This is a genomic window from Micromonospora sp. NPDC049101 (assembly GCF_040648675.1).
GTDB lineage: Bacteria > Actinomycetota > Actinomycetes > Mycobacteriales > Micromonosporaceae > Micromonospora.
This window is the reverse complement of sequence record NZ_JBEZED010000001.1, coordinates 398,675-456,345: the sequence shown is the minus strand read 5'-3', so window position 1 is coordinate 456,345 and position 57,671 is coordinate 398,675. Positions and strand designations below refer to the sequence as shown.

The 57,671-nt window shown below is 71.0% G+C and carries 45 protein-coding genes and 2 pseudogenes (2 of these 47 running past the window's edge); 29 read left to right on the top strand and 18 right to left on the bottom strand.

Going from position 1 to position 57,671, the window contains the following annotated elements:
• The 4 genes in view from AB0B57_RS02075 to AB0B57_RS02060 are tightly spaced (at most 53 nt apart) and all read left to right on the top strand, a layout consistent with a single transcriptional unit that may run on beyond the window.
• On the top strand, positions 1-1,190 hold the 3' portion of the coding sequence (locus AB0B57_RS02075; protein WP_357064203.1) for an extracellular solute-binding protein. 106 nt of this gene lie to the left of the window's left edge; only the last 1,190 of its 1,296 coding nucleotides appear in the window; its start codon lies beyond the left edge, outside the window; the stop codon is at positions 1,188-1,190.
• Positions 1,191-1,242: 52 nt separating this feature from the next.
• Positions 1,243-2,241 (top strand): sugar ABC transporter permease, encoded by a 999-nt coding sequence (locus tag AB0B57_RS02070; protein WP_357064200.1) that lies wholly within the window; start codon positions 1,243-1,245, stop codon positions 2,239-2,241.
• A complete protein-coding gene (locus tag AB0B57_RS02065; protein ID WP_357064198.1) occupies positions 2,238-3,074 on the top strand; it encodes a carbohydrate ABC transporter permease in 837 nt (278 codons plus the stop codon). Before AB0B57_RS02070 ends, AB0B57_RS02065 begins: the two co-directional genes overlap by 4 nt.
• A 53-nt stretch (positions 3,075-3,127) precedes the next feature.
• Positions 3,128-4,165: a LacI family DNA-binding transcriptional regulator gene (locus AB0B57_RS02060; RefSeq protein WP_357064197.1), complete on the top strand. Its 1,038-nt coding sequence runs from the start codon at positions 3,128-3,130 to the stop codon at positions 4,163-4,165.
• 202 nt (positions 4,166-4,367) lie between these two features.
• Here the strand turns inward: AB0B57_RS02060 and AB0B57_RS02055 are convergent, their stop codons facing one another.
• Positions 4,368-5,723 (bottom strand): PHB depolymerase family esterase, encoded by a 1,356-nt coding sequence (locus AB0B57_RS02055; protein WP_357064194.1) that lies wholly within the window; start codon positions 5,721-5,723, stop codon positions 4,368-4,370.
• Between the two features lie 691 nt (positions 5,724-6,414).
• On the opposite strand from AB0B57_RS02055, the gene AB0B57_RS02050 reads away from it, so the two are divergent.
• Positions 6,415-8,475 (top strand): cellulose binding domain-containing protein, encoded by a 2,061-nt coding sequence (locus tag AB0B57_RS02050; protein WP_357064191.1) that lies wholly within the window; start codon positions 6,415-6,417, stop codon positions 8,473-8,475.
• 81 nt (positions 8,476-8,556) lie between these two features.
• Here the strand turns inward: AB0B57_RS02050 and AB0B57_RS02045 are convergent, their stop codons facing one another.
• Positions 8,557-9,984: a hypothetical protein gene (locus AB0B57_RS02045; protein ID WP_357064188.1), complete on the bottom strand. Its 1,428-nt coding sequence runs from the start codon at positions 9,982-9,984 to the stop codon at positions 8,557-8,559.
• A gap of 598 nt (positions 9,985-10,582) precedes the next feature.
• On the opposite strand from AB0B57_RS02045, the pseudogene AB0B57_RS02040 reads away from it, so the two are divergent.
• Positions 10,583-10,897, top strand: a pseudogene (locus tag AB0B57_RS02040) (DNA-binding protein); the annotation flags it as partial.
• A 38-nt stretch (positions 10,898-10,935) separates the two neighbouring features.
• Positions 10,936-11,082 (top strand): DUF397 domain-containing protein, encoded by a 147-nt coding sequence (locus tag AB0B57_RS02035; protein ID WP_357064185.1) that lies wholly within the window; start codon positions 10,936-10,938, stop codon positions 11,080-11,082.
• Positions 11,083-11,151: 69 nt separating this feature from the next.
• Here the strand turns inward: AB0B57_RS02035 and AB0B57_RS02030 are convergent, their stop codons facing one another.
• On the bottom strand, positions 11,152-13,953 hold the full coding sequence (locus AB0B57_RS02030) for a M14 family zinc carboxypeptidase (protein WP_357064182.1): 2,802 nt from the start codon (positions 13,951-13,953) through the stop codon (positions 11,152-11,154).
• A 174-nt stretch (positions 13,954-14,127) separates the two neighbouring features.
• Here AB0B57_RS02030 and AB0B57_RS02025 point away from each other — a divergent pair, with 174 nt between their 5' ends.
• The gene (locus tag AB0B57_RS02025; RefSeq protein ID WP_357064497.1) at positions 14,128-14,496 is read left to right on the top strand and encodes a hypothetical protein; all 369 of its coding nucleotides are present in this window, start codon (positions 14,128-14,130) and stop codon (positions 14,494-14,496) included.
• On the opposite strand, the gene AB0B57_RS02020 is transcribed toward AB0B57_RS02025, so the two are convergent.
• Positions 14,483-15,808, bottom strand: coding sequence for a glycoside hydrolase family 18 protein (locus AB0B57_RS02020; protein ID WP_357064179.1), 1,326 nt, complete (start codon positions 15,806-15,808; stop codon positions 14,483-14,485). The genes AB0B57_RS02025 and AB0B57_RS02020 overlap by 14 nt on opposite strands.
• Positions 15,809-15,966: 158 nt before the next feature.
• The gene (locus tag AB0B57_RS02015) at positions 15,967-16,386 is read right to left on the bottom strand and encodes a PPOX class F420-dependent oxidoreductase (RefSeq protein ID WP_357064176.1); all 420 of its coding nucleotides are present in this window, start codon (positions 16,384-16,386) and stop codon (positions 15,967-15,969) included.
• A gap of 143 nt (positions 16,387-16,529) precedes the next feature.
• On the opposite strand from AB0B57_RS02015, the gene AB0B57_RS02010 reads away from it, so the two are divergent.
• From AB0B57_RS02010 to AB0B57_RS01990, 5 genes are read left to right on the top strand one after another with little or no spacing between them, the layout of a single operon-like run.
• Entirely contained in the window at positions 16,530-16,757 is a 228-nt protein-coding gene (locus tag AB0B57_RS02010) for a hypothetical protein (RefSeq protein ID WP_357064173.1), read from the top strand.
• Positions 16,754-18,283: a multicopper oxidase domain-containing protein gene (locus AB0B57_RS02005; protein ID WP_357064170.1), complete on the top strand. Its 1,530-nt coding sequence runs from the start codon at positions 16,754-16,756 to the stop codon at positions 18,281-18,283. Before AB0B57_RS02010 ends, AB0B57_RS02005 begins: the two co-directional genes overlap by 4 nt.
• 5 nt (positions 18,284-18,288) lie before the next feature.
• Positions 18,289-19,452 carry a sensor histidine kinase gene (locus tag AB0B57_RS02000; protein ID WP_357064168.1) on the top strand — a complete coding sequence of 388 codons (1,164 nt, stop codon included), beginning with the start codon at positions 18,289-18,291 and terminating at the stop codon, positions 19,450-19,452.
• Positions 19,449-20,114, top strand: a complete 666-nt coding sequence (locus AB0B57_RS01995; RefSeq protein WP_357064164.1) for a response regulator transcription factor — start codon at positions 19,449-19,451, stop codon at positions 20,112-20,114. Before AB0B57_RS02000 ends, AB0B57_RS01995 begins: the two co-directional genes overlap by 4 nt.
• A gap of 50 nt (positions 20,115-20,164) precedes the next feature.
• Positions 20,165-21,073, top strand: a complete 909-nt coding sequence (locus AB0B57_RS01990) for an NAD(P)-dependent oxidoreductase (protein ID WP_357064161.1) — start codon at positions 20,165-20,167, stop codon at positions 21,071-21,073.
• Here AB0B57_RS01990 and AB0B57_RS01985 read toward each other — a convergent pair.
• Together AB0B57_RS01985 and AB0B57_RS01980 are read right to left on the bottom strand one after the other, a co-directional pair.
• Complete coding sequence (locus AB0B57_RS01985; RefSeq protein ID WP_357064159.1) at positions 21,055-22,089, bottom strand: glycoside hydrolase family protein; 1,035 nt, start codon at positions 22,087-22,089, stop codon at positions 21,055-21,057. The genes AB0B57_RS01990 and AB0B57_RS01985 overlap by 19 nt on opposite strands.
• A 234-nt stretch (positions 22,090-22,323) precedes the next feature.
• The gene (locus tag AB0B57_RS01980) at positions 22,324-23,286 is read right to left on the bottom strand and encodes an AraC family transcriptional regulator (protein WP_357064156.1); all 963 of its coding nucleotides are present in this window, start codon (positions 23,284-23,286) and stop codon (positions 22,324-22,326) included.
• Between the two features lie 206 nt (positions 23,287-23,492).
• Between AB0B57_RS01980 and AB0B57_RS01975 the strand changes: the two genes are divergently transcribed.
• The 4 genes from AB0B57_RS01975 (at position 23,493) to araD (ending at position 28,181) form a co-directional block, all read left to right on the top strand.
• A complete protein-coding gene (locus tag AB0B57_RS01975; protein WP_357064153.1) occupies positions 23,493-25,058 on the top strand; it encodes an NAD(P)/FAD-dependent oxidoreductase in 1,566 nt (521 codons plus the stop codon).
• 268 nt (positions 25,059-25,326) lie between these two features.
• Positions 25,327-26,214: an acetyltransferase gene (locus AB0B57_RS01970; protein ID WP_357064151.1), complete on the top strand. Its 888-nt coding sequence runs from the start codon at positions 25,327-25,329 to the stop codon at positions 26,212-26,214.
• 75 nt (positions 26,215-26,289) lie between these two features.
• Positions 26,290-27,273, top strand: coding sequence for an alpha/beta hydrolase (locus AB0B57_RS01965; protein WP_357064148.1), 984 nt, complete (start codon positions 26,290-26,292; stop codon positions 27,271-27,273).
• Positions 27,274-27,479: 206 nt separating this feature from the next.
• Positions 27,480-28,181, top strand: a complete 702-nt coding sequence (gene araD, locus AB0B57_RS01960; protein WP_357064145.1) for an L-ribulose-5-phosphate 4-epimerase AraD — start codon at positions 27,480-27,482, stop codon at positions 28,179-28,181.
• A 73-nt stretch (positions 28,182-28,254) separates the two neighbouring features.
• On the opposite strand, the gene AB0B57_RS01955 is transcribed toward araD, so the two are convergent.
• The gene (locus AB0B57_RS01955; RefSeq protein ID WP_357064142.1) at positions 28,255-29,355 is read right to left on the bottom strand and encodes an aldo/keto reductase; all 1,101 of its coding nucleotides are present in this window, start codon (positions 29,353-29,355) and stop codon (positions 28,255-28,257) included.
• 142 nt (positions 29,356-29,497) lie between these two features.
• On the opposite strand from AB0B57_RS01955, the gene AB0B57_RS01950 reads away from it, so the two are divergent.
• Together AB0B57_RS01950 and AB0B57_RS01945 are read left to right on the top strand one after the other, a co-directional pair.
• Positions 29,498-30,100, top strand: a complete 603-nt coding sequence (locus AB0B57_RS01950) for a TetR/AcrR family transcriptional regulator (RefSeq protein ID WP_357064138.1) — start codon at positions 29,498-29,500, stop codon at positions 30,098-30,100.
• A gap of 12 nt (positions 30,101-30,112) precedes the next feature.
• Complete coding sequence (locus tag AB0B57_RS01945) at positions 30,113-30,850, top strand: alpha/beta fold hydrolase (RefSeq protein ID WP_357064136.1); 738 nt, start codon at positions 30,113-30,115, stop codon at positions 30,848-30,850.
• Positions 30,851-30,937: 87 nt separating this feature from the next.
• Here the strand turns inward: AB0B57_RS01945 and AB0B57_RS01940 are convergent, their stop codons facing one another.
• The 3 genes from AB0B57_RS01940 to AB0B57_RS01930 form a co-directional block, all read right to left on the bottom strand.
• Positions 30,938-31,546, bottom strand: coding sequence for a DUF305 domain-containing protein (locus AB0B57_RS01940; RefSeq protein ID WP_357064133.1), 609 nt, complete (start codon positions 31,544-31,546; stop codon positions 30,938-30,940).
• 62 nt (positions 31,547-31,608) lie between these two features.
• Entirely contained in the window at positions 31,609-32,517 is a 909-nt protein-coding gene (locus AB0B57_RS01935) for a DUF1996 domain-containing protein (RefSeq protein ID WP_357064130.1), read from the bottom strand.
• Positions 32,518-32,800: 283 nt separating this feature from the next.
• Positions 32,801-34,678, bottom strand: a complete 1,878-nt coding sequence (locus AB0B57_RS01930; RefSeq protein WP_357064128.1) for a Xaa-Pro dipeptidyl-peptidase — start codon at positions 34,676-34,678, stop codon at positions 32,801-32,803.
• 330 nt (positions 34,679-35,008) lie between these two features.
• On the opposite strand from AB0B57_RS01930, the gene AB0B57_RS01925 reads away from it, so the two are divergent.
• Together AB0B57_RS01925 and AB0B57_RS01920 are read left to right on the top strand one after the other, a co-directional pair.
• Positions 35,009-38,359 (top strand): S8 family peptidase, encoded by a 3,351-nt coding sequence (locus AB0B57_RS01925; RefSeq protein ID WP_357064125.1) that lies wholly within the window; start codon positions 35,009-35,011, stop codon positions 38,357-38,359.
• Between the two features lie 126 nt (positions 38,360-38,485).
• Complete coding sequence (locus AB0B57_RS01920) at positions 38,486-39,142, top strand: DUF998 domain-containing protein (RefSeq protein WP_357064122.1); 657 nt, start codon at positions 38,486-38,488, stop codon at positions 39,140-39,142.
• Between the two features lie 4 nt (positions 39,143-39,146).
• On the opposite strand, the gene AB0B57_RS01915 is transcribed toward AB0B57_RS01920, so the two are convergent.
• The 4 genes from AB0B57_RS01915 to AB0B57_RS01900 form a co-directional block, all read right to left on the bottom strand.
• Positions 39,147-39,647 (bottom strand): DUF2231 domain-containing protein, encoded by a 501-nt coding sequence (locus tag AB0B57_RS01915; RefSeq protein ID WP_357064119.1) that lies wholly within the window; start codon positions 39,645-39,647, stop codon positions 39,147-39,149.
• Between the two features lie 86 nt (positions 39,648-39,733).
• A complete protein-coding gene (locus AB0B57_RS01910; protein WP_357064116.1) occupies positions 39,734-40,996 on the bottom strand; it encodes an SGNH/GDSL hydrolase family protein in 1,263 nt (420 codons plus the stop codon).
• A 95-nt stretch (positions 40,997-41,091) separates the two neighbouring features.
• Positions 41,092-42,132, bottom strand: coding sequence for an SEC-C domain-containing protein (locus AB0B57_RS01905; RefSeq protein WP_357064113.1), 1,041 nt, complete (start codon positions 42,130-42,132; stop codon positions 41,092-41,094).
• A gap of 71 nt (positions 42,133-42,203) precedes the next feature.
• Entirely contained in the window at positions 42,204-43,034 is an 831-nt protein-coding gene (locus tag AB0B57_RS01900) for an NAD(P)H-binding protein (protein WP_357064111.1), read from the bottom strand.
• Positions 43,035-43,137: 103 nt separating this feature from the next.
• Between AB0B57_RS01900 and AB0B57_RS01895 the strand changes: the two genes are divergently transcribed.
• From AB0B57_RS01895 to AB0B57_RS01885, 3 genes are all read left to right on the top strand, one after another.
• The gene (locus AB0B57_RS01895; RefSeq protein ID WP_357064108.1) at positions 43,138-44,064 is read left to right on the top strand and encodes an AraC family transcriptional regulator; all 927 of its coding nucleotides are present in this window, start codon (positions 43,138-43,140) and stop codon (positions 44,062-44,064) included.
• A gap of 80 nt (positions 44,065-44,144) precedes the next feature.
• A complete protein-coding gene (locus AB0B57_RS01890; RefSeq protein ID WP_357064105.1) occupies positions 44,145-46,214 on the top strand; it encodes a phosphocholine-specific phospholipase C in 2,070 nt (689 codons plus the stop codon).
• A gap of 225 nt (positions 46,215-46,439) precedes the next feature.
• Complete coding sequence (locus AB0B57_RS01885) at positions 46,440-47,537, top strand: hypothetical protein (protein WP_357064102.1); 1,098 nt, start codon at positions 46,440-46,442, stop codon at positions 47,535-47,537.
• 74 nt (positions 47,538-47,611) lie between these two features.
• Here AB0B57_RS01885 and AB0B57_RS01880 read toward each other — a convergent pair whose 3' ends face one another.
• The gene (locus AB0B57_RS01880) at positions 47,612-48,448 is read right to left on the bottom strand and encodes an aldo/keto reductase (protein ID WP_357064099.1); all 837 of its coding nucleotides are present in this window, start codon (positions 48,446-48,448) and stop codon (positions 47,612-47,614) included.
• A 201-nt stretch (positions 48,449-48,649) separates the two neighbouring features.
• Here AB0B57_RS01880 and AB0B57_RS01875 point away from each other — a divergent pair, with 201 nt between their 5' ends.
• Complete coding sequence (locus tag AB0B57_RS01875) at positions 48,650-48,997, top strand: hypothetical protein (RefSeq protein WP_357064096.1); 348 nt, start codon at positions 48,650-48,652, stop codon at positions 48,995-48,997.
• 123 nt (positions 48,998-49,120) lie between these two features.
• Complete coding sequence (locus AB0B57_RS01870) at positions 49,121-49,762, top strand: hypothetical protein (RefSeq protein WP_357064092.1); 642 nt, start codon at positions 49,121-49,123, stop codon at positions 49,760-49,762.
• A gap of 130 nt (positions 49,763-49,892) precedes the next feature.
• Here the strand turns inward: AB0B57_RS01870 and AB0B57_RS01865 are convergent, their stop codons facing one another.
• Entirely contained in the window at positions 49,893-50,129 is a 237-nt protein-coding gene (locus AB0B57_RS01865) for a DUF397 domain-containing protein (RefSeq protein ID WP_357064089.1), read from the bottom strand.
• On the bottom strand, positions 50,122-51,009 hold the full coding sequence (locus AB0B57_RS01860) for a helix-turn-helix transcriptional regulator (RefSeq protein WP_357064087.1): 888 nt from the start codon (positions 51,007-51,009) through the stop codon (positions 50,122-50,124). Before AB0B57_RS01860 ends, AB0B57_RS01865 begins: the two co-directional genes overlap by 8 nt.
• A 231-nt stretch (positions 51,010-51,240) precedes the next feature.
• Between AB0B57_RS01860 and AB0B57_RS01855 the strand changes: the two genes are divergently transcribed.
• From AB0B57_RS01855 to AB0B57_RS01845, 3 genes and pseudogenes are all read left to right on the top strand, one after another.
• Positions 51,241-51,543: a DivIVA domain-containing protein gene (locus AB0B57_RS01855; RefSeq protein ID WP_357064083.1), complete on the top strand. Its 303-nt coding sequence runs from the start codon at positions 51,241-51,243 to the stop codon at positions 51,541-51,543.
• Positions 51,540-51,790 (top strand): annotated as a pseudogene (locus AB0B57_RS01850) (hypothetical protein). Before AB0B57_RS01855 ends, AB0B57_RS01850 begins: the two are co-directional and overlap by 4 nt.
• A gap of 85 nt (positions 51,791-51,875) precedes the next feature.
• Positions 51,876-57,671, top strand: the 5' portion of a protein-coding gene (locus AB0B57_RS01845; RefSeq protein WP_357064080.1) for a DUF4011 domain-containing protein. It continues 225 nt past the right edge of the window; the window shows 5,796 of its 6,021 coding nt (coding positions 1-5,796); it begins with the start codon at positions 51,876-51,878; the stop codon falls past the right edge of the window.

Genomic DNA, 57,671 nt, shown 5'->3' with positions numbered 1-57,671 from the left:
ACGCGCCACAGACCATCAACTGGTGGCACATCCAGAACACCGACCCGCTGCTGCCCGTGTGGGCGGCGATGGCGAACGAGTACAAGGCGGCACACACCAACGTCACCTTCGACATCCAGCCCCTGGAGAACGAGGCCTTCAAGGCCAAGCTCACCACCGTCACCCAGGCCGGCGACCCGCCGGACCTCTTCCAGTCCTGGGGCGGCGGCGTGCTCAAGCAGCAGGTGGACGCGGGCCTGGTCAAGGACCTCACCGACGACGTGAAGCCGTGGATCGGCGGGTTGCTGCCCGCCGCCATGGAGCCGTACACGATCGACGGCAAGATCTACGGCGTTCCGTTCGACATCGGTATGGTCGGTTTCTGGTACAACAAGGACCTCTTCACCCGCGCCGGCATCACCGCCCCACCCACCACCTGGACGGGTGTGCTCGACGCGGTCCGCAAGCTCAAGGGTGCGGGCATCACCCCGATCGCCCTGGCCGGCAAGGACAAGTGGCCGGCGCACTTCTACTGGTCCTACCTCGCGATGCGCATCGGCGGCAAGGACGCGCTGGGCAAGGCCGTCACGGACAAGAACTTCGACAGTCCCGACCTCGTCGCCGCCGGTGACCGGCTCAAGGAACTCGTCGACCTCCAGCCGTTCCAGAAGGGGTTCCTCGGGGCGTCGTACAGCTCGCCCGACGGGCAGGCCGCCACCATGGGCAACGGTGGTGCCGCCATGGAGCTGATGGGGCAGTGGGCGCCGGCGACGCAGGCGACGAGCTCCACCAGCAAGAAGGGCATCGGCGACAAGCTCGGCTTCTTCCCCTTCCCCTCGGTCGAGGGCGGAAAGGGCACCGCCACCGAGGTGTTCGGCGGCGGCAACGGCTTCGCCATCGGCAAGAACGCGCCAGGCGCCACCGTCGACTTCCTGAAGTTCCTGCTCAGCCCCGACAACCAGCGCACGGCCACGAAGACCGGCGCGGTGCTGCCGACCGTGAAGGAAGCCGCGTCGGCCATCACCGACCCCAACGCCAAGACCGTCGCGGAGACGCTCGCCAGCTACACCGGCTTCCAGCTCTACCTCGACCAGGCGTACGCGCCCGCGCTCGGTTCGCAGATCAACGACAGCGTGGCCGAGCTCATCGCCGGCAACAAGTCGCCCGCGCAGATCGTCAAGGACATCACGCAGGTGGCGAAGAGCGTCTGAGCATGCTCTCCCACCCATCCGTAGCCGGCCGCAAAACCCCAGTGGAGTAGGCATGACCACGCCATCGACCGTGTCGGACACCAGGCACGGCGACACGGCGACGGACCCGCCGGCACCGGGGCCGGGCACCGCGCGTCAGCGCGGCCGCCAGCCCCGGCCGGGCCGCGGCGGCGTCCTCGCTGTCTTCCTCACACCAGCCCTGGCGTTGTTCCTGCTGCTGGTCATCGCCCCGATCCTGGTGGCCAGCTACGCCAGCCTCTACAAGTGGAACGGCTTCGGGCTACCGGAGAACTTCGTCGGGCTGGACAACTACACGCGCGCCTTCAACGACCCCACCTTCCGGGGCGACCTGTGGCGCGGGTTCGTGCTGGTGCTGCTGTCGCTGGCCGTCCAACTGCCCGCCGCGCTGGCCCTGGCCATGCTGCTCAACCAGCCCCTGCGGGGCCGCGCCGTCTACCGGCTGATCTTCTTCGCCCCGTACGTGCTGTCCGAGGTCACCACGGCAGTTCTGTTCACCCTGGTGTTCTCACCCAACCGGGGCCTGGGCGAGGCGCTCTCCGGCTGGCTCGGCGCGGACGCCGGTGCCGTCTTCGCCGACCCGGACACCGTGCTGTTCGCCGTCTTCCTGGTGGTGTCCTGGAAGTACTTCGGCCTCTACATGATGCTCTTCCTGGCGGCCCGACAGGGCATCCCCAAGGAGCTCTCCGAGGCCGCGGTCACCGACGGCGCCACCGCCTGGCAGGCGTTCCGGCACGTCACCCTGCCCCTGCTGGGCCCGACGATCCGGATCAGCGTGTTCCTGTCGGTCATCGGCACCATCCAGCTGTTCGACATGGTCTGGGTGCTCACCGGCGGTGGCCCGATCCACTCCTCGGAGACCATGGCCGTGACGATGTACGAGTACGGTTTCCGCCGCTTCGAAGTCGGCTACGCCAGTGCGATCAGCATCATCATGTTCCTGCTGAGCCTCGTCTTCGCCCTGTTCTACCAGCGCGTGGTCCTGCGTCGGGACACCGAGGGCGCGATCACCAACCAGGGAGGCCAGCGATGACCGCCAGGACCAGTCGCGCCCAGCGGACCCGCAGCCTCGTGCTGCACCTGATCTGCGTGGCCGTCGGCGCGCTGATCGTCGTACCGGTCTGGTTCGGGGTGCTCGGCGGCTTCAAGGACAACGGTCAACTGTCCACCAACCCGCTGGGCTGGCCCGACCCCTGGGTGGGCAACTACGGCGACATCCTCGCCAACGAGCTCTTCTGGCGACAGCTCGGCAACAGTGTGCTGATCGCCGTCACCAGCACCGTCATCGTCGTCGGCGCGGCGGCGATGGCCGCGTTCGTCTTCGCGCGCTACGCGTTCCGGGGCCGCGAGTTCCTGGTGACCCTCTTCGCGATCGGTCTGATGTTCCCGTTCGCGGTGGCCATCCTGCCGCTGTTCGTCCTGCTGCGCGCCATGGGTCTGCTGGACAACCCGCTCGGCGTCATCCTGCCCCAGGCCGCCTTCGGGCTGCCGATCACCATCATCATCCTGCGCCAGTTCTTCCGTACCATCCCGGCCGAGGTGGAGGAGGCCGCCGTCCTGGACGGCTGCAGTTCCTTCGGGTTCTTCTGGCGGGTCCTGCTGCCGATGGCCCGTCCCGCCCTGGCCACCGTCTCGGTGCTGGCGATCGTGACCAGCTGGAACAACTTCATGCTGCCGCTCGTCGTCTTCAGCGACCAGAGCTGGTGGACGCTCCCCGTCGGGGTCCAGGCCTTCCAGGGCCAGTACGCCGACGACACCGCACGGGTGCTCGCCTACGTCGTGCTGTCCATGATCCCGGCCCTCGGCTTCTACGCCGTGGCCGAACGACAGCTCATCGGCGGCCTGACCGGCAGCGTCAAGGGGTGACACCGCACCACCGCGAGCAGACCTGAAGCTTCCAGGCAGACGAAGGAGCGACCGTGGGCGCGGAGACCGGCCGAAACGTCACCATCGCGATGATCGCGCGACTGGCCGGTGTCTCCGTGCCCACGGTCTCCCGGGTCATCAACGGACGCTCCGACGTCGCCCCGGACACCCGGGAACGGGTCGAGGCGCTGCTCAACCGGCACGGCTACCGCCGCCGGTCACCGGCCCGGCGCACCGACGCCGCGCTTATCGACCTGGTCTTCAACGACCTGGACAGCCCGTGGGCCGTGGAGATCATCCGCGGGGTGGAGGACGTCGGTCAGACCAGCGGCGTCGGCACCGTCGTGTCGGCCATCCACTGGCGCATCTCCTCGGCCAAGCAGTGGCTCGACAACATGCGTACCCGCTCCACCGAGGGCATCATCTTCGTGACCTCGATGGTGAACCCGCCGTTGCAGGCCGAACTGCGCCGCCTGCACCTGCCGGTGGTCATCATCGACCCCGCCGGCGTCGATCCGCAGGAGTCACCCACCATCGGCGCCACCAACTGGGCGGGCAGCCTGAGCGCCAACCAGTACCTGATCAGTCTCGGGCACCGCCGCATCGGCTTCATCGCCGGCCCACCGCACCTGATGTGCAGCCGGGCCCGGATGGACGGCTACCGGGCCGCGCTCGGCGCCGCCGACATCCCCCTCGACGACAGCCTCATCCGCCCCGGCAACTTCTACCACGAGTCCGGGTTCAGCGCGGGCACCCAGCTCCTGGCCCTGCCCGACCCGCCCACCGCCATCTTCGCCTCCAGCGACCAGATGGCACTCGGCGTCTACGAGGCGGTCCGCAAACGTGGCCTGCGGGTGCCCGACGACATCAGCGTGGTCGGCTTCGACGACCTGCCGGAGGTCCGGTGGTGCTCCCCGCCGCTGACCACCGTGCGTCAACCCCTGGCCGAGATGGGCATGCTGGCCGCACGGACCGTGTTGCGCCTCGCCAGCGGCGAGAGGACCGAGAGCCCCCGGGTCGAGCTCGCCACCGAGCTCATCGTCCGCGACAGTGCCGCACCACCACGGCGGCCGGTGACCTCGGGCTCGTGACGCCTCGCTCAGCCGTCCCGTGATCGACTCGGGTTCACGGAAATCGCGGTGTCCGGGTGTCGGGGACACCCCGACATCATGAAAGCCGAGTCGACCTGGGAACCGGAGCACGGGGGCCGCCGAGAGCACGGGTGGCCCGGTTCGGGAAGGATCCCGAGCCGGGCCACCCGCGTGGCTCCAGCCGAACGCTACCGGTACGGACTCAGCTTCGGGTCCACCGCTGGCTGGTCGCGCTGGTACAGCTTGCGAGAACGACCGGGGTGCTGTTGGCGGTGCCACCGGCGTTCGGCGCGAGGCACAGGCCGGACTGCACGCCGGTGATGGTGCCGTCGCTGTTGACGTTCCACTGCTGGTTGGTGCCGCCGGTGCAGTCCCAGATGATCGCCCGGGTGCCCGCCGTGGTGCCCTGGCGCTCGGCGTCCAGGCACTTCGTGCCGTACACCTGGAGTTGCTTGGCGGCGGTCGGCGTCCACTGCTGGTTGGTGCCGCCGTTGCAGTCCCACAACGCGACCTGGGTGCCGTTGGTCTGCGACCGCGACGGGACGTCCAGGCACCGACCGGCGTTGGTGTTGCGCAGCGGCCCGGCCGTGCCGCCCGGTGGCGGAGTGGTCGGGTTCGGCGGCGGCGTGGTGGGGCTTGTGGTGTCGAAGCCGAGGAACCGGATGGCCTGCGCGGCGTCGAACGGGATGGAGTGGCCGTACCCCTGGAAGCTGATGGCCTCGACGGGCGCCGTGCCACCGGTGCCTCCGTACCGGGTACGGGTGGCGCTGGCCTGCGGGGAGTCGGTGTAGCTGGGGGTCTGGGACACGCCCAGGACGTTTGTCCACTGCTTGACCTGCTCGCCGAAGTTGACGTAGCTCAGCGTGGTGTCCGTGGTGCCGTGCCAGATCTGCACCCGGGGACGACTGCCGGTGTAGCCGGGGTAGGCGTTGCGCACCAGATCACCCCACTGTTGCGGGGTCCGGACGATGCGCCCGCCGGAACACTCGCTGTTCCACTCGGCGCCGTTGGTGGTGGCGAAGCAGCCAAACGGGACCCCGGACGAGCTGAACCCGGCACTGAACAGGTCGGGGTAGAGGCCGACCATGACGTTCGTCATCATGGCCCCGGAGGAGAAGCCACCCACGGCGATCCGGTTCGCATCGACCGGGTAGCGGCCCCGGACGTAGTCGACCATGGACTTGAGGCCGATCGGGTCGCTGCCGCCGTCGCGCCGCAGCGCCTGTGGGGAGGAGACATCCCAACACTTGCTGCTGCGGGTCACCGACGGGTAGATCACGATGAAGCCGTAACGGTCGGCGAGGGTGCTGAGCCCGAAACCGGAGTGCACGGCCGGGCCGCTGCCGGTGCAGTAGTGCAACGCGAGCAGGAGGGCTGGCTGGGCCGCGACCCGGTCCGGCACGTACAGGTGCATCTGGAGGTTCGTCGGGTTGGTGCCGAAGTTGGTCACCTGGGTGAGCGTCGCGGCCGACGCCGGGGTGGCGGCCGTGACCACGGCCGTCATCGTCGCCAGGGCCGTCGCGAGCGCGGCGGCCAGCAGTGCGATCCTTGATCTCATCGGCGCTTCCTCTTGTGCGGGGTCGGGGGACTCGGCGGCAGCACGGAGCGCGGACGTGCGTCGTCCGCCGCGCGTCGCCGGCGGCCACTGTCGAGTCCTGATGCGACGCCCGGATGCCCGGCCGGACGCCGTGACGCCGAGGCCGACCAGCGGGAGCTCTCCCGCGAGCCGCGAACGCTGGCCGCCTCGACATCGACTGTGAGCGATAACATGCCGTTCGTCAAGTTGTAACGTATGACGTCAGTCGATTGCTCGGAGGCTTGTTTTTCGGTGGGGCGGGAGTGTCACAATGGCGGTGGTGCTCTGGCGGCTGACCGCTCGGGCCCGGGGGAGGGCCTTCCGCAGGAAGCGGACGGTGGGCACGAACCCGGAGGCCATCCATGGACCTTGTGCCAGACGCTGACGCCATCTCCAGCCTTGTCGATCTGCTCGGTTCCGTACTCCAGTTGACCGCCGCGGTCGTCACCCTGCTGGCTGCCGGTGCCGTGCGTAGACGCCGTGGTGGCCGGGGCGAGGACGACGACAGCTAACGCCCCTTGAGATCCGCGATCTGGCCATGACATCCTTGTGCGTCGATGACAGGCCGCGCGCGGGCCGATGTTCGTCCAATGGGCAACCAGCATCCGGTACGGATGCTGGGGGCGGTGCGACAAGCGATGGACCACTCCCTTCCGCGAAGGAACCCCAGCCCATGCAGAAGCAGACGAGGCGCGCGTCCCTGGTGGCGAGCGTGCTGCTCGCCGCCACCGCGCTCTCCGGCATCAACCCACCGACCGCCAGCGCGGCCCCCGACCCGGTCACCGTGACCGTCAACGCCCGCGCGGGGCTGGCGACCGTGCCCGACACCGCGCTGGGCGTCAACCACGCCATCTGGGACGCCAACCTGGGCACCACCGCGACGTCGGACCTGCTGCGCGAAGCCGGTGTGCGGATGATGCGGTACCCCGGCGGCTCGTACGCCGACATCTACCACTGGAAGGACCACACCGCGCCCGGCGGCTACGTCGCGCCGGGGACCGACTTCGACACCTTCATGGCGGCGGCCCGGCGGGCCGGCGCGCAACCAATGATCATCGCGAACTACGGCACCGGGACGCCCGCCGAGGCGGCCGACTGGGTGCGGTACGCGAACGTGACAAAGGGCTACGGCACGCGGTACTGGGCGGTCGGCAACGAGAACTACGGCAACGGCCACTACGGCTCGGCCTGGGAGGCCGACAACCACCCGGACAAGAGCGCCACACAGTACGCGAGGCTGGTCGTCGAGTACGCCGACGCGATGAAGGCGGTCGACCCGAGCGTCAAGGTCGGCGCGGTGCTGACGATGCCGGGCAACTGGCCGGACGGGATCACCGCCGGCAGCGACCCCGGCCCGTGGAACCAGACAGTGCTCTCCATCGCCGGCCCGAGGATCGACTTCGTGGACGTGCACTGGTACCCGGGCGGCACCGCGGCCGAGTCCCTGACTCGCACCAGCCACGTCCCCGACGCGACCTACCTGCTCCGGCAGCAGATCAGCCGGTACGCGGGCCCGAACGCCGACCGCATCGGCATCAGCTTCACCGAGCTGAACGTCGGCACGGGCCAGAACACCCAGCCCGGGGCGCTCTTCCTGGCCGACGCCTACAGCGCTCTGCTGGAGGCCGGCGTCTTCACCGTCCAGTGGTGGAACGTGCACAACGGCATCGGCACCGTGACGCAGGTGGCCGGCCAGACCGACTACGGCGACTTCGGAATGCTCTCTAGCGGCACCTGCACCGAGGACGGCTCGGTCTGCGAACCACCACTGAACACCCCGTTCGCCCCGTACCACGGGCTGACCATGATGAGCCTGTTCGCCCAGGCCGGTGACCAGTTCATCCGGGCCGGCACCGACGAACCGCTGGTCAGCGCGCACGCCGTCCGTCGAAGCAACGGCGACCTGGCGGTGCTGCTGCTGAACAAGGACCCGGACAACGCGCACGAGGTCGCCATCGACTACGCCGGCTTCACCCCGTCGAGCGCCGCGCCGACCGTCTCCACCCTCACCAACGGCGCCACCGGCATCGCCACGGGCCAGTCCGGCTCCGCGACCAGTCGGACGCTGCCGGCGTACTCGTTGACGACGCTCGTGCTGCGCCCGGCCGGCACGACCACCGGCCGGCCCGCGGCGCCGGGCCAACCCACCGTCGGCGACGTCACCGACCGCGCCGCGACGATCACCTGGCCGGCGGCCACCCCGGGCGACAGTCCGATTGCCAAGTACGAGGTGTACCGGCAGAACGGCGCGGTCAGCGAGCAAATCGGCGAGACGGCGACCACCTCGTTCACGGTCAACAACCTGGTGCCGGGCAGCAGATACACCGTCAACGTGCTGGCCCGCGACACCGCCGGCCGGGTGTCCTGGGCCTCACCGCCACGCACCTTCGCCACCGGCAGCGCCACCGAAGGTGCGTGCACCGTCCGGTTCACCACAAACAACGACTGGGGCAACGGCTACATCGGTGGCGTCGAGATCGTCAACAACGGGGCCAGTCCGATCAACGGGTGGACGCTCACCTGGACCTGGCCGACCGGTTGGCAGAAGGTGGGCAGCGGTTGGAGTGCCACCTGGGAGCAGACCGGCACCGCCGTCCGGGTCACGTCCACCAACGACAACCGGCAGATCGCCGCCGGCGGCAGCGTGAGCGCCGGCTTCGTCGGCGCGTACAGCGGGCCGAACGTGCTGCCCACCGCGTTCCGCCTGAACGGCACCGTCTGCGCGACCGGCTGACACCACCGCCGTGGTCCGGCTGGCCCGTGCCCTCGGGCCAGTCGGAGCACCGGTGCCTCGACCGACCTGCCGCGGTGGGCGTCAGGGTTGCGGGACGCTGGTCGCTGCCGGGGGCTGTGGGATCAGAGCCGACACGGGCGGCTGTGGGGGCCCCGGCGGCTCGGGGCTCGGAGTGACGGTCGCCGGCGCGGTGGGCTGCGACCCTCCCCGCAGCTCGAGATCACGGAAGAAGACGTCCATCGCCTGGTTGGTGTCGTTGGGTACCAGGTTGGCCGCATAGGACGCGAACGCCACGTACTGGCCGTTGGTGTTGACCGCCGGCTCTTGGCCGCCCTGGTCGGCTTGGCCCCCGGTGTAGCTGACGTCGACGCGCCGCGTGATGCCGGTGGTGAGGTCGCGTAGGAAGACGTCCGCGCTCTGGTTGGTGTCGTCGGGCACCAGGTTGGTCGCATAGGACGCGAAGGCGACATGACGCCCATCGGCGCTGATCATCGGGTCGTAGCTCTCGGCGTTTGCCTGCGTGCCCGTGCTCGTGCTGCTGACACGTTGTGTCGTGCCGGCACCCCGGTCGTGGACGAAGATGTCCGCAGTTTGATTCGTGTCGTCGGGCACGAGATCGGCTCCATAGGACTGGAAGGCGACGACCCGGCCATCCGCGCTGATCGACGGATCGGAGCCGACGTTGCGAGATTGAGCGCCGGTGCTTGTGACATTGACGCGTTGGGTGGTGCCGGAGGCCCGGTCGTGGACGAAGACATCCATGGCCTGGTTGGTGTCCTCGTCCACGAGGTTGCCCGCCCAGGACGAGAAGGCGACGTAACGTCCATCGGCACTCAGTGCTGGCTGAAAGCTGAACTGATCGGCCTGGGCGCCCGTTCCGCTGATGTTGACGCGTTGCGTGGACCCGTTGGTGCGGTCGTAGACGAAGATGTCGGTGGTCTGGTTCGTGTCGTCAGGCACGAGATCGGTGGCCCAGGACGTGAAAGCGATGTAGCGCCCGTCGGCGCTGATCGCCGGGGAGAAGCTGAAGTTGTTCAACACTCCGCTGTTGTTGGTGTTGTTGACTTGTCCGGTGGAGCCTGTGACGCGGTCGTGGACGTACACGTCCAGAGAGTGGTGCAGGTCGTCGATCGCGAGGTCGGTAGCGAACGCGACGTACCGTCCGTCGGCGCTGATCGCCGGGTCGGAACTTTCCCAGTCAGCTTGGGTGCCGTTCGGGGTCGTGCTGACGCGTTCGGTGGCGCCGGTGAAGCGATCCCGAACGAAGATGTCCGACTTCTGATTGGTGTCATCAGGTACGAGGTTGGTGGCGTAGGACGCGAAAGCGATATATCGGCCATCGGCGCTCACCTCCGGGGAGGAGCTGGAGCTGTTTCCCTGCGCGTCGGTGCTGCTGACGCTTACCCGCTCGATGCTGGTGTCGGCGGCCCTGGCGGGTAGCGCGAAATTCACGGTTACCAGCCATGCCGCTGTCACCGCCACGATGGCCCGGATCCGTAATGTCCTCATGTTGCTCCTATCGGACGAAGACTGCGAATTCGTAGCATTCACCGAGAGTCTCCTCGGCTTGCGGGACGGCGTAAACGCGGCAACGATCCGATGTCCTCGATCAGACACCGGCCCGCGCCGGGGGTCACCGGGTGGAGGTTGTGTGTCGGGATCGACTCGGAAGGGCCCGTCGGTCATGACCGAGTCGGAGCCCGAGGTAGGGCTGCAACCGGACAGGCCGAACGCGGCACGCGCTGCGGCGGCGGGGGGATCGGCGTGCCCCCCGCGTTGCCCCGCGTGCCTGCCCGCGTTCCTGCCTCCCCGCCGGCGGGCACCATCGCGCGAGCTTTCGCGGCCGGGTCACCGCCGCATCACCAGATCTTGGACACTTTCCGTTCGCGCGGAACTGTGCGGAACGGAAAGTGTCCAAGATCTGCGCTGTCGGCGGCCAACGGCCCGGTGCGGACGCGTCTGCCGGGACTGGGGTACGCACCGGCGGCGTTGTTGGTGACACTCTGCTGTGGAGGGTCTTGCGCTCGGGAGGCGTTTCGCTCGATCAGGTGAGCGTTTCCCCCGGTCAGTGACACCAGTAGTTGATCTTCCGGTTTGGGAGCTTTGCATGGTCAACTTACCGCACCCGCTTGCCGCGTTCATCGTGAACGAGATCCGTCGCCCGAGGGGCCGCGGGGATGACACAGGAGGCTTTCGGCTAGGGCGTCGGCTTCAGCGCCTTTCCTGTCAGCGCCGTGGAGGGGGAGACGCGGGCGCTGACGATGGACGTCATCAAGGGCGCGGACCGGGCACTCAAGAACGGCGGTCTCTTCGAGCGCATGGTGGCGAAGCTGGGGCACCATCCTGGTTCCCGCCGTGGCTGGACGCCGAGCGCGTCGCGACTCAGCTTCGGTACTGGCAACCGACCCTGATTCCTGGCCTGAGGTGCTGCGGCGGGCGGCCGAGAACTTTCGAGGGATCATGGTTGGACAGATCACACTTGTTGACCTTGGTCGAGCGTCCGGCATCGTCGGCGTGCGGGACTCCAAGGACCCGACCGGGCCGGCCCTGGACTTCGAGCCGGTGGCCTGGCGGGCGTTCGTCACCGAGGTCACCAGGCGGTCATAGCCGCTGCGCACAACGCCGAAGCGCCCGTCCCCGGACCACGGGGACGAGCGCTCAGCGGTGCGGGATCTGTCAGCCGACCACCGACCGCAGCGGCACTCGCGCGTCGCGTAGCGCGCGTACCAGATCCGCCGTGAACGGGTGCTCGTCGACCTGGAGGCCCTGCGGGTTCGGGATCACGACGTACGCCGAGCTGTCCTTCATGGACGTCCGCGCGTCGGGCGTGAAGCGTTCGACGATGGCCCGGGTGCGCGGCAGGTCGGTCGCCGCCACCTCGATGGTGATCGGTCGCCACCCGCCGCCCAGGTCCGCCGCCGCCGGGGTGGCGGCGGCGTCGGCGCGCGCCGGGTCGATGCCCGGCGTGCGTCGGGCGGCCGGGACACCCGGCGGGTAGAGCAGCGCGTTGGCCACCAGGTGCAGGCCGTTCTCGTTGTACGCCCGGAAGAGCGGATTGAACGCGAACAGCACCGCCCGACCGGCACCTGTCGGCTCGTCGACCACGGCGGCCGTCCCCTTCAGCGTCTCCGCGCCGACGGTGTAGCCGTTGGCCCAGAACGTGTCACCCGTCGGGTAGCTGAGCACGTTCGTGCCGGTGGTACTCGGGTTGAGGATCGGGTCGCTGTTGTTGAACTCGACGTCCTCCGCCGGGCGACCCAGGGCGACCGGGCTCGTGGCGTCCACGTCGACCCGCAGGTGCGAGCCGATCACCAGGTAGTCGGCCGGTTTGGCCTTCTCGGTGGTGGAGGTGAGGCCGGCGGCGCGGGCCAGCCGGGTGCCCTCGTTGCGCAACCCGACGTAGGTGTGGCCCTGGGCGATCCAGGCGCGCAGGTTGGCCTGGCCGGCGGCGGTCAGACCGCCGGTCGCGCTGCTGCCGTCCGGCACCAGCAGCACGGTACGACCGGTGAACGCCTCGGTGTTGTCGTTGATGTCGGCAGTGGTGACCGGGGTGAGGTCGAGCCCCCACTGCTTGCCGAGCACGTAGCGGGCCTCGCCGTGTGAGCCGGACGTGGTGGAGATGCCGGTGCCCTGGAACAGTCCCACGTCGGGCAGGTTCACGGGCGTACCGGTGGCTGGCCCGCTCGGTGTCAGGCTCACTCCGAGCGAGGTGGCGAGCCGGTCGATCTCCCGGGTCAGCGTCTTCGCCGGCAGGGCCACCAGGCTGCTGTCCGCGCTGCGTGTGAGCGGGACGCCGCGACCGAGCAGGCTGAACGTCAGCTCCGCGGCGGCGGCCGAGTCGAGCGGGTACGTGTAGGAGCCCCACGGCCAGGCCGGGGCGGTCCGGCCGCCGGAGATCGCGCGGACGAGCTGGGCCGTCGGCCGGACGTCGTCGCCGGTGTAGATGGTGGAGACACCCATCAGCAGCGGGTTGCTCCAGGACGACACGTCGTAGAAGTAGGGGAACGGCGTGTACGGGTCCTCGCCCATGATGGCCTGGATCCAGTGCTTCTGCGGCTGGTCCAGCGGAATCCAGTAGGCGCCCCTGGGCACTGTCACGTTTGTGGCGCTCCGGCCGCCGAAGACCCGCGCGGTCGGCACCCGGGTCGGTTTCTGCACCTCGTACACCTCGACGTCCATCCGGCGCAGCCGCTCGACGAGCTGGCGGACGTCGGCGAGCTGCCGGTCCGGCAGGAGGAAGTACGAGCGGATCGTGATGTCGGGTACCGGGAACTGGACCTCGTTGGTGGGCTGCACGACCTCGTTCGGTTCGAGGGTGCCCGCCCGGCCCTGGGCGAGCGCGTCGGTCCAGATGTCGAAGTAGCCGTCGAGCACCTCGCGCTTGTTCGCGGCGGCCCAACCCAGCGTCGACCACTGGGTGTGGAACTGTTGCTGGACCCGGTCGGCGACCGCCGACGCGCTGCCCTTCTCGTACGTCATTCCGGCCGCGCCGAAGCCGGTGGTCGGCACGGTGTCGCCGTAACCCATGAAGAACATGTCGTACGTGTCGTAGTTGAAGTAACACTCGGTGAAGGCGGTGTCGTCGCAGGCGCCGTTGTAGCCGAAGCCGGCCTTGTTGGCCTCGCCGATCCGGTTGATCCAGTCCACCGCCTGGCCAGCGATCTCGTGGTGGATCGGGTCGGCGTTGGGCGGGAAGAAATACTGCCGACCACCCATCTCGTGGGCGTCGACGAAGACCTGCGGCGGGTAGCGGCGCAGCAGTTCGAGTTTGCCGTCGGTCTCCTGCTGGGTGCGGGCGAACCAGTCCCGGTTCAGGTCGAATCCGAACTCGTTCTGCCGCCGGGTCGCGTCGCGGCCGTCCGGGTTCTGGGTGGGAACGATGACGGTGACCAGGTTGTCGTTGCGCCGGGCGACCTCGCAGGACAGGCCCGCCGCCAACTCGTACAGCGTCTTGAGGGCCGCGTCGGTGCCGCTCTTCTCGCCGCCGTGCACGTTCGCGGTGACCCAGACGATGGCCGGGCTGTCCTTCGCCGTCCGGGCGGCCGTCCGCGCGCTGGTCCGACGGGGATCACGCAGGTCCCGTACGTCGTCGGCGATCCGGCGCAGCGCGGCGGGTCGCACGTGGCGCTCGTCGGACACCACCGCGTACGGCAGGGGTTGCCCGGCCACGCTGGTGGCCAGCACTCCGGTGACGACCCTCTCCGAGGCGCTGTCCACCGCCCCGAGGTAGGTCCGGACCTCGTCGTTGGTGACGACGCGCTCCTGGCCCGCGCCGAGCGGGAAGCCGAGCACGGATTCCGGCGCGGGCACGGTGCTCAGGCGTGCGGTCGGGTCGTCGCCACAGGTGGACGGACGGGCGGCGCTCGCGGTCGAGGTGCCGCCGAGCAGGGGAGTCATGCCGAGCAGGAGCGCGATCGTGGCGGCACTCGCCAGCCGCTTCGGGGGGACCGTCCAGAACTGGCGCATCGATGGGGACATGTGATCGGGTTTCCCTTCTCGGGAACAGCCTCGCAGTGGCCGGAGCCTATGAACCGGCCGACACGACGGTCAAGGGTGATCGACATTGATTACTACGCCGCGTGCCGGTTCCGACGCGGAGTGGCAGGATGACGGGGTGGGCTCGTCGTCTGGGAGGAGCAGCTCGTGTCGGAGATGATCGCGCTTTCGGTCCATCCGGATCTGCCGTCCGCCGATGCGCGGCGGTCGCTGGCGTCCTGGCTGCGCGCCGAGGACCGGCTGCGCGACGGGGTGACCTCGACGCCGGCCGGTGCGACGCCGGCCGACGGCACGGACTTGCTGAGGGTGGCGGTCGACGACGCGGGGGCCGCGATGGTGTTGGTGCAGGCGATCGCCGGCTGGCTCATCCACCGCCGTGAGGACGTGACGGTGCGGCTTGCCCGGCCCGACGGCTGGACGGCCGATGTGGACGTCCGCCAGGCGCGGGACATGGACCAGGTGACCGCGCTCATCGACGCGGCGGTGCGCGCGGTCACCCTCGGGGATGGGGCTACCGGGCGGTGAGGCCCAGGTTGATGGTCCTGGTCAGCGTGGCGTTGTCGTCGTCGCCGTCGAGCGACCAGATCATCGCGCCGGCCAGGCCGGCACGGCGGATGTAGAGCGTCTTCTGCAACACGACCGCCGGATCGTCGTACGTCCAGAACGTCGTACCGTCGAACAACCAGGCGTGCCCGGTGCGCAGGTCGCGGTGCACGGCGTAGCCGTTGCCGGCCAGGGTCCTGAGCAACTTGTAGTCCTCGTACCCGGCCTCGAAGGTCGCCGGCGCGGGCCCGGCGGCCGGCTGGAAGAGGCCGTTGCCGCCGCCGGTGACGCCGGTCCAGCCGCGACCGTAGTACGGGATGCCGAGGACGAGCTTGTCGCGTGGCGCGCCCCGGGCGATCCAGCCGTCGATGGCCACCTCGGCGGAGAAGTCCGGGTTGTCCGGCGAGCCCGCCGGTACGCGCAGCGCCGACTGCTGGTTGGTCACCGCGTCCCAGCCGCCGTGGAAGTCGTACCCCTGCACGGTGGCGAAGTCCAGGTACGTGAAGATCTTGCGGCCCTCGTAGCCGGCGTCCATGGTGGCCGGGTTGGCCGGTAGGAAGGCGGTCAGCGGGTGGTGTGCCCGGGTCGTGCGCCCGAACGCGTCGAGCTGCCGGCGGAACTCGGCGAGCAGCTTGGTGAAGTTCTCCCGGTCCTCCGGTCGGATGACGTTGCCGGGCTCACCCTCCCAGTTGGGCCACTCCCAGTCGAGGTCGACGCCGTCGAAGACGCCGGCGGCGGCGCCCGGGGCGCCCGGCAGGTTGCCCTTGAGGTAGAGGTCGACGCAGGACGCGACGAACGCCCTGCGGGAGGCGTCGGTGCGGGCGGCGTTGGAGAAGTACGTCGACCAGCTCCAGCCGCCCAGCGAGATCAGCACCTTGAGCTTGGGGTGCTTGGCCTTCAGCTTGGCGAGCTGACCGAAGTTGCCGTTGAGCGCCTGGCCCGGGGCGTCCGCGACGCCGTCGACGCTCTCCTCCGCCGGGACGGGCCGCTGGTAGTCGGCCCAGGCGTCGCCCTCGCCCGGCCCGCCGTCGAGGTAGCAGCGGCCGTCCTCGCTGACGTTGCCGAAGGCGTAGTTGACGTGGGTGAGGCGGCTCGCCGCCCCGGAGGTGTCGAGTTTCTTGACCGGGAAGGCGCGGCCGTAGATGCCCCACTGGGTGAAGTAGCCGACCCGGTGGTAGCCGGCGCGGCGCTGCTGGTGGTCGCCGGCGCTGGCGGCGGTGGGCGGGGTGGCCGTGATCAGCAGGGTCGCCAGGGCGACGACGGCGGTGAGACGGCGGTGGCGGAATTGTCGCATCGGCACACTCCCACGACGGTTGGCGCACAATCAGTAAAGACACTTATCTGATTGATGAAGTTAAGCCGACCGTCGTCTCCGGTCAAGAGCTGGGCCGGGCGCCGCACGTCGACGTCGGCACCCGAACCACCACCACCCGCACGCCCCGCGGGTGGGCGTCAGCCGACCTGGTCGTTGTCCTTCAGCGAACCCCAGCCGTGCCACCTGTCGATCTCGATCAGGGCGCTGACCCGGGCGCGTTCCCGCCGCGGGTACGCGTTGCCCGTGTAGTGCTGGGACAACCGGTCGATGTCCGCCAGGTCCTCGTCGGCGCGCAGTTCGGCGACGTGCCCGACGATGCTGACATGGGTGTACCAGCCGGCCTCGTCGAGCACGGTCAGGGACACCCGCGGGTCGTTGCGGATGTGCTCCAACCGGCGGCGGCTCTCGTCCAGGTTCACCAGGATCCGGCCGTCCTCCCACAGGTACCAGGTCGCGGCGGACACCGGCTGACCACCGTTGCGCAGTGTGGTCATGACGGCCGGGTTCGGCTTGCGGAGCATGGCGATCGCGGCCTCGGGAAGCGGTGGCTTGGACATGCAGTCTCCTCGTCGCGTCAACGTTTACCCCTGCACGTTACGCACCCGCGGGGCCCGGGCACGCGCGGACCGGCAGGTACATCGCAGGGAGTACCTCGTGCAGCGGATGTGCGCCGCACCCGGTGGTTCGTACGGTCTGCGTCATGCACGACAAACCCGCTCCGCTGCTCGTCAGCCGCCGCCTCTGGGCCGGGCTGGCCATCGTCCTCGTCGGCCTCGTCTTCAACCTCGGCTGGTTCTTCGTCCCCCCACAGGTGTGGCTGGACGACCCCGGTCTCGTGCCGATGCCCGAGGTGCTGCTGGGCTGGTGGGTGATCATCATCGGCCTCGCGCTCATCGCCTGGGCCGTCCACCGCCGCGTCCGCCGGTGAGCACCCGCCGCCGGGTGCTCGGCTGGCTCGGCGCGGTGGGCGGGCTCGTCGTCCTGCCCGCGGCCGGGTTCGCCGGGTATCTGTACGCGGACTCGGGGCGGAGCAACGTCGGCACGTTGACGTTCCGCAACCGGCTCCGGATCCCGCCGATCCTGCCCCCGACGGTGGCGGCGGACGGGGTGCGGCGATTCCGGCTCACGCTCGCTGCGGGTCGTACCGAACTGCTGCCCGGCACGACGACCAACACCTGGGGCGCCAACGGGCCGATCCTCGGCCCGACGCTGCGGGCGAGTCGGGGTGACCGGGTGAGCGTCGACGTGCGCAACAACCTGCCGGAGACGACGTCGCTGCACTGGCACGGCATGCACCTGCCCGCCCGGATGGACGGCGGCCCGCACCAGCCCATCGAGCCGGGCGTTACCTGGCGACCGAGCTGGACGATCGAGCAGCGGGCCGCGACCCTCTGGTACCACCCGCACCTGCACCGCAGCACCGCCGCGCACGTGTACCGGGGTGTCGCGGGGCTGTTCATCGTCGACGACGACCCGGCCGTGCGGTTGCCGACGGAGTACGGGGTCGACGACGTCCCGCTGATCGTGCAGGACCGCAAGATCGCCGACGACGGCACCCTGGACGAGTCCGACCTCACGTTCGGCGGCCTGACCATCACCGGGCTGCTCGGCGACAAGATCCTGGTCAACGGCACCTACGACCCGTACGTCGAGGTGCTGACCGAGCGGGTGCGGCTGCGGCTGCTCAACGGCTGCAACGCCCGGATCCTGTACGTCGGGTTCACCGACGACCGCGAGTTCACGCTCGTGGCGACCGACGCCGGGCTGCTCAGCTCGCCGCAGCCACTGCGCCGGCTCCTGCTCTCGCCAGGTGAGCGCGCCGAGATCGTGGTGGAGTTCCGGGCCGGCGAGTCGGTAGTCCTGCGCGGCTTCCCGGCGCCGCTGCGGGCGAACCCGCTCTACGGTCGGCTGGCCGGCGGCAGCGACACCCACGACCTGATCAAGATGACCGCGGCCGGGGTGCTGCGGCCGAGCCCGCCGGTGCCGGCCGAACTGACCCCGGCCTCGCCCGCGCCGACGGTGACCCGGCCGGAGCCCTTCCGCCTGGAGATGGGCGACTTCCTCCTCAACGGCGCGACGATGGACCCGGCCCGGATCGACCGCGTGACGCGCACCGGTTCGGTGGAGGTGTGGGAGGTCGCCAACGGGCAGTCGATCCCGCACAACCTCCACGTGCACGGCGCGTCCTTCCACGTGCTCGGCGTCGACGGCGCACCGCCCGCGCCCGAGTCGCGCGGGGAGAAGGACACCGTCTACGTGCCACCCGGCAGCGTCGTCCGGCTGGCCGTGCGCTTCCTGCAACACTCCGACGTTCGTACGCCCTACATGTTCCACTGTCATGTGTTGGCCCACGAGGACGCCGGGATGATGGGTCAATTCCTGACCGTGTCGGCGCAGGACGAACCCTCCGTACCGGTCACCCTCGACGCCGGTCACGCCCAACACGGAGGATGAACCCCATGCGCGCCGCCGACCTCGCCCTCGCGCTGGCCAGCGCCGTCGCCATCACGGTCGCGACCTCGGTGGCCGCCGAGCCGGCCAGCGCGACGTCGGCCGTCGCCGCGTACGCGCTCGGGGCGGTCATGGGCGCCCTGCTGCTCTTCCGACGTCGCCGGCCCGTCACCGTGCTCGTCCTGTCGCTGATCGTGATCATGGGCTACAACCTCACCGACCTGCCGAGCGTCTCGCCGATCTGGCCGCTGCTGCTGCCCCTCTACACCGTCGCAAGGGTCGGGCAGGCGACGATCGGGGCGGCGATCGGCGGTGCCACGCTGCTCGTCTCCGCCGGGTGGGTGCTCAACGCCGGCGTACCGCTGCTCGAACTGTTCGACGGAGTGCTCCGCGAGGCGGCCCTGCTCGCTCTCGCCCTCGTCGCCGGCACGGCGGTCCGGCACCGGGAGCTGTTCGCCCAGGAGTTCACCGCCCGGCTCGCCGCCGAGCGGCAGCAGCAGGAGCGCGAGTCGACGCGGCAGGTCCTGGAGGAACGCCTGCGGATCGCCCGGGAGCTGCACGACGTCACCGCCCACACCGTCGCGGTCGTCGGCATCCAGATCAACCTGGCCCGGGAACTGGTCGAGGACGATCCGGACGCGACCCGCGACCTGCTCGACACCGCGCGCCGCGTCAACGCCGACGCGATCGGCGAGCTGGAGACCGCCGTACGCCTGCTGCGTGGCCCCGCCGACGCGGCGGCGACGGACCGACACCCCGTACCCGACGAGACCATGATCGAGGCATTGCTGGCCCGGGCGGCCGACGGTGGCCTGCGCGTCGAGTTCCACCGCGAGGGCACCCCGAGGCCGCTGCCCGCGGCGGTCGGGCTGGCCCTCTACCGGATCGCGCAGGAGTCGGTGACGAACGTCCTGCGGCACGCCGACGACGCGGCCGTCACGGTGACGCTGCGCTACGGCAACGAGGACGTACGCCTCGACATCGTCGACGACGGCCCTCGGGCGACGGCGGCGGACCACCGGCCCGGTCACGGGCTCACCGGCATGCGGGAACGGGCCGCCAGCGTCGGCGGGAGCCTGACCGCCGGACCGCAACCCGACGGCGGCTTCGGGGTGCGCGCCAGACTGCCGGTCAGCCCGGCTGAGGAGTCGGCGGCGGTGACCCGCCGGTGAGCGTGCGCGTGCTTCTCGCCGACGACCAGCCGCTGGTCCGCAGCGGTCTGCGGGGTCTGCTCGAACGCGATGGTGACATCACCGTCGTCGCCGAGGCACAGGACGGTGCGGAGGCGCTGCGGCTCGCCCGGCAGACCCGACCCGACGTCGCCCTCCTCGACATCCGCATGCCGCACCTGGACGGCCTCGTCGTCACGCGGCGGCTCGCCGAGGACCCGGCCACCGCAGGGGTACGGGTCGTCGTGCTCACCACCTACGACATCGACGCGTACATCTTCGAGGCGTTGCGGGCCGGCGCGAGTGGGTTTCTCGCCAAGACCGCGAGCCGGGAGGAGCTGTGTCGGGCGGTCCACGTGGTGGCGGAGGGGGAGGCCCTGCTCAGCCCGAGCGTGACCCGCACCGTGATCGCCGAGCTGGCCCGCCGCCCACGCCCGCCGCAGCGCTCACCCGAGCGGTTGGCCCCGTTGACGGCCCGCGAGCGGGAGGTGCTGGCCTCGGTCGCCACCGGGTTGAGCAACGCGGAGATCGCCGAGGCGTTGCGGATGAGTCCCCTGACGGTGAAGACCCACGTCAGCCGCATCATCACCAAGCTCGGCGTCCGAGACCGTACGCAGCTCGTGGTGCTGGCGTACGAGAGCGGGCTCGTCACACCCGGCGGTTAGGTTGGTGGGGCGCGTGCGGGCCTGCGGTCGCTTTGGGCGAGGATGTGGTGATGAGCAACCCCGCACTGCCCAGGCGTGTCGTCGTCACCGGTGCCACCGGCAAGCTCGGTCGGGCCGTGGTCGCCCGCCTGCGCGCCGTGGGCGTCGGCGTGCTGGCCGTGGACCGGGCCGGCGGCCGTGATCCGCGCGACGTGGACGGCGAGTTCCTCCTGGTCGACCTGACCGACTACGGGCAGGTGGTGGAGGCGTTCACCGGGGGCGCCGACGAGCACGCCGGTGGGGTCGACGCGATCGTGCACCTGGCGGCGGTCCCGGCCCCCGGGCTGATGTCGAACGCGACGACGTTCGCGAACAACTCCGCCGCCACGTACAACGTCTTCGCCGCGGCGCGGGCGGCCGGGATCAGACGGGTGGTGTGGGCGTCGAGCGAGACGGTGCTCGGGCTGCCGTTCGACAGCCCGCCGCCGTACGCGCCAGTCGACGAGGAGTACGCGCCGCGACCGGAGTCGACGTACTCGCTGAACAAGGTCCTCGAGGAGGAGATGGCGCGGCACTTCTGCCGGTGGGACCCGGAGCTGGTCATGGTGGGTCTGCGTTTCTCCAACGTGATGGATGTCGAGGACTACGCCCCGTTCCCCTCCTTCGACGCCGACCCCCGGGCGCGCCGGTGGAACCTGTGGGGCTACATCGACGCCCGCGACGGCGCGCAGGCGGTCGAGCGCGCCCTCGCCCACGACCGGCCCGGCGCCGACGTGTTCATCATCGCCAACGCCGACACCGTCATGAGCAGGTCCAGCGCCAGCCTGCTGGCCGAGGTCTACCCGGGTGTCGAGGTCCGTAAGGAGTTGGGCGAGCACGAGACCCTGCTCAGCATCGACAAGGCACGCCGGGTGCTGGGGTACGAGCCGCGGCACTCCTGGCGGGACCACGTGGATCCGGTTCAGCGCGCGGCCTGGTAGGCGCGGCCCACAGCGGTCGCCTCGCCGCCGCTGCGGAAGAGCCCGGACTGGTCCTTGTCGGTGGCGGGCAGACCGAACCACGCGTACCGGTGCAGCCAGGACAGGCCGCCCAGCATCCGGGTCGCCGCGGTGAGGAACGCGGCCTGCTCCGCCTGGGTCGGGAAGCGCACGCCGTTGGAGAAGTCGATCAGGGCGAACTCGGTGAGCCAGATCGGCAGCCCGTAGCGGTCGTGCACCGCCTGGAGGTACGACCGGAGTTGGTTGACCGCGTTGGCGGTGGTGAAGTCGCCGCCGTACCAGTGCAGGGCGATGAAGTCGACCCGGTGACCGCGCTGCTTCGCCCCGGCCATGAAGCGGTCGAGCCACTCGCCCGGCCGGTCACCGCCCCAGGCCACCGCCGGGCTGCCCAGCGGCAGGCCGGTCGCCTCCAGTTGCGGCCACAGGTCCAACGCCTGCTCCACGGTCATCTCGGCCTGACCCTTCAGGTCCGGTTCGTTGAACCCGAGCAGGTGGCGGCCGTTCTGCTGGGCCTTCTGCAGGTTGCCGGCGGTGACGCTCTTCGCCCCCCAGATCATCGGGACGAACTCGGCGTTCTTCGGGCTGGTGACGCCCGGGTGGGCGACGTCCCAGGTGTAGTACCAACTCGCCCCGGAGTTGGCCAGCGCCTGGCTGACCCCGTCGAACGTCCACACCCCGACGCCCTTGCGCGTCGAGGTCACGGCGGTCGCCGCCGGGGCGGCCGGACGCCGGGCCGTGGGCGTCGCCGTCGGCGTGCTCCGCGGGGTCGGCGTCGTCGCCGTCGGGCTCGTCGTGGCGGCGGGCGTGGTCGCGGGGGGTGGGCTGACCTCCGGGCTCGTCGACGGCGGCGCGTCGACCGCCCGCGTCGCGGCGGGGACGGGCGTCGGCCCGCTCGGCTGCACCACGACGATCACCCCGGTCACCAGTACGGCCACCACGACGGCCACGGCGAGGGGCCACCGCAGGCGCCACACGCCGATCGGGAGGCGACGGAACATCAGGCGTCGGGGCTCCGCGTGGACACCCCGGGGGCCCTTCGGGGTATCCGCTTCACCCGGGCCGGTTGCGCGCATCGTCTCGACTCCTCCGTGTGGTCACATCGCTGCTCGACGGAGGGCGATACGTGATCGCTACCAGCGCCTCCCCTCAGGAGACTCGCGGGCCGCTGCGGGATAACGATTTTGTCGGCGGCGCACCCCTTCCGGTGAGCCCGGCGAGGTGGTGCTTCCCGGTCAGCGACGGAGGGTCGCCGACGGCGACTCACCGAACCGGCTCCGATACTCGGTCGCGAACCGGCCGAGGTGCACGAACCCGTGCCGCAGCGCGACTGTCGTCACCGAGACCCCCGGCTCGGCCGCCCGAAGCGATCGCTGCGCCGCGTCGAGGCGACAGGCACGCAGGTACGCCGTCGGGGTGGTCCGCAACTCCCGGCGGAAGCAGTCCTGCAGCGTTCGTACGCTCACCCGCAGCGCCTCGGCGACATCACCGACGGTCAGTGCCTCGGCGTGGTGGTCGGCGATCAGGGCGCAGGCCCGGCGGACGAGCCGCCCCGGGTTGGGGTGGTGGTCCGGCTCGGCGAGCAGGTCGGAGTGGCTGTGCCGGTGGGCCAGCAGCAGTTGGCCGATGAGCCCCTGCTCGAATCGGGCGGCCACCTGCGGGTGGTCGAACAGGGACGCGTCCGTCGGCTGGGCCAGCTCGTCGGCGAGGAACGCCACCCCGCGTGCCCACGCCTGCGCGGTGGGCGTGGTCATGACCATGCCGATGTCGAAGCGGAGCGGGTCGTCCACCGGGCGGCCCAGGAGACGGGCGAGCTCGCGGTCGACGGCGTGCCGGTCGGCGTAGAAGATCCGATGTGGTGACCCCGCGGACCACCGCATGTCCGAGGAGTCGTACGGGGACAGGACCGAGGCGACGTCGGGTGTCGAGGTCACGGTGTGCCCGGAGTGCCGCACCACGGTGCTGCCGGCCCGGGGGATCTGGACGAGGTAGAAGCTCTCCAGGGCGGGGGGTTGGATGCGTACCGCCTGCCCGTAGTCGAGGTCGATGACACCCACCCCGCCGACCCGGTGTGCCGCCATCCGCAACTGGACGGCACGCACGCCCGCCTGCGGGGTGAGTCGATGCGGACAGAAGACCCGGCCGACCTCGGCGCGGGCCTGGTCGACGTCGTCCGTCCGGACCGTCACCGCATCCATCCGACACCTCCCGGGGCGTCCTGGTGCGCCGACCATAAGGTGCGACCCGCAACGGCGGTGTCGGAAAGCCGTGCACCCGACACGGAACGGGTCGGCTGCGCGGAGCGGACACACCTCGCGCGCAGCGGATAGCGACTGCCGCGCCCCGCTCGCTAGCGTGCGCTCACCACCGCCGCCGCAGTGGTCTACGCACTTCGGAGGATGTCATGAGGATTGCCATCGTCGGCGCCGGATTCGCCGGTCTGAGCGCAGCGAAGGTGCTGCGGCAGAGCGGGTTCGACGTCACCGTCTTCGAGAAGGCGCCAGACGTCGGTGGGGTGTGGAGCCGCACCCGGCGTTATCCCGGTCTGCACACCCAGAACAACAAGGGCACCTATCACCTGTCCGACCTGCCGATGCCCGCCGACTATCCGCAGTGGCCCTCCGGGGAGCAGGTCCAGCGGTACCTTGAGACCTACGTGGCGAAGTTCGGGCTCGCCGGCGTGCTGCGGCTGTCCACGGAGGTCGTCTCCGCCGAGTTCGTCAACGACGAGACCGGGTGGCTGATCTCGTCGCGGCCGGCGGGTGCCCCGGAGCCGGTGACGGTGCAACGGTACGACCACCTGATCGTCGCCAACGGCATCTTCTGCGACCCGGTCGTCCCGTCGTTCGACGGTCACGCGGGCTTCGCCGCCGCCGGCGGGCGCGTCCTGGCCGCGGGGGAGTTCCACGACATCGAGGCGGCCCGAGGCCGCAACGTCCTCGTCGTCGGGTACGGCAAGTCGTCCTGCGACGTGGCGGTCCCGCTGAGCGAGGTTGCCGCCCAGACCCAGGTGGTGGCCCGGGACCTGCTCTGGAAGATGCCCCGCAAGCTCGGCGGCGTGCTCAACTACAAGTACCTGCTGCTCAGTCGGATGGGTGAGGCGCTGTTCCGCTACCTCCACCTGAAGGGCTTCGAGCGGTTCCTGCACGGTCCGGGCAACGGCCTGCGCCAACGGATGGTCGACAGCGTCGGCTCGGTCGCGACCAGGCAGCTCAAACTGCGTGAGTTGGGTCTGGTGCCCAACGGCAGCTTCGAGGACATCGCCCGCAGCACGGTCAGTCTCGCCACCGAGGGCTTCTTCGAGCGCGTCGCCGACGGCCGCATCGCCGTACACCGCGACCAGGTGATCACCGAACTGCTCGTCGACGACGACGGCCGGCCCGCCGCCCGCCTGGCCGACGGCAGGGTGCTCCCCGCCGACCTGGTGATCTGCGGCACCGGTTTCCGCCAGCACGTGCCGTTCTTCGACGACGCGCTGCACGCCCGGCTTCAGGACGACGCGGGCAACTTCCAGCTCTACCGCCAGATCCTGCCGCTCGGGGTGCCTCGGCTGACGTTCGCCGGCTACAACTCGTCGTTCTTCAGCCCGCTCAGCGCCGAGATGGCGGCGGTGTGGACGGCCGCGTACCTGCGCGGTGGACTCACCCTGCCCGCCGAGGCGCGGATGCGCGACGAGGTGCGCGCCCGCCTGGCCTGGATGGCGGAGCGTACCAACGGGCGGCACGCCCGCGGCACGAACGTCATCCCGTTCTCGATGCACAACATCGACGAGGTGCTCGACGAACTGGGGCTCAACCTCGGCCCACTGACCCGGGCCCGGCAGTGGCTGCTCCCCGTCGACCCGCGCTCCTACCGGGGCGTGACGGCACGCATGATCCGGCTTACCGCCGACGCGGGCGAGGTGGCGGCTGTCCGCCCCGGGCGCGGCGGTGTCCGGCACGACCGCGACGACTCTCCGGTCGCCGGATGAGGGCGGGCGAGGACCGGACGACTGACCGTCGTCCGGCGTGATGCCGGTGAGTCATCTTGATGACTCACCGGCATCACCCGCCGCCGTCCGCGACCAACCCGACGCGGGGCACCCCGTTGCCCGCCGTCGAGGGCTGCGCGTATGGTTTCGTGGCACGCCGTCGAGCTGGAAGGAGGTCAGAACAATGTCCGATGTTCTGCGCCCCCTCCGCGCTCCGGCGTCCGCGCGGGCCTGACCCGGGGCGCTCGCCACCCGGAGGACCACGATCATGACTGATCTGCTCATTCGTCCGCTCGTCGCGGGCGAGGAAAACCTGTTCGACTCCATGCCCGATCCGCTGCCCCAACTGCGCCAGGTCGCGTACGCCGACGGGATCGCCGGCGGCGGCTACCGGCCCGAGACCACCTGGGTCGCCCTGCGCGCCGGCCGGGTGGTCGGCCGGGCCGCCTGGCTCCGCCCACCGGGCGCTGTCGGCGCCCCCTGGCTGGACCGGTTCGATCTGGACGCCGAGCCGGAGGTGGGCGCCGAGTTGCTGCACGCCGCCCACGAGGCGCTGGGCGGCCCCGGCCGCTACTACGCCGCCCTGCCGGCGCACTGGCGGCGTCGACCGGAGGTGCTGGCCGTGGTGCGGGCGCCGATGGAGGCCGCCCGGCTCGCCGGACTGGTCGAGCGTGGGGAGCGGCTCCGGTGCTCCTGGACGGGCACACCGCTGCCGGCGTCCTCCGGCCGCTACGACTTCCGGGCGCCCACCGACCTGGCGGAGATCAACATCCTGGTCGCCCGGATCGCCGAGCCGGACGTGCTGACCGGTGCCGAGGTCGCGCAGGCGGTCGGCGGAGTCGACCTGGCCACCGACCCGCTGACCTGGCTGGGAGACACCACCGAGAACTGGCGCGTCGCGCTGGAGGCCGGGCAGCCGGTCGGGCTGGCCGGAACGTTCGGGGACGCCTGCTACCCACTGCTCGCCTATCTCGGCCTCCTCGACGAGGCGGCCCGGCCCGAGCTGCTGGCCGAGGCGGTCCGGGTGCTGGCCGCCGGCGGTGCCCGCGAGGTCATCGCCGACGTGGACGCCCGCCGGGTGGCGGTGCTCGCGGAACTGGAACGGACCGGCTTCCGGCAACTGCGCTCCAGGGTCGTCTTCGCGCCACCGCAGTAGCCGATCGGGTGCGCCCGGTCACCCGGGCGCACCCCCTCGGCCGGCACCGGCCCCCGCCCCTGTCAGCATCGGCGCATGCCGGAGATCATCGCGCTTCTCGTCGGTGGGTTGGCGCTGGTCGTGGCGCTCGTCGCCGGGCTGTACCTCTGGCCGGTGCGCCGCCCTGGGCGACGGGTCGCGTGGCAACCGCTCGACTTCGACACCGCCACCCGCGCCGCCGAGGCCGTCATCGCGGCCGAGGCGGCGGATCCGGCGCTCCGCCCGGAGTCGCGCAGCCGCCTGCTGAGCCACGGCTCCCGTACCCGCCGGGCCGTTCTGCTGCTGCACGGATACACCCTCGCGCCCGAGCAGTACGACGGACTGGCCGAGGAGTTCTTCGACCGTGGGTACAACGTCTTTATCCCACGGGCTCCCCGGCACGGGACCGTCGACAGGCGGGCCCACCACCGGGTCGAGGCCGAGGAGCTGACGACGTACGCCGCACGAGGGCTGGCCGTCGCGGCGGGCCTCGGCGACGAGGTGGGCGTCGTGGGAATCTCCGGCGGCGCCGTGCTGGCCACCTGGCTGGCCCAGGTGCCAGGCGACGTCGTACGGCATCTGCTGTTGCTGTCGCCGTTCTTCGGCCCGGACCCGCGTCAGGCGCCGGCCTTCGCGGTCCGACCGCTCATCACGCTGTACGGGCGACGCATCCTTGCCGACCGTGTCACGTCGCGCGGCTACTCGCTCTCCGCCGTCACCCAGTACCTGACGATCGCGCGCAGTCTGCCGAACCCGCCCCGACGCACTGGTCTGCGGAGCGCCGCGGTCGCCATCAGCCCGCTCGACGGCGTGGTGGACCGCGCCGCGGCGGTGAGCGTGCCCCGCCGGATCGCCGACGCGCACGCGATCCCGCTGCGGGTCTGCACCCTGCCCGAGGCGTTGGGCGTCGGCCACGACATCCTCGACCTCACCGCGCTCGGCACCGAGGGTCCCGAGCTGCGCCGGCGGTACGTGGCGCTCTACGAGGGAGATCCGACGCCGACGCCCGGACTGGCCCAGGCGGCCCGCGTCGACGAGTGAGCAGTCTCGTCGCCGCGGTCAGCGCCGCCGACGACCATCCGGGACGTAGGCCGCGTGCTGCCGCGCCGGCGTCTAAACTGCGCCCGTGTCGTGCCTCGTGTGGGCGCGTCATCTCCGTCCGACCAGGCGCACCCGCTATTGACCGCACGGTCCCATCCCCACCCCGAAAGGCGACACCAGCAATGAGTACGGCCGGATCAACCGACTTGCGTGCCGCAGTCCTCGCCGCGAACCGCCTCATCGCCGAGGCCGGCCTGGCCGCGCTGACGTGGGGCAACGTGAGCGGGGTCGACCGAGAGGCCGGCATCTACGTGATCAAGCCCTCCGGCGTGGCGTACCAGGACCTCACGGCCGACCTCCTCGTCCCGGTGGATCTGGAGACCGGGCAGGTCGTCGCCGGTGAGCTGCGGCCCTCCGTCGACAGCGAGACCCACCGTGCGTTCTACCTGCGCTGGCCGTCCATCGGCGGCGTGACCCACACCCACTCGACGAACGCCGTCGCCTTCGCCCAGGCCGGGCGGGACGTGCCGGTGCTCGGCACCACGCACGCCGACACGTTCGCCGGCCCGATCCGGGTCACCCGGGACCTGACGGCCGACGAGTGCGCCCACGACTATGAGTTCAACACCGCCCTGGCGATCATCGAGCTGATCGGGGGAGAGGCCGAGGCGCTGGCCAACCCCGTCGCTCTCGCCGCCAACCACGGCCCCTTCACCTGGGCGGCGAACCCGCTCAAGTCGGTGGAGAACGCGATCGTCTGCGAGGCGGTCGCGGAGATGGCCATGAAGACGCTCTCGTTGAACCCGGCGGCAGCCGCGCCACAGTGGTTGCTGGACCGCCACTTCACCCGCAAGCACGGCGCGGGCGCCTACTACGGCAACCAACTGCCCGAACAGAGCCGGCCGTGACCGTCGGCACGGGCTCCGCGATCGGAGCCCGTGCCGGAGTCGCCATCGTCGCTGGCCGACGGGCGGCGGTCCCTCACGTCGAGGGCTGGGCGGCGTTGAACACCGGCGGCGCGTAGCCGGCCGGCTTGTCGCCGATGCCGAGCCCGGGGCTCACCACCCAGGACTGGTACTGCGGGGTGAACATCGCGTAGGGCGCCTCGAGCTTCGGTGCGCTGGCCTCCTCGAGCCGGCGACGCGCGTCGGCCGGGATCTCGAACTCCAGCGCCTCGAAGTTGCCGCGGACCTGCTCGGCGCTGCTCGCCCCGATGATGACCGAGGCGACGGCGGGCTGGGTGGCCACCCAGTTGATCGCGACCTGGGCCATGGTGCGGCCGAGGTCGGCGGCCACGTCCTGCAGGGCCTCGACGACCTGCCAGTCGCCGGGGCTGATCTCCCGGCCCGCGGCGTCGGGGTTGGTCAACCGACCGGTCCCGCTCAGGCCGTCGCCGGTACGCCGGTACTTTCCGCTGAGCAGGCCGCCGGCGATCGGGCTCCACGCGGTGAGCCCCATGCCCACGGTCTGGGCCATCGACACGTACTCCGCCTCGATGCCCCGACTGACCAGGGAGTACGGGAGCTGCAGGTTGATCATCGGGGTCAGGCCGTGCGCCTCGGCGTAGCTCTGGGCGCGGGCCGCGTACCAGGCCGGCACGTCGGACAGCCCGGCATACCGGATCTTGCCGGCGCGTACCAGGTCGTCGAGGGTGTGCACGACCTCCTCGACCGGGGTGATCCGGTCCCAGGTGTGCAGCAGGTACAGGTCGATGTAGTCGGTGCCGAGCCGGCTCAGCGACGCCTCCACGGCCCGCACGATGTGCTTGCGGCCGTTGCCGCTGGCGTTCGGGTCGCTCGGGTCGAGGGTGTTGGTGAACTTGCTGGTGAGCACGAGCCGTTCACGGACACCGGCACTGTCGATCAGGCGGCCGAGGATCCTCTCGCTCTCCCCGGCGGTGTAGAAGTCCGCGGTGTCGACGAAGTTCCCGCCCGCCTCCAGGTACTGGCGGAAGATCAGCTCCGCCTCCTCCTCGGTCTTTCCGTACGCGGCGTGGAACCCGTCGACGCCGAAGTTCATGGTGCCCAGCGCCAGTCGGCTCACCCGCAGACCGGACCGCCCGAGCAGGTAGTAGTGGTTCATGGTGGTGCCCTCCCGATCGTGGTGTCGGCCCGGATCGGACCGCGTGGCAGACCTTTGCTCGCCAAAATTGGACCTGCAAGTCCAGAGTTCGGGCTAGGGTCGGACCAGCAGGTACGGGCCAGAAAGTGGTGACGGAGGTCGCATGACACGGGCGTTGACCCGCAAGGGCGAGGCCACCCGGGCGCGGATCGTCGCCGGCGCCGCCGCCGAGATCCGCGAACGCGGGGTCGACGAGGTACGCCTCGAGGACGTGATGGCCCACACCAGCACCAGCAAGGGTCAGCTCTTCCACTACTTCCCCGACGGCAAGGAGGAGCTGCTGCTCGCGGTGGCCCAGCACGAGGCCGACCAGGTGCTCCTCGACCAGGAGCCGATGCTGAGCAACCTCACGTCCTGGCCGGCCTGGTCGGCGTGGCGCGACCGGCTCATCGAGCGCTACCTCGCGCAGGGCGTGAAGTGCCCGCTCAACGGCCTGCTCGGTCAGACCGGCCGACGCGCACCGGCCGCCCAGGCGATCGTCACCGGGCTGATGTGGCGGTGGCAGGCGGCGATCACCGAGGGCATCCGGCACATGCAGTCGACCGGGGACATCGCCGCGCGGGTGGACGCCGACCGCGCCGCCGCGGCACTGCTGGCCGGCATCCAGGGCGGTGTGCTGCTGCTGCTCTCCACCGGCAAGATCGACCACCTGGAGGCGGTCCTCGACCTCACCATCGACTCGCTGCGGGCGAGCGCCCGGACGTAGGAGAGTGAGGCAATGACGGACGACGACCGCGCACCCCTGGTGCTGCTGCACGGCCTCACGTTCGACCGGCGACAGTGGGACCCGGTCCGGCGCGAGCTCGCGGCGATCGAGCCCGCCCGGCAGGTGCTCACCCTCGACCTGCCCGGGCACGGCGATGCACCCCGGCGGGCCTCCTACGGGATGGCCGAGGTGGCCGACGTCGTGCACGAGCAGGTCACCGCGGCGGGCGTCGACCATCCGATCGTGGTGGGACACTCGGTCGGCGCGGTGGTCGCCACGACGTACGCGGCCCGCCACCCGGTGCGCGGCGTGGTGAATCTGGACCAGATTCTGCTGCCCGGCCCGTTCGGTGTGGCCGTCCGCCAGGCCGAGCCCACCCTGCGCGGCCCGGACTGGCGGCGGGTGTGGGACGCCATGCTGGCCGGAATGGGCATCGAGGGGTTGCCGGCCGAGGCGCGCGCGATCGTGGAGACCGCGACCGATCCCCGGCCGGACCTGCTGCTGGGCTACTGGGGTGAGATCCTGCGCGGGTCCGACGAGGGCATCGCCGCCGAACGGCAGCGTGACCTGCGGTCCATCGGCGAGCGGAGGGCCCCCTACCGCTGGGTGACCTCGTCCGAGCCGCCGCCGCGTTATCTGACCTGGTTGACCAATGCCCTGCCGGAGATCATGGTGACCGTGCTGCCCGGCAGTCACTTCCCGCACCTGGCGGAGCCGGCGACCATCGCCCGGCTGCTGGCCGACGGCTGAGCGGGGCGATCGGGCAGGTCGGCGGGAACGACGGCCTCGGTGGACGGCTGAAGCGGTTGACTGTCGTGGTCCGCGCACGGACGGTGTTCACGCCGCGGGCGGCTGGTCCCAGCGATCCAGTCGGGTGAGCTCGGTGCTGCCAGTCCGGATCACCTCCGTGGCCAACGCGGTGGTCGCGGGGTTGGCCCCTCCGCGTTGCTCGGCGGTGGCGACCCGGACCGCCTGGTCCAGGTGCGCCCGGACGTGCTGGCCGGCCAACCGCAGGAGGGCGGCACCGGTGGCCGACCGTAACGCGATCAACTCCTCGTCGGTGACCATGCCCGGCATGTCGTGGCCCTCGTGCGGGTTGGTCGCCGGTGCGCCGGAGTCGGCGAGCAGCCGGCGCGCCGTGCTCAGGTCGGCCCGGTGCGCCCGGCCGAGCCGAGCGGCGAACGTTCGCCACGCCGGGTCGGTGGTCCGGCTCGACACCGTGTCCAGCACCGGCAGTACGCGTTCGTTCATCGCCACCGTCAGTTGGAGCCAGGCGATGTCGGTGGGGCTGAACGCTCCCGTCGTACCCCCGGGTGTTGGCACCGGGGTCGCGGCCGGCACCGTCGTCGCGGGCCCGGTGGTGCCAGCGGCATCCCGTGGCGCGGTGGTGCAGCCGGTGGCGAGCAGCATCGCGGCGAGCAGCGCGGTCGGTCTGGTGATCCGCATCCGGGCCCCCTTTCGCCCAGGGTGGCGGGCCCGGGGTGACCGGGCCCGCCCTCGGGTACGTATCAGATCGGTCGGCCGTCGTGACCGCACTTGATGACCGGCCGGATGCAGTCCTGGACCCGCCGGGCCATCTCCGCCACCGGCCAGGCGTTGAAGAAGTCGCCGTGCATGGTGTAGCCCGGCCCGGAGGCCAGCCGGAACCGCGACGGGTCGCCGTTGACCGGGTACCGCAGCACCTGCCGCAACTTCGGCACGTGCACCGGGTGGGTGCTCGGGCAGGCCTGGTTCACCGGGTACGCCAGGTGGCTCTTGTGGTCCGGCGAGTCCAGGTCCCGGCCGTTCCAGCACTGGGGGAAGTCCAGGTACGACTCGAGCATCGTGCCCGCCGGGCAGGTGACGAAGTCCTTCGACGGCGGCACCTGTCCCGCGTGCAGGCACGACCAGCGGGCGATGCTGTCGTTCGGCCCGGCGGCTTTCGCGTTGCCGGCGACGAGTCGCAGCCCGAGCGGGAACGGCTGGGTGTTCGCGACCACGTCGGCGCGGACGCCCTCACCCAGGTAGTAGAACGTGGCGATCGCCGGCTCCACCGGGACGTTGTCGCGGTAGAGGGTCGGCACCCAGTAGGACGAGACGTCCACCCGCGGGTTACAGGTGCTCTGGGAGTTGACCAGGTCGGGCAGTGTGGTGTTTGCGTTCGTCACCGTGCTGCCGAAGAAGCTGTGCATGTGCGAGGCCCCGGGCAGCCCGGGGAAGATGATCGGGTCGTCCGGCAGCCGGTGGCTGTAGGTGCAGTCGGCGGGGAACTCGGCCACCCGGATGGCGTTGGCGACCGGGGCGGCGTCGGCCCGTGCGGCGTCGGCCCGTGCGGTGGTGGCGACGACGTACGTGCCGAGTAGCACCAGCAGGGCGCCGATCGCCGTGGCGAGGCGCAGTCGGCGGTGGATGCCGGAGAGGGGTGCGGCCCTGTCCATCTCGTGACTCCTGTCGGGGGACGGGTCAGGGGTAGCTCCGGTGCCCCCGCCGAAGACAGCGGAGATTGCCCTGACCAGACTGGTGGTGACCGGCGGAACCGTGGTTGAGAGAGCGCTCTCACCGGTTGCCCAAGCCTCGCCCTTGCGTCGAAACTTGTCAATACGTACCGCAGTTGGTGGAAATGACGACGCCGAAGGGCCGGCCCGGCTGATCAACTCCTGAACGGTGCGGGTGGGGCGGCCCGGCGGATCGGACCGCCCCACCCGGGCGCGAGCGGCGCACTCAGAAGCCGAGGACGCCCCGCCCGCCGACCACCGGAAGCCGCAGCTCGCTGTCGTTCGGTGCGACCCGCAGCGTGGTGCCGCCCAACGGCAGCAGGGTGTACTCCTGGTCGCTGGAGAAGACGACCACGCCGATCCGGTGCCCGGCGGGGAAGACGTAGTCCTTCGGCTCCATGGTCCACCGGTAGTCGTACAGCTTGCCCTGCTTGACCGGCTCGGTGCGGGCGGCGCTCCTGCGGTTCTGGGGGTCCATCCAGCCCCGGGTCACCACGGTCGGCGCGGCGGTCGAGCCGGCGGGGCCGTAGTCGACCAGGTACGCGGTGAGGTTCGCGTCCGGCTTGTTGTCGATCGCCATCCGCAGCCGCATCTCCGGACGTCCGGAGATGCGTACGTTCCGCGTCAGCTCGGGGGAGCGGTAGGCGAGTCGGTTGGCGCTTGCCGCGTCCGGGTTGGCGACCAGGGTGTCCGGGTGGATCGTCCGGCCCTCGTCGACGAAGCTCTGCTCGACCTTGGCCTTCGGCGGCCTGCCCGTGGTGAGCGCGCCCGGCGCGGTGGCGTCGGTGGCCGCGAAGCGCAGGCCGACCTCCCGCGCGGCCGGGTCGGGCCAGTTGGCGTACGTGGTGTAGGCCCGGTCCTCGCGCTGGAGCACCGCGGTTGGCTCGTCCATGATGCCGTTGCGCACGTTCCACAGCCAGAAGTCGAACCAGCGGTTCTCGGTCTGCTTGTAGGTCCACGTCTGACCGCTGGGCAGGGTCACCGACGCGCTGCTGCCCGGGCCGCCGTGGCCGCCCTGGTGCAGCCAGATCTTGCGCGGCACGTCGCGCCTGGCGAGCTGGTCCCACCAGCCGGCGAAGTGCTCGGTCTTCACGTTCCAGTCGTTGAGGCCGTGCACGACGAAGACGCTCGCCTTGACGTTGCGGGCGTCGAGGTAGTCGCGGTCGCGCCAGAAGTCCGAGTAGTCGCCGGTGACCCGGTCCTGCTCGGCGGTGATGGTGGCGAGTTCGTCGGCGCAGGGGCCTTCGGCCCGTGCCTGCCCGGCGGTGTACTGGGCGAGGATGTCGAGGTCCTCGCCCTGGAACGTGCCGGGGGCGACGACCAGACCGTTGGCCCGGTAGTAGTCGTACCAGCTGCTGATCGCGGAGACCGGCACGATGGTCTTGAGTCCCCTGACCCCGGTGGTGGCCACCTGGTCGGGCAGCGTGCCGTTGTAGGAGACACCTGTCATGCCGACCGCACCGGTGGTCCAGCCGGCGGTGATCGGGGCGCCGTTCGCGTCGTACCCCAACGCCTGGCCGTTGAGCCAGTCGATGACCGCCTTGGTGCCGAGCGTCTCGGCCTGGTCACCGCTGGTCGGGCAGCCGTCGGAGTCGCCGGTGCCGACGCTCTGACCGAGCACCACCGCGTACCCGCGGGGCACGTAGTAGTCGTCAAGCGAGCCGGGCAGGTTGGCCTTCGCCTGGGCCCGCTGGGCACCCGCGTCGAGCCCCAGACGCCCGGCCCGGTCGGTCCGGCCGTTCTGCGGCAGGTCGTCGACCAGGACGCTCGGGTACGGCACGTCACCCCAGGTGCCCTTGCGGTACGGGCTGTGCTCGAAGATGACAGGCACCTTGAAACCCTGCGTGGCGGTCTCCCGGGGGCGGGAGATGTCGATCGCCACCCGGTCGGGTCGGCCGTCGTGATCGGTGTCGACCGGGGTCTGCACGAACACCCGTTCCTCGATCGCGTCGGCGAGCGAGAACACCGGTTGGGTCATGCCGTCACTGACCACGATGCCGGTGGGCGTCGTGGGCGGGGCCGCGGTCGCGGTGGGGGCGGCGGTCAGGACCAGGGCGCCGGACACACCGACGCTCAGGAGTGCCAGATGGCGGGGTCGACGCACGCGCGTCTCCCTTCGGTTGGGCTGGTCGCCGGGTCTCGGCAGGGGCCAATCTCGAAGATCCATTCGTCGCCATGCTAGGTCCGGGCTCGGGCCCCGTCGATGCCTTCGAACCGGGATGTGCCCTTTATTCACAATGTGCCGTTCGGGGCGGAGGGTGTGGCAATCGAACCGTCATCGAACTGAACCCCGCGGTGACACGCTGCGGAAATCCGGGCCACACCAGCGGAAAAACCTGTCGTCGAAGACCTCCGAAGATCACGTACCCATGCATATGATCTTGCGGGAAGCCGCCCGAAGAGGCGCTTTCGTCCACATTAGACGAGGAGCAGCATGCTCAGGAAAACACGGTGGCTGTTGGCCGTCGCCGTCACGGCCACGACACTGACCGCCCTACCGGGCGGCACTGCCACCGCCGGACCCAGCGACATCGGCCGGACCGGCGCACCCGCCACCTCGGCCGACGGCAAGACCCACACCGTCACCCTGCTGACCGGCGACGTGGTGACCGTCCGCGGCACCGGCTCGGGCTGCCCACAGGCCACGGTCCGCCCGGCCGACGAGAACGCGGTGATCCGCCAGACCTGTGGCCCCGACGGCCACCTGCACGTCATCCCCGCCCGCGTCGCCTCCCAGATCGGCCCGGTCCTCGATCCCGACCTCTTCGACGTCACCACGCTGATCGCCGACGGGTACGACGACGACAACTCCGCCGAGCTGCCGCTCATCGTGCAGCCCGCCACCGCCTCCGCCCGGGTCGCCGCGCTCGGTGCCGTCCTGCCGTTGCCCAGCATCGGCGCGGTGGCCGGCCGCGTACCCAAGAAGAGCCCGGCCACCGCGAAGCTGGCGACCAACTCGCTGACCGCCGGCGCGAAGAAGGTCTGGCTCGACCGCAAGGTCCGCGCCACCGCGCTGACCGGCGGACCGCGCGGTGACCTCGACCGCAACCTCAGCCAGATCGCCGCCCCGCAGGCCTGGAAGTCCGGCTACACCGGCGCCGGCGTCCGGGTCGCGGTGCTCGACACCGGTGCCGACTTCACCCACCCGGACCTGGTCGGCCGGGTCGCCGACCGGTCCGACTTCACCGCCGAGGGCGGTGACGCCGTCGACCACAACGGCCACGGTACGCACGTCGCCTCGACCATCGCCGGCACCGGCGCGGCCGCACACGGCCAGCGTCGCGGTGTCGCACCCGACGCCAAGCTGGTGATCGGCAAGGTCCTCGACGACCACGGCTCCGGCGCGGACTCCGGGATCATCGCCGGCATGGAGTGGGCCGCCGCCCGAGCCGACGTCATCAACATGAGCCTCGGTGGCAGCGAACCGGACGACGGCAACGACCCGCTGTCGCTCGCCGTCGACGGTCTGAGCAAGCAGACCGGTGCGCTGTTCGTCATCGCCGCCGGCAACAGCGGCGGGGCCATCTCCTCGCCCGGCTCCGCCGCCAGCGCCCTGACCGTCGGCGCCGTGGACCGCGACGACAAGCTCGCCGACTTCTCCAGCCGCGGGCCGCTCGTCACCAGCCACGTGGCCAAGCCCGAGCTTGTCGCGCCCGGTGTCGACATCGTCGCCGCGCGGGCCGCCGGCACCAACCTGCAGGACCCGATCGACAGGTACTACGAGGGCCTCTCCGGCACCTCGATGGCCACCCCGCACGTGGCGGGCGCCGCCGCGCTGCTCGCCCAGCGGCACCCCGACTGGACCGGTACGCAGCTCAAGGCGGCCCTGGTCGGTGCCGCCGACCCGCTGACCGGCGTCGACGCGTACGCCGTCGGTGCCGGCCGGCTCAACGCGGCCCGGGCCCTCGGCGGCCCGACCAGCAACCAGCCGGTGGTCGACCTCGGCACGTTCGCGTACCCGCAGTCCGGGACCAGCGAGGCGACGCTGAGCTGGACCGGTGCGGCCACCCCGGCGGCGACGGTCCTCGACCTCGACGTGGCGATCGTCAACCACGACGGTCAGCGGGTGCCGCCCGGCGCGGCGTCGCTGTCCACGAACCGGGTGACGGTCAGGCGCGGCAGCACCGCCGCGGCGACCCTACGGATCAACCGCGCGGCGCTGGCCGCCCGACCGGGCTTCTACCTGGCCACCGTCACCGCCCGCACCGCCGGCCGCGCGGTGGTCGCGACCACGCCGGTGAGCTTCTACGTCGAGCAGCCCAGCTACGACCTGACGATCCACACGAAGCCGCTGCCCGGCCTCAAGGACGGCGCGGAGAGCTGGATCAACCTCGCCGTCACCAACCTCACCGACCCGCTGATCTACTCCGGCGGGGCGGGCGGTACGCCCGGAGAGGACTTCACGCTGCGGGTGCCGGCCGGCCGGTACTCGGTGCTCGGCGCCTCGGTCGCCTACTACGTCGACAGCGACGTGTTGGAGACGACGCTCGTCGGCGAGGCCGACCTGAACGTCACCGGCACCCGCAGCGTGACGCTCGACCCGGCGCGCGCCAAGCCGGTGACGGCCACTGTCGACGGAGTCGCCACCACGCCCACCCGGACCGACCTCACGAACGTGCAGACCGCGGCGAACGGTCTGTCCTGGTGGCACCAGATCAGCGGGTACGGGACCGCGACCTCCGTCCGCACCACCGCGCTGCCGAAGCCCACCGTCGGATCCCGGCGCACCTGGGCGGCCGTCAACCTGAACTCACCCGCCGGCGCCGCCAAGCCGTACCGCTACAACCTGGTGCACGAGTACCCGGGCGGCGTGCCGGCCGACCCGGCGTACCGGGTGACCAGGGCCGAGCAGGCCAAGCTGGCGCGGATCGACGAACGGTTCCACCAGACGGATTCGCCGGAGATGTTCACCCAGCTGGTCCGTACCGGCATGACCCGCGACGGGGTGGCGGTGACCCAGACCCACGAGGGAAACCTGCCCCCGTACCGGACCGACTACCTCTCGCCCGACATCCTCTGGGCCGACCAGGGCGCCTACGGCGGGCTGGTGGCGGACGAGGCACCCCGCAGCTACCAGCCGGGCAGCCAACAGACCAAGATCTGGGCCCGTCAGCCGCTGCACTCCGGGTGGTACGACGATCCGGCCGGCGCCGGCTGGAGCTGCGCCACCCCGCCGTCGCGGACCCGGGGCAACCTGCACATCGACCTGGTGTCGCTGACCGACAAACACCAGCGGGCCGACTGCCTGTACGGCGAGACGATCGGCGTGAAGCGCAAGCTGTCGCTGTACCGCGACGGCAAGCTGGTCGACGAGCGGTCCGGCCCGTTCGGCGACTTCAGCGTCCCGCAGTCGATGGCCGACTACCGGGTGACCCTCGACATCGACACGAGCCTGATCCTGCCGATCTCGACCCGGGTCAACACCTCGTGGACGTTCCGGTCCGCCGGCCCGGACGGCACCGGGAGCGTCGCGTTGCCGCTGCTCGCGGTCGACTACGCCCTGCCGATGGACCACCACAACCACCCGGTCGACGCGACGGCCGAGTTGACCGTTCGGCAGGCGCACGGTGTCAAGCCGCAGAGGGTGACGTCGTTCCAGGTCTGGACCTCGACGGATGACGGCGCCACCTGGACGTCGGCCCGGGTCACCGCCAGCGGCGACAGCTACCGGGTCGCCCTGCCGAAGGCCACGACCGGGCAGGCTGTCTCGCTGCGGGTGAAGGCCGCCGCGAACGGCGGCAGCGGTATCGACCAGACCATCATCCGGGCGTACCACGCCGGCTGACGGTCGACGCGGTGGTGCGGCCCGGCCCCGGCCGGACCGCACCACCGTTCCGCGTCGCGGTGTCGATCCGGGCTCGCCTCGTTCGTCGTGACGGTGACACCTGACGCCGACCCGAGAGGCGCGCCCATGACGTCCCGGACCACAGTTCCCGAGACCCACCTGCGTCGAACCCGCCTCCTGCTGGCCTGCGGCACCGTCGCCGGCGTCCTCTTCCCCGCCCTGTCGTTCGGGCAGGCGTTCACCCGGTCCGGGTTCGATCTGCGCCGACACGCGGTGAGCGCACTCACCCTCGGTGACCTCGGCTGGCTGCAGTTCATCGCGTTCGCGGGCACCGGCGTGCTGGCCGTCGCCTTCGCGGTGGGCCTGTGGCGGGCGCTGCGTCCGGGGCGGGCCGCGACGGTGGTGCCGGTGCTGGTCGGCGTCTACGGGGTGGCGATGGTCGGCGGCGGAGTCTTCGTCCCCGATCCCGCGCTCGGCTGGCCGCCCGGCGCCCCGAGCGGGCTACCCGAGCAGGCCAGCACGGGGAGCATCCTGCACACGGTCTGCGGCGCGGCGGCGTTCCTGTCACTCATCGCGGCCGGGCTGCTGCTCGCCCGACGCCTCGCCGGCCAGGGCCACCGGGGATGGGCGCTCTACAGCGCGGCCAACGCCGCCGCCGCGTTCGTGCTCACCGCCCTGCCCTGGAGCGAGGAGAGTGCGAGCATCCGCTTCGCCGTCGGAGCGGTGCTCATCTCCGGTTGGCTCGTCGCGGTGTCCTGGCGAGTATGCGACGAGGGGCCCTGAGGGGTCACTGACCCTCCCAGACCGCCTTCGCCCCGGAGTCGCCGGTGCGGATCACGTAGTACACGACGATGCCGGCGGCCACCACCGACAGCACCTGCAACGCCACGGTCAGCGCCCGACCGGGCCGCCCGTCGCCGGTGGCGCCCGCCTCGGCGGCCCGCGGCGGGACGAAACGGACCAGTGCCAGCGCCACGATCGCCAACAGAAGGGTCGCCCAGAACGTGATGTCGCCGAACTCCTGGTGCGCCTCGATCTTCGGGAGGAACTCGGGGGTGATCCGGTTGGCGGCACGCATGCGCTCGAAGAAGGCGTCCCCGGAGAGCTTCGCCAGCAGGGCGGCGACCGGCGCACCTACCGCGAGCAGCCCCAGCACCCAACGGGTGTGCGGCCGGATGGGCGCGACGAGCGCGTAGCCGACCGTCAGGAGGGCCAGCAGCGGAACGAACACGACAGCGGCGTGCAGCACCAGAGGGTGGGCGGGGAGGCCCATGAACTCCTCGAACATCGGCGTCTCCTCCGGAAGGCATCGGGTGGACGTCGATCGTCCAGAGATGGACCGTAGCGGTTCAGCGGTCGCAGCGCAGTATCGGTTCAGCGGTCGCAGCGCAAGACGGCCGGGTCGACGGCGTCCGCCATCGCCCGCATGCCCCGCTCGTTCGGGTGGAGGTGGTCGCCGCTGTCGAAGAGCGGCAGGAGCGCCCGCGGGTCGTCCGGACTGCGGGTGACCCGGTCGAAGTCGACAACGGCGTCGAACACGCCGCTGTGCCTGATCCAGTCGTTGACGCCCTGGCGCACGGCCTCACCGGCGGCGTCGTACTCGGGCCAGCCCCGGTAGGGCATGACCGTGGCCCCGACGACGCACCGGCCCGCCGCGTGCGCCCGGTCGACCAACTGCCGGTAGCCGGCGGTCAGGGCGTCCACCGTGACGCCGGTGTGCGCCTTGATGTCGTTGATGCCCTCGTGCACGAAGACCGTGTCGACCCCGGGGTGGGAGAGCACGTCGCGGTCGAACCGGCGCAGCGCGGCCGGTCCGGCCCCGCCGGCGAGCACCTTGTTACCGGAGATGCCCTCGTTGGCCACCCCCTTCACCGGGCTGTCGGGCGCGGCCCGCAGTCGCCGGGACAGGTGGTCGGGCCACCGCCCGTTCGTGTTCGTGCGGAGGGCGAACCCGTCGGTGATGGAGTCGCCGAGGGTGACCACCGAGCTGATCGCCGTGGACGTCCGCACACTGACGGCGTCCAACCAGTACCACGAGTTCAGCGTGTCGGTCCAGTTGGTCGCCGCCTCCTCGGCGGCATGATCACCCGTGGCCGCGTACGAGGTCTGCAGGGCCAGGGGATGACCACTCCTTATCCCCACCGCGCCGGTGACGTGGAGGCTGACGACGAGATCGCTCTCGGCGGCCAGCTCGCCGGGCAGCGGGTCGCTGAGGATCATCTCGCCGGCCGGCACGGTGACCGAGGCCTGCCCGCCGAACGTCAGCGGCCGGTTGCTGCCCTGGATCAGCTCCGCACCCTGCCGCTGCAACCCCGCGTACGCGCTGGCGAAGGTGACCGGGTGCTCACCGAAGGCGTTGGTCAGCCGGATCCGCAGCGCGTCCCCACCGACGCTGGTACGCACGACGAGCCGGTAACTGCGCTCGGCCGGCCCGGCGCCCTGCCGATCGGCGCTCGCGGCCCAGGTGACCGCGAAGTGCCGCGGGTCCACGCTCACCGCCGGAGTCGGCACCCGCGCCAAGGCCACGGCCGGGTCGTGTCGCGCCCGCGCCGTCTGCACCACCAGGGGGACGCAGAGCGCCGTGAGCAGCGCCGCGACGGCGGACGCCGCCACCCGGCGTGCGGACCAGGCCCCCATCAGACATCTCGCACAGCTGACCCGACCACGGACAAGATTATGTCGTAGTCGGGATGGCACCGATGCCCCCGCCGGGCCGAACACGTTGTCGGCGGCTACCGGGAGCGCGGCAGACAGTCCTTCTTGTACTTCAGGCCCGAACCGCACCAGCAGGTGTCGTTGCGCTCCGGGGGCCAGGGGATCCGCGCGCTGGGTCGCGCCGACACCTCGCCCGCGTAGCCCGCCCGGACCGTCGCGTCGGCGGGGTCGCCGTCGGATCGACCGGCGAACGCGGTCAACCCGTCCACGGTGGCGCGGAACACGCCCAGCCCGGCCTGACCGGCACCCCGGAGCCGGACCAACTCCGTCTCCAGCCGGCCCCGGTGCGCGTCCCAGTCCGGCCCGTACACCTCGGCCAGGGCAGCGTGCTCGGCGAGCAGCCGATCGAAGTCGGCCCGCGGCCAGAAGAGCAGATCCGAATCGCCGCCCCTGCGCTCGCCGGCCCGGCGCACGAGCTGGGTCTCCAGCCGGTCCGCCAGGTCGTCCTGCCGGTCGTGCGGCAGGTTGAGATTCCGGCGTACCCGATGCCGCTGTTGCAACAGGAAGAAGGCGACACCCGGCGCGTCCGGCGGACCGAGATCGACCACCGGGTCGATGGTGGTGCTGGCCGGTCCGGACGCGGCGGCCGCGCGTTCGTCGAGCAGGGTGTCGACCGCCTCGCTCAGCCATGTCTCGGCGGTCGCCGAACGACCACCCGCGTCCAACGCGGCACTCACGTAGGCGGGGGCGTCGGGCTGCACGAGCAGCAACGGGCGCAGCGCGGTCAACTCCGCCATCGCCTCGTCGTCGCGACCGCCGGCCCGGAACAGGGCCCGAGCCCGCAGCGCCCGCGCGAACCCGGCCCGGGGATCATCCCCGGACGGGTACGCCGCCAGCGCCTGCTCCGCGTACCGCAGGGCGGCCTCGGGTCTGGCCCGGATCTCGGCGATCTCGGCGGCCAGGGTCAGGGCGTCTCCGGCGTCGTCCGGATCCTCCAGCCGGCCCTGCTCCGCCGCCCGGGCGACATCGGCGGCGACACCGAGCGGGTCGGCCGTCCCGAGCGCCGAGCGGCGCAGTTCGGCCAGGTCAGCCTTGGTGAGTACGTCTCTGGTCGGCACGATCTCACGGTACGTCGGAGTGCTCGGAGTATGCGGGCAGATCACCCGTTACGCCGCCCGCGCTCCCGCGGCTACGACCATGCTCCGGCCGCCGCGGCCCGGGCGGCGTAGGTGTCGAAGTCGAGCGCGTCCCGTCCGAGAACCCGACGCACCCCGTCGGTCGGCTCGGCGAGATGTCCCGCCCGCATCCCGGCGAACAGGGCGTTCAGCGCGGTGGCGGTCTCCGCCGGATAACCCTCGGCCAGCAGTTCGGCCTGGTACTGCTCCGGGGTGAGTTCCACGTAGCGCATCGAACGCCCGGACGCCGTGGCGATCGTCGCCACCGCCTCGCCGAAGGTGAGCGCGCGCGGACCGGACAGGTCGTACACCTGTTCGTGGTGACCGGACGACGTCAGCAGCGTCGCGGCCACGTCGGCGATGTCCTGGGCGTCGACGAATGGTTCCGGGGTGTCGCCGATCGGTAGGGCCAGCCGACCGTCGAGCAGTGGTTGGCGAAACAGGTCCTCGCTGAAGTTCTGACTGAAGTTGTTCGGCCGGATGATCGTCCACTGGACGCCGGACTTCCGCACCGCCTCCTCCGCGGCGACCATGCCCGGGGAGAAGTCAACCATCCGGTCGATCCCGCGCCCGGACAGCGCCACGAAACGGCCGACGCCCGAGTCGACCGCCTGCGCCACGAAGTCGGCGGCCGGCGCGGGGTCCTCCGGAGCCAGCAGGTAGACCGCCGAGACTCCCTCCAGAGCCGGTCCCCAGGTGACCTGCTGCGACCAGTCGAACCGGACCTCACCGGAGCGGGAGGCGGCCCGGACCCGCTGACCCACCGCCCGCAGCGTCTGCGCCAGTCGACGACCGGTCTTACCGGTCCCGGCCAGCACGAGGATCGAACCCGCGTCTGTCGTCATGACCACAAGCCAACTCGGCGGGTCGCGCACGGTACATGTGCTGTCGTACGCGGCGCATGTCCGATCGTCCAGGCCCGGTCGACGGCGATCTATCGTCGATGTCATGGACCCGTTCGACAGTCTGCTGCGGGGCGTACACGCCGATGGCGCGGCCTTCGGCCGGTCGGTGCTGACGCCGCCGGGGGCGCTGCGGTTCACCGACGGCGCCCCACTGACGCTCTGTGTCCCCCTGCGCGGCGAGGGGTGGATCTCCCACCCCGAGAGCGACAAGCCCCGCCTGGTCCGGGTCGGGGAGGCCGCGACCGTGCGCGGCCCGGCGCCGTTCGTCTTCTCGGCCGAGCCACGGTCGAGCTTCGAGCCAGGGGAGCTGCGGGACGTGCGGCGCGGCCACACCGGCACGTCCGCCCCGGCGGGCACGGATCCCACCGATCGCCTGGTGCTGCTGGTCGGGGTGTACCACGTTCGGGGTCTGGTGCCCCAGCGACTGCTGAGCGCGTTGCCGCCGGTGCTGGTCGTCCCGGACGACCAGGACTGTTCCGCGCTACGCGACTACCTGGACGCCCAACTCGACGCGGGCCGCCCCGGCCGGCAGGTCGTCCTGGACCGTCTCCTGGACTGGTTGTTGGTGTGCACGGTGCGGGACTGGTTCGACAGGCCGGAGGCCGAGGCTCCCGGCTGGTACCGGGCGTTGGGCGACGACACGGTCGGCCCGGTACTGCGCGCCATGCACGAGGCGCCGGGCCGGCCGTGGACCCTGGCCAGCCTGGCCGCGCAGGCGGGAGTCTCCCGTTCCACACTGGCGGAACGGTTCACCGCGTTGGTCGGCGAACCGCCGCTGACCTACCTGACCGACTGGCGCATGACCCTGGCCGCCGACCTGCTGGCCGAGTCCACGGTGACGGTCGCCGCCGTGGCGCGACACCTCGGGTACGCGGACGCCTTCGGCTTCAGCACGGCCTTCAAACGGGTGCACGGGATGAGCCCGAGCGCGGCCCGCAGCCGGTCGTCGAGTGGTCGCAAAACCAACTGACCACGGTCATCTGCCGTCAACCCGTCGCCGATAGCGTCCGGTCGCCAGTTACCTGAACAAAGGCAGACGATGGGGGAGTTATGGGCACGGTGGACCGACGTACGTTCCTCAAGGCGATGGGAGTTCCCGCGATCGGCGCGGCGCTCCCGCTGGACCTCAGCAAGGCGCTCGCCATCCCGGCGAACAACCGGACCGGCACGATCAGGGACGTCGAGCACGTCATCATCCTGATGCAGGAGAACCGCTCCTTCGACCACTACTTCGGCACCATGCGCGGCGTACGCGGCTTCGGTGACCCCCATCCGGCGACCCTGCCGTCCGGCCGGGACGTGTGGCACCAGCCCAACGGAGCCGACGAGCTGCTGCCCTTCCGCCCCGAGGTGCAGGATCTCGGCCAGACCTTCCTGCCGGACCCGCCGCACGGCTGGAACGACGGGCACGCCGCCTGGAACGACGGCCGGTTCGACAGGTGGGTGCCGAACAAGGGCGTCACCGCGATGACCTACCACACCCGCCAGGACCTGCCCTACCACTACGCGCTCGCCGACGCGTTCACCGTCTGCGACAGCTACCACTGCTCGCTGATGGGGCCGACCGACCCGAACCGCTACCACATGTGGAGCGGCTGGGTCGGCAACGACGGCAGGGGTGGCGGCCCGGTCATCACCAACGCGGAGGCCGGCTACGACTGGTCCACCTACCCGGAGCGGCTGGAGCGCAACGGCATCTCCTGGAAGATCTACCAGGACGTCGGCACCGGCCTCACCGCCGCCGGCTCCTGGGGCTGGACGAACGATCCGTACATCGGCAACTACGGCGACAACTCGCTGCTCTACTTCCACAAGTACCAGAACGCGCAGCCCGGAACGCCCCTCGCGGATCGCGCCAAGACCGGCACCGAGGTCAGGACCCAGGGTCGCGACCCGGAGGCGTTGCTTGCCGACTTCCGCGCCGACGTCGAGGCGGGACGGCTGCCGGAGGTCTCCTGGATCACCGCGCCCGAGGCGTACACCGAGCACCCGAACTGGGGGCCGGCGTTCGGCGCCTGGTACATCTCGCAGGTCATCGACATCCTCGCGTCCAACCCCGAGGTGTGGAGCAAGATGGCGCTGTTCGTCACGTACGACGAGGAGGGCGGCTTCTTCGACCACGTGGTCCCGCCGACGCCCCCGCAGACCCGCGCGCACGGGCAGTCGACGGTCCCCACCACCAACGAGATCTTCCCCGGCGACGCCGACCACCCGGCCGGGCCGTACGGCCTCGGCATCCGGGTGCCGATGGTCATCGTCTCGCCGTGGACGCGCGGCGGCTACGTCAACTCGCAGGTCTTCGACCACACCTCACTGATCAAGTTCCTGGAGGCGCGGTTCGGGCACGGCCGGCCGGACCTGATCGAGCAGAACATCACCCCGTGGCGACGCGCCGTCGTCGGCGACCTGACCACGGCCTTCGACTTCCGGCACCCGAACCGCTCGCGCGAGGTCCGGTTGCCCGACACCGACGACTTCAAGCCCGAGGACCTCGTCCGGCACCCCGACGAGGTGCCGGTCCCGCCGGCGGACCAGCGGCTGCCCAAGCAGGAGCACGGGGTACGCCCGGCGCGGCCGATCCCGTACACCCTGCACGCCGACGGGCGTCTCGGCGACGGCGCGTACCGGATCGACTTCCGCAACTCCGGCGGTGTCGCCGCGGTCTTCCAGGTCCGCCAGGCCGGCAGCGCGGACGCCCCGCGCAGCTACACCGTCGAGCCGGGCAAGCACCTGAGCGACACCTGGCCGGTCACCTCCGGGTACGACCTGTCGGTGCACGGACCCAACGGGTTCTTCCGCCGGTTCACCGACGGTCGCTCGCACCTCGACGTCACCCCCTCGTACGACGAGCGTGACTACCAGCTCGCCCTCACGCTCAAGAACCGCGGGTCGAAGCGGGTCGAGGTGACCGTCCGGGACGGGTACCACTCCCGCCCGGTGAAGCTGTCGCTGCGCCCCGGCGAGACCGAGCGCGCGACGTGGACGCTCACCCGCACCCACGGCTGGTACGACCTGACGGTCGACGTCGCGGGCGACGCCGACTTCGCGTACCGCTGCGCGGGTCATGTCGAGAACGGCAAGGACAGCATCAGCGACCCGGCCCTCGGCGGGCTCGTCTAGGTCTGTGTCAAAGTCCTCGGTCAAGCTGGGCCCGGCGCAGGCCGGCAAGGGGCTTTGACACAGACCTAACCGATGTGGCGTCACCCGGACCGCCGCTGGCCCGGGTGACGCCACACTATGCAGGGTCGAGGCGGCTGTCATACGGTCACTCATCGCCTACCATCGTCAGCGCACGGCATGTCTGCATCGGCGCCCCTCCATCCGCCAGCGGGAGTTGTCACGCGCATGAGAGATTCCGAGCGAGAGTCGACGCCGGACTCCGCCTCACCCGGCAAGACGCCGCCGGCCGACACGGGCGAGCCGCGGCCACTCGTCCAGCGGGCACTGCTGCTGCGCGGGCTGCCGTCCTATGGGGCCGTGCCGTCCGGCGGTCCCTCAGCCCCGCAGGTCCCGGTGCCTCGGGCCGCCACCGCAGAGCCGGTGGTTGCCGCGCCGGTGGCGGTGGTTGCCGCGCCGGTGGCGGAGGTTGCCCCGGCTCGGGGCATGTCCCTCGGCTCGTGGTTTCGGCCCTGGCCGATGTCGCTCCTGCTCGTCGGCGTCGTGGCGATCGTCGCGACGACGTTGGGCGACGACCGCGGTTCCGGCGACCGCGCCGCCGATCCACTGCCGCCGGTCGTCCCCGGGGACGGCAGCACGGTGGTCACCGGCGGCCCGGGTGGCGATCAGTCACTCACGCCCACCACCGTCCCGCCCACGGCGGTGCCCACCCCGTCGGCGCCGGTCGGGTCCGCCGCGACCGGGTCCGCCCCAGCCGGTTCGGCACCAGCCTCGCCAAACCGTGCCCCGACCAACGAGGGCATCCCGAAGGCACCCGCCGACGCGCCGAATGCCGTCGCGCCCAGGCCGGTCCTCGTCCTCGACGACTTCGACGGCCAGCCGGCCTGGCCGTCGACCTCACGCAACGATCTGGGACTCTGGACCGGCGCCGAGAGTTTCAGCAACGGCGGCGGCGCGGGTGTGGTCACCGCCGGGGCGCTCACCCTGCGCTACGCGAATGACGGGTGGTTCGGCAGCGACGTGACGACGGACCTGTCGCGGTACTCGTACCTGGTCATCAGGATCAAGGGCTCAGCCGGCGGCGAGCAGAAGGACTTCCACGTCCGTGTCGGCCCCAGGACGACAGTCTTCGCCGATCTCGTGCTCGACGGCGGACAGCATCCGGTCGTCACGACGTCCTACCAGGACATCCGCATCCCCCTGAAGGCGAACGGCTTCAACAGCGTGCAGCCCGAGGAGGTGAGTATGGGCTTCTGGCACGGCGACAACGACAACGACGACGGCCACGGCACTGTGCTCATCGACAGCCTGAGCTTCGTGGGTTAGCCCGACCCACCGCACGCAGTTGGTCGGGCCCTCCATGCTCTCCCCACCCCGTGACACTCTGCGGTCCGGGTCGGTCAGAACTCCTCGTACACCGCCGGGTCCTGGTCCGCGAGACGCCCGTCCGGGCTACCCAGCGCGGTGATGGCCTCGACCTGCGCCTCGGTGAGCGTGATGCCGAATACGTCCAGGTTCTCGACCTGCCGCTGCGGCGAGGCGGCCTTGGGCAGCGGAATCACCTGACGGGTCACGTGCCAGGCGAGGATCGTCTGCGCCGGGCTGACGCCGTGCGCGGTCGCGATCTCGACGACGACGGGGTGCTTTTGCAGGTCGTTGCCGTGGCCGAGCGGGCTCCAACCCTGCACCAGGATCCCGTGCTCCCGGTGGTAGTCGAGCGCCGCCTGCTGCGGAAAGTACGGGTGCACCTCGATCTGGTTGACCACCGGGGCCACCCCGGTCTCGGCCACCAGCCGCTCGATGTGCTCGGGCAGGAAGTTGGAGAGCCCGATGTGCCGCACCAGGCCACGCTCACGGGCCTCGATCAGCGCCCGCCACGCCTGCACGTAGAGGTCGACCTTCGGGTTCGGCCAGTGGATCAGGTACAGGTCGACGTGGTCGAGGCCGGTGCGGAACACACTCTCCTCGATGGTGGTCAACGCCTCGTCGTAACGGTGGTGTCGCCCCGGCAACTTCGAGGTGACGAACAGCTCGTCCCGCACCTCACCCGCCGCACGAGCGGCCCGACCGACCGCGCCCTCGTTCTCGTAGTTGACCGCCGAGTCGATCAACCGGTAGCCCGCCCGGATCGCCTGACCGATCGCGTCGACACCCGCCGAGCCGTTCAGTTGATACGTGCCGAGCCCGATCGCCGGCAGGGCGGTCCCGTCAGCTGCCGTCAGGTGGGGAATCGTCATGATTGGGACCCTACCTCCGAACGCCCCCGCGACCCGGGTAGTAGGTGACCAGCTCGCAGCCAGCTCTGCGTTCGGGCCGCTCAGCGACAGCGGTCAGCGGCGGGTTGGTTGACACGGGGAACATAATCGATGCAAGTTTATCTATCCCTGGGCTGAACGAGCTCCGGTCCCGTCCCCGAACACCGCTAGGAAGGGAAGCTCATGCGCAGATTTACCAGCCGAATCGCTGCGGGTCTCGCCGCCGCCTTGATCACCACACTGGCCGTGACGATACCGGCGTCGCCCGCAGCCGCTGCCGAGACGCTCAAGGTTCCCGACACCGGCCTCGTCTTCTACCAGGCCTACACGCAGATCATCGTGGGCAGGCAGGCCACGCCCGACGGTATCTGCCGCCCGGTCCCGGCCGAGGCGATCTGGGCGATCGGCTGGAATGGCTTCGGTTCCGTCTCTGGCTACCGGACCTCCGACTGCACCGGCGCTGCGTCCGAGCTCAACAACTTCCACAGCTGGCCGTACGAGGGCTACTACCTCTCCTACCGAGCCGGTTGACCAGCGTTCCCGGTGGTCGATCGCGGACGGCCACCGGGAAAGCACCGACCCGGAATTGCCCGGATCACCCCGCCGGTCAAGCAGGCGACGCCGGGACTGGGGTCATGATTACCCCCCACGGGGGTGGTCAAGGTGCTCGATTTCGGTGTGGCGGCGCTGCTTGGCCCGGCCGAAGCGTCACGCCTCACCGCGACCGGCCGAACGCTCGGCACTCCCGCTTACATCGCGCCCGAGCAGGCCCAGGGGGTCCTGTTGGGCCTGCTGCCGATCTATACGCCTTGGGCTGCATTCTCTTCGAGATGCCCGACGACCTGGCGGCACCTCCTGTATTGCCTGCTAGCCAAGGACCCAGCGGAAAGGCCAGCGTCGGCAGGCGAGGTCCGTCAGCTCTTGGCGCCGTTCCTCGACGACGGCGACAATCAAGGGCTCGCAGCCCTCCGAGCTGACGGTGTGAGATGCAGCGTGCCAGCGCACACCGCCTCGGTGCCGCCGCAGCTATCGCAGCACACGTTGGCGGAGTCGCGGGCGCAAGCAGGGGAGCTCGCCGAAGACGAGTGCTTCGTGCCGGCTGCCGATGTGTTGGAGCGGGCCCTCCGCTCGATGCCAGAAGGCAAGGGTGAGCCGCCGGCTACCGAAGTGTCGGTGCGCTTGGATGTCGCGAACCTCCTGATGCTGGCGGGTGGCTGGACGGTCGGCGATCCTCGCCAACAGCGGCTGCAACGAGGGGGGAAAGCCGTCGGGCGCATGCACCTCCGATTGAGGTGACGTCTGGCCGTCACCGGTTTTCATGTGGCGTGCCGTCCGAGCAGGCCATGCATCAGTGTGGAGCTGGATCCAAACGGATCGTGAGTCGCAGTCGGATTGATGGACAGCGGCCAACTCACCGTCTTGATCCTTACCCCTGTGCGCCGGCGATGCCCGCTGAGTCCGAACTAACGCCTTCCCCGCATTTGGTGGCCCCGACGAAGTCGGCCCACGCCTGCACGGTGAAGGTGAGCTGCGGTCCTGCGGCGTGCTTTGAATCGCGCACGGCGATGATGCCGGGGAGGTTGTCGGCAACCTCGACGCAGTCGCCGCCGTTGTCTCCACTGTGGGTGCTCTTGCGCCAGATGGCGCCGGTCAGGTCAGTCATGCCGCATCTCCCCAACGATCCGCTTGATCATGTCAGTCGATTCTGCCTCGCCGAGGGCCAGCGCATCCAGGCCTCGCCAGACGCGCTCGTAGGCGGCCAACTCGTCGGGCTTGTCGAGGTAGAGCGCCCCGGTCAACGACTCGCTGTAGACCACTGACGGCTCCGGCGCGGCACGGCCTCCCTTGGTCGTCGGGAAGTCGAGGATCACGAAGGATCCCGCAACCGCGCCGGGCTGTGGGCCGACCGACAGTGGCAGCACCCTGACGCTGACGTTCGGTAGCTCGGACAGCTTGGCGAGGTGTGCGAGCTGCTCGGTCATGACCGGCGAGCCGCCAACGCCACGGCGGAGTACCGCCTCAGACAGCACGGACTCAAGCCTGGGAGCTGCCGGCAATCGTCGAAAGAGCAATGCCTGCCGTTGAAGTCGGACCTGTACCGCCCGCTCCCGATCCTCCTCGCTCAGCATCCCACCGAGGCGATAGAGCGCGTGGGCGTACTCCTTGGTCTGCAGGAGCCCCGGGATGAGCGACTCGTCGTAACGACGGAGGCGGGCGGCGGCGGACTCCAGCCCCACGTACAGCTCGAACCAGTTCGGCACGGCGTCGCCGTACGCGTGCCACCAGCCCTTCGACTTCGTCTCCACGGCCAGCCCGCGCATCGCCTCGGTCATCTCGGGCGACACTCCGTACAGCTCGCACATGGCCTTGACGTCGAGCACCCGGACCGATCCCTGGCCGCATTCGAGGCGCCAGATCTTCTGCCGGCTGTACTCCAGGGCTTCGGCGGCGGCGTCGAGCGTCACCCCGGCCTCGTTGCGGAACTGTCGCAGCAGCCGGCCGAGTTGCCGGCGCGGCACTGTCGATCCGATGTCGTCGGGCATCCGTACACTCCCTGGTTCCATGACGCAACGCTGCGTGACTTGCTCCTGCAACTTCTACGGGTTTCAGCAAAGAAAGTCAATGCACAACAGCGAAATTGCGGTTTAGAACGTTGCGTTTCGACTGCGGACTGTCGCAGGCTGATCACAGCACGGCGCTCGGCCGGTCCCCCCGAACGGCCGCCGTGCTTCCCGAGCACCCCTCGCCCCTCCGCATCCGGAAGGCAGGCAGACATGAACCCCAGAAACCAGCGACCAGGGTCACCGACCAGGGGCATGACCCACCGCTCCACCGCGTACACCGGTCTGCTGCCGTGGCAGGTGCGCGAGCGCCGGTTCCCACCGACCCGGCTCGGGCGTCGCGGTCTGAACCCCGACGACGTCTACGCCTTCCTCGACCGGGTCGCCGTCGACATGGCCGCCGTCTACGCCGCTCTCGCCGAGAGCCGACGCGAGACCGCCCGGATCAAGGCCGGCCTGCGTCGCGGGCAGGCCGATCAGGCCGACGCCCGCAACGAGCGGGGCCCGGCCCGATGAGCCAGCGGTACGTCATCCACCTGCCGTTGTCGCCACCGACCTGCCCGCCGCGCAACGCCTGGCCCGGGTCATCGGTCGCTGGCTGCTGGTGCTGCCGATGGCGGATCCGGGGGAGACCACCGTCTCCGAGGAGGATCAGCAGTTCCTCCGCCACCGGGTCTTCTGCGACCTACGGCTGCCTGGCGGTCGGCGCTGCCTCCTGCGCGACGGCCACGACGGCGACTGCACCCGCCGCTTGCGCCGATGAGGGAGGCGGAGTGCCTGGGCGCTCTACACAGGTTGGTCGACCGCTAGGCTGGCTCTCCACGGTCTCCCCACCTGGAGAAACGCCCATGTCCGACAGCGTCTTCGCGCAGTTCACCGCCGCCGACGACCAGCTCGACGTCGGGTTGCTCGTGCAGCCGGCGATCAACGCGGCCCTGGTGCACAACCGGGTGCCGCTCGTCCGTCACCTCACGCTCGTCAACCGAGGCGCGGTGCCGCTGACCGATGTCACGCTGACGCTGGAACTGCGGGGCCCGGACGGTGCGCTGACCGAGCCGTGGACCCGTACCCTCGCCGCGCCGTTGCGGCCCGGGGCGAGCACGAGTTGGGACGACTTCCGCGACTTCACGCCCGACCGTGTGCTGCTGTACCGCACCGACGAGGCGTTCCCGGTCGACTACACCCTCCGGGTGCAGGCGCAGGAGCAGACACTGCGGCTGGTTGCCCCGTCGCGGGTGTTGGCGCACAACGAGTGGTTCAACAGCCCCGCCCTGTACGACAGCCTGGCGGCCTTCGTGCAACCGAACACCCGGGCGGTGGAGGCGGTCCTGCGGGCAGCCGCCCAGCTCCTGCTCGCGAGGACCGGCTCCGGCTCGTTGCAGGGCTACCAGGAGGGTTCGGAGCGGGCGGCGCTGATCGCCGGCGCCGTCTACGAGGCGCTGCGCCAACGTGAGATCACCTACCAGACCCTGCCGGCGTCCTTCGAGAACACCGGCCAGAAGGTACGGACGACAGCCGCGGTGCTCGATGGGCGGCTCGGCAACTGCCTCGACCTGTCCGTCACGTACGCCGCGTGTCTTGAGGCGGCGGGGCTGCACCCGCTCATCTTCATCAGCGCGGGCCATGCCTTCGGTGGCTTCCTGCTGGAGGAGGAACGGCTGGGCTCGGCCGCGGTGACCGAGACCAACCTGCTGATCTCCATGGTGGACTCGGGCCGGGCCGTGCCGGTCGAGCTGACCCGCATCGGGCCGGGCGCGCAGTCGGCGACCTTTACCGAGGCGGTACGCGTCGGGCTCGCCCACTTCCGCGGCGACGGCGAACGCATGCAGGGCGTCGTCGACGTGCACCTGGCCCACCGCTCGGGGATCCGCCCGCTGCCGTCGTCCGACGAACTGATCGCGCCCGCCGCGGTTGACGCCGAGGCGACGCCAAAGACAGGCGCCGAGGCGACGCCAAAGACAGGCGCCGAGGCGACGCCAGAGACGACAGCGTCCCTCGATCTTCCGCCCGGTGTTGCCGCCGCGAAGCTGCGTCAGCTCGCCGACGAGGGTGAGGAGGTGCCGCAGCGGTCCGACGGGTCGCCGGCGCGCGTGCAGCAGTGGAAGAAGTCGCTGCTGGACCTGAGCCTGCGTAACCCGCTGCTCAACCTGCCGAGGCGTGGCCGTGGGCTGGACCTGCACGTGCCGGCGGGTGCGCTGGCCCTGCTCGACGACCTGATCCACGATGGTCGTCAGGTGCAGGTCATCCCGCAGGACGACATCAGTCACGTGCACGAGCTGGCCGGGACACGCCGGGCGCAGGACCTCGACGCCGAGATCCTGACCCGGGAGTTGCGTACCGACCGGCGGGTCTACGGCGCGGTCACCGACGCCCGCTACAAGACCGCGATGCGCGCGCTGCAGCGCGAGGCACGCACGATGGAGCAGGAGACCGGCAGCAACTACCTCTACCTGACCATCGGCACCCTGGTGCACACGAAGGCGACCGGGGGAGAGGCGTACGCGCCGCTGTTCCTCCTGCCGGTGCGAATCGAGGGCGGCACCGGTCGTCGCCCGTACGCGATGGTGATCGACGGCACCGAGGCCGCCAGCCCGAACCACTGCCTGGTCGAGTGGTTGCGGGTCAAGCACAACGTCCGCATCCCGGAGCTGGAGTGGCCGGTCCTCGACGAGCACGGCATCGACATCGCCAAGACCCTCGCGGCGATCAACACCGGGCTGCTCGACAACCGGCTCAACTACCGCATCGACCAGACCGCCAGCCTTCGGCTGTTGCAGTTCTCCACCTTCCAGATGTGGCGGGACCTCACCGACCACTGGCCCCGCTTCATGGAGAACCCGGTCGTCCGGCACCTGGTCGAGTCCTCCGGCGCCACGTTCGACGATCCCGCCCGCCCGGAGCACGACGTCGAGATCGCTGTCGACGAGGCCGTCCTGCACCTGCCCATTCCCGCCGACGGGTCGCAGATGCAGGCCATCGTGCGCGCCGAACGGGGCCACTCCTTCGTCCTGGAGGGCCCGCCGGGCACCGGCAAGTCCCAGACCATCACCAACATGATCGCCCGGGCGGTCGGCGCGGGCCGGTCGGTGCTGTTCGTCGCCGAGAAGCAGGCCGCCCTGGAGGTGGTGAAGCGCCGCCTCAAGCAGGTCGGCCTCGGGCCGTTCGCGCTCGACCTGCACGGGCGCAAGCAGTCCCTCAACGCGATCCGCCAGCAGCTGCGCGACGCGCTCGACCAGCACGACCGCGGCGGCGACGGCATGTGGACGGCCGTCGAGACGGCCTACCGGACGCGGCTCGCCCCGCTGACCGAGTACCCGGCCCAGGTGCACACCACCAACCCCGCCGGGATGTCACTCTGGTCGTCCTACGAGCAGACCCTGGCGTACTCCGACGGCCCCGTCGCCCCGATCCCGGTGGCTCACCTGCACGCACCCGCCCCGGCACGCGCGCAGGTGGAGACGACCCTGCGGGAGTTCCCGGCGGCCGCACGGTCGGCCCGACTCCGGGCCGCGCACCCGTGGGCGCTCAGCGGCTGCCGTACCCTCGACGGGTTGCACGGCGCCGCGGTCACCGAGATCGCCGCCGAGCTCGAACGCCTCCGTGCCGACCTCGCCGCCCACCCGCACCTGGTGGAGTTGCTGCGGACGCTGCCCGCCCCGGAGACGGTGAGCGAGCTGCAGGCGGGCGCCTGGCTCGCCGTACGCGGACTGCTGCCGGACCGGCAGACCACCCTGCGCGCCAGCGACCGGCGGTGGGATGAGGCGGTGGCCCGGCTCCAGTCGGACCTGGCGGCGTTCCGGCAGGGCTTCGCCGATGAGTTGGCCACCTTCCGGCCGGACGTGTTCGCCCGTGCGGAGTTGGCCGGCTGGCACGCCGAGGCGCAGGAGGTGGCCAGGAGGCTGTTCGGCAAACGCAAGCGGTGGCAGGCCATCGTGGACCGGCTGGCCGTACACCTGGTTGCCGGTGCGACCCTCGACGCCGAGCGGGTGGAGGTGACCACCGGTCGGCTGGTGGCCGCCCAGGCCCAGGCGGCGGCCCTCCACCAGCAGGTTGTCGCTGTCGGCGGACTGCTGCTGTCGCGGTGGCAGCCCACCGACCCCCACGCACCGGAGCGGTTGACCGAGGCGGTCGAGGCGACCTACGTCGGCCGGACGCTCCTGGCCCGGCACCCGCGGGCCTGGGAGCTGTTCCACGGCCGGTTCACCGACGTCGACGCGGGGATGCTCGACCGGTTCGCCTCGCGGTGGCGGGCCTGGCGCGGCGTGCTGCGCTCCGGTGCGGCCGAGCTGACCCTGTGGGCCGCCGGTTCGCACTGGACCGACGCCTGGCAGCGCGACGGCGCGACCTGGCTGCACGAGTTGCAAAGCGAGGAGTTGTTCCCGCTGCGCCGCTGGGCGACCGTCCTGACGCACGCCGACGTGCTCACCTCCGCCGGTCTCACCGACTTTCGGGACCAGCTGCTGCGCGTCGAGGTGCCCGCGCACCTCGCCGAGGAGGTCTACCGGCGGTCAGTCGCGACGGCGTCCCTCGCCGAACGGGTACGGGCCGGCGGCCTGCAGTACTTCGACCCGGAGCTGCACGACGACGAGATCAGCCAGTTCGAGGCGGCGGCCGGCGAGCTGCGGGCCGCGCTGCCGACACAGTTGCCGTCGGTGCTGGTGCGCCGCCGCCCCTTCAGCCCGACCGACCGGCGGGGCCGCTTCGCGGACTTCGCGGCGGAGCTGCGCCGCAAGCGGGGTGGGCGGTCCTTCCGGGAGCTGTTCGAGCAGTACCCGGACGCGGTGCTGGCGCTGACCCCGTGTGTGCTGGTCAGCCCCGCGTCCGCGGCGAACTTCCTGGCACCGGGGAGCCAGCGCTTCGACCTGGTCATCTTCGACGAGGCGTCGCAGATCCGGGTGGCCGAGGCGATCGGCGCGATGGGCAGGGGCAGCGCCGTGGTGGTGGTCGGCGACTCCCGGCAGATGCCGCCGAGCAGCATCATGCAGGCCAGCCACGCCGTCGACGAGGTCGACGAGGGCGACGGGCCGGTGCTGGAGGACCTGGAGAGCATTCTCAGCGAGACCGTCGAGTCGGGGTTGCCGCAACGGTGGCTGTCCTGGCACTACCGCAGCCACGACGAGACACTGATCGCTTTCTCCAACCGCTACTACTACGACAACAAGCTGTCCAGCCTCCCGTCGCCCGGCGCCGCCAGCTCCGCCGGGGTCACCTGGCGGCGGGTCGACGGCCAGTACGACCGGGGTGGGTCCCGGACCAACGAGGTCGAGGCGCGGGCGATCCTCGCGGACATCACCCGGCGGTTGCACGACCCGGCGACCGCCACCCAGTCCGTCGGCGTGGTCACCTTCAACATCCAGCAGCGGGACCTCATCCTCAACCTGCTGGAGGAGAGCACCGATCCGATCATCCGCGAGCACCTCTCCGGCGCGGTGCCGGAGCCGATCTTCGTGAAGAACCTGGAGAACGTGCAGGGCGACGAGCGCGACGTCGTCCTGTTCTCGCTGGCCTTCTCCACCAACCCGGAGACCGGCCAGCTTCCGCTGAACTTCGGGCCGCTCAGCCAGGCCGGCGGCGAGCGGCGGCTCAACGTGGCCATCACCCGTGCCCGCCGTCAGGTCGTCCTCTACTCCTCCTTCGACCCGTCCGACATCGACCTGTCCCGCACGTCCGCGCTGGGCACCCAGCACCTGCGGGCGTACTGCGAGATGGCCGCCGCCGGCGCGGACCGCCTGGGCGACCTCACCACCGACCGCACCCAGCGGCGCAGTCGGATCCGCGAGGAGGTGGCGGCGGCCCTGCGCGAGCGCGGCCACGAGGTCCGCACCTCGCACGGCCTCTCCGACTTCACAGTCGACATCGCCGTACGCAGACCAGGCGCACCACGCTGGCAGGTGGCCGTCATGCTCGACGGCCCGGACTGGAGTGCCCGCCCCACGGTGGCCGACCGGGACTCGGCGCCCGCGCTCCTCCGCTCGATCATGGGGTGGCCGCAGGTTGTGCGGTTCTGGTTGCCGGCGTGGATCCGCGACCGGTCGGCGCTGCTCGACCGGGTCGACGAAGCGCTCACCCAGGCCGACGCCCTCGCGACCGACCAGCCGGACCTCGGCTCGTCGGCGGTCGCGCAGGGCATCGAGCTGCCGCGGCCGCGCTCCGTCACGGACGTGGAGCAGCAACCCTCGACACCGGCCGCCGAGTTGCCGCAACCGCGTCTCGCGGCGGACGAGGAGCCCCTCCCGGGCGTGTCGGCGCCACCCGTCACCGCGCTCGCCGCGGTGCAGGTCACGCCGGGCGCCGCCGACACCAGCACCGCAACCCCATTCGTCGCGTACCTGCCAACCTCGCTCGGAGACCAGGCCGACCTTGACCTCCTGGCCACCGACCAACGGGTACGTGAGCTGATGCGGACCGCACTCCGCGAGATCATCGAGGCAGAGGGGCCCATCGAGCAGCACCGGCTCGCACGCCTCGCCCTCGCGCGGTTCGGCTTCCTCCGGACCCGGGAGGACAGACGTATCGCCGTACTCGCGCTCGTCGACCCCCGGCGACTGCACACGCACCCGACCGTGAGCCGGTACGCCTGGCCCGAGGGCGTCGATCCGCAGACGTACCGCGCGTACCGGGTCACTCAGGCGAGCAACGACCGC

Excerpts from the sequence above, each read along its gene's own strand:
- AB0B57_RS01935 (WP_357064130.1), bottom strand. The coding sequence starts at position 32,517 with ATGGACAGGGCCGCACCCCTCTCCGGCATCCACCGCCGACTGCGCCTC.
- AB0B57_RS01855 (WP_357064083.1), top strand. The coding sequence starts at position 51,241 with ATGAACCCCAGAAACCAGCGACCAGGGTCACCGACCAGGGGCATGACC.
- AB0B57_RS02045 (WP_357064188.1), bottom strand. The coding sequence starts at position 9,984 with ATGAGGACATTACGGATCCGGGCCATCGTGGCGGTGACAGCGGCATGG.
- AB0B57_RS01985 (WP_357064159.1), bottom strand. The coding sequence starts at position 22,089 with ATGTTCCGTCGCCTCCCGATCGGCGTGTGGCGCCTGCGGTGGCCCCTC.
- AB0B57_RS02000 (WP_357064168.1), top strand. The coding sequence starts at position 18,289 with ATGCGCGCCGCCGACCTCGCCCTCGCGCTGGCCAGCGCCGTCGCCATC.
- AB0B57_RS01920 (WP_357064122.1), top strand. The coding sequence starts at position 38,486 with ATGACGTCCCGGACCACAGTTCCCGAGACCCACCTGCGTCGAACCCGC.
- AB0B57_RS01975 (WP_357064153.1), top strand. The coding sequence starts at position 23,493 with ATGAGGATTGCCATCGTCGGCGCCGGATTCGCCGGTCTGAGCGCAGCG.
- AB0B57_RS01875 (WP_357064096.1), top strand. The coding sequence starts at position 48,650 with ATGCGCAGATTTACCAGCCGAATCGCTGCGGGTCTCGCCGCCGCCTTG.
- AB0B57_RS01890 (WP_357064105.1), top strand. The coding sequence starts at position 44,145 with ATGGGCACGGTGGACCGACGTACGTTCCTCAAGGCGATGGGAGTTCCC.
- AB0B57_RS01990 (WP_357064161.1), top strand. The coding sequence starts at position 20,165 with ATGAGCAACCCCGCACTGCCCAGGCGTGTCGTCGTCACCGGTGCCACC.
- AB0B57_RS02065 (WP_357064198.1), top strand. The coding sequence starts at position 2,238 with ATGACCGCCAGGACCAGTCGCGCCCAGCGGACCCGCAGCCTCGTGCTG.
- AB0B57_RS01910 (WP_357064116.1), bottom strand. The coding sequence starts at position 40,996 with ATGGGGGCCTGGTCCGCACGCCGGGTGGCGGCGTCCGCCGTCGCGGCG.
- AB0B57_RS01950 (WP_357064138.1), top strand. The coding sequence starts at position 29,498 with ATGACACGGGCGTTGACCCGCAAGGGCGAGGCCACCCGGGCGCGGATC.
- AB0B57_RS01865 (WP_357064089.1), bottom strand. The coding sequence starts at position 50,129 with ATGACTGACCTGACCGGCGCCATCTGGCGCAAGAGCACCCACAGTGGA.
- AB0B57_RS02055 (WP_357064194.1), bottom strand. The coding sequence starts at position 5,723 with ATGAGATCAAGGATCGCACTGCTGGCCGCCGCGCTCGCGACGGCCCTG.
- AB0B57_RS02010 (WP_357064173.1), top strand. The coding sequence starts at position 16,530 with ATGCACGACAAACCCGCTCCGCTGCTCGTCAGCCGCCGCCTCTGGGCC.
- AB0B57_RS01895 (WP_357064108.1), top strand. The coding sequence starts at position 43,138 with ATGGACCCGTTCGACAGTCTGCTGCGGGGCGTACACGCCGATGGCGCG.
- AB0B57_RS02020 (WP_357064179.1), bottom strand. The coding sequence starts at position 15,808 with ATGCGACAATTCCGCCACCGCCGTCTCACCGCCGTCGTCGCCCTGGCG.
- AB0B57_RS01970 (WP_357064151.1), top strand. The coding sequence starts at position 25,327 with ATGACTGATCTGCTCATTCGTCCGCTCGTCGCGGGCGAGGAAAACCTG.
- AB0B57_RS01925 (WP_357064125.1), top strand. The coding sequence starts at position 35,009 with ATGCTCAGGAAAACACGGTGGCTGTTGGCCGTCGCCGTCACGGCCACG.
- AB0B57_RS01900 (WP_357064111.1), bottom strand. The coding sequence starts at position 43,034 with ATGACGACAGACGCGGGTTCGATCCTCGTGCTGGCCGGGACCGGTAAG.
- AB0B57_RS01915 (WP_357064119.1), bottom strand. The coding sequence starts at position 39,647 with ATGTTCGAGGAGTTCATGGGCCTCCCCGCCCACCCTCTGGTGCTGCAC.
- AB0B57_RS01885 (WP_357064102.1), top strand. The coding sequence starts at position 46,440 with ATGAGAGATTCCGAGCGAGAGTCGACGCCGGACTCCGCCTCACCCGGC.
- AB0B57_RS02015 (WP_357064176.1), bottom strand. The coding sequence starts at position 16,386 with ATGTCCAAGCCACCGCTTCCCGAGGCCGCGATCGCCATGCTCCGCAAG.
- AB0B57_RS02070 (WP_357064200.1), top strand. The coding sequence starts at position 1,243 with ATGACCACGCCATCGACCGTGTCGGACACCAGGCACGGCGACACGGCG.
- AB0B57_RS02035 (WP_357064185.1), top strand. The coding sequence starts at position 10,936 with ATGGTTGGACAGATCACACTTGTTGACCTTGGTCGAGCGTCCGGCATC.
- AB0B57_RS01965 (WP_357064148.1), top strand. The coding sequence starts at position 26,290 with ATGCCGGAGATCATCGCGCTTCTCGTCGGTGGGTTGGCGCTGGTCGTG.
- AB0B57_RS01880 (WP_357064099.1), bottom strand. The coding sequence starts at position 48,448 with ATGACGATTCCCCACCTGACGGCAGCTGACGGGACCGCCCTGCCGGCG.
- AB0B57_RS01945 (WP_357064136.1), top strand. The coding sequence starts at position 30,113 with ATGACGGACGACGACCGCGCACCCCTGGTGCTGCTGCACGGCCTCACG.
- AB0B57_RS01860 (WP_357064087.1), bottom strand. The coding sequence starts at position 51,009 with ATGCCCGACGACATCGGATCGACAGTGCCGCGCCGGCAACTCGGCCGG.
- AB0B57_RS01955 (WP_357064142.1), bottom strand. The coding sequence starts at position 29,355 with ATGAACCACTACTACCTGCTCGGGCGGTCCGGTCTGCGGGTGAGCCGA.
- AB0B57_RS02050 (WP_357064191.1), top strand. The coding sequence starts at position 6,415 with ATGCAGAAGCAGACGAGGCGCGCGTCCCTGGTGGCGAGCGTGCTGCTC.
- AB0B57_RS02030 (WP_357064182.1), bottom strand. The coding sequence starts at position 13,953 with ATGTCCCCATCGATGCGCCAGTTCTGGACGGTCCCCCCGAAGCGGCTG.
- AB0B57_RS01980 (WP_357064156.1), bottom strand. The coding sequence starts at position 23,286 with ATGGATGCGGTGACGGTCCGGACGGACGACGTCGACCAGGCCCGCGCC.
- AB0B57_RS02025 (WP_357064497.1), top strand. The coding sequence starts at position 14,128 with ATGATCGCGCTTTCGGTCCATCCGGATCTGCCGTCCGCCGATGCGCGG.
- AB0B57_RS01940 (WP_357064133.1), bottom strand. The coding sequence starts at position 31,546 with ATGCGGATCACCAGACCGACCGCGCTGCTCGCCGCGATGCTGCTCGCC.